This is a genomic window from Gordonia soli NBRC 108243 (assembly GCF_000334455.1).
Classification (GTDB): Bacteria; Actinomycetota; Actinomycetes; order Mycobacteriales; family Mycobacteriaceae; genus Gordonia; species Gordonia soli.
This window is the reverse complement of the sequence record NZ_BANX01000015.1, coordinates 57672-115342: the sequence shown is the minus strand read 5'-3', so window position 1 is coordinate 115342 and position 57671 is coordinate 57672. Positions and strand designations below refer to the sequence as shown.

52 protein-coding genes and 1 pseudogene (2 of these 53 cut by a window edge) are annotated in these 57671 nt (G+C 67.8%); 28 read left to right on the top strand and 25 right to left on the bottom strand.

The genetic code is table 11. The features are described 5' to 3' along the window. From GS4_RS11330 to GS4_RS11310, 5 genes are all read left to right on the top strand, one after another. Positions 1-970, top strand: partial view of a hypothetical protein gene (locus GS4_RS11330; RefSeq protein ID WP_007620600.1) — the 3' portion only. The gene continues 260 nt to the left of window position 1, outside the view; the window shows 970 of its 1230 coding nt (coding positions 261-1230); its start codon lies beyond the left edge, outside the window; the stop codon is at positions 968-970. A 113-nt stretch (positions 971-1083) separates the two neighbouring features. After that, entirely contained in the window at positions 1084-1857 is a 774-nt protein-coding gene (locus tag GS4_RS11325; RefSeq protein WP_040510304.1) for an SDR family oxidoreductase, read from the top strand. Further along, complete coding sequence (locus GS4_RS11320; RefSeq protein WP_007620597.1) at positions 1850-2992, top strand: sulfotransferase family protein; 1143 nt, start codon at positions 1850-1852, stop codon at positions 2990-2992. Before GS4_RS11325 ends, GS4_RS11320 begins: the two co-directional genes overlap by 8 nt. Before the next feature lie 276 nt (positions 2993-3268). Then, positions 3269-4174, top strand: a complete 906-nt coding sequence (locus GS4_RS11315; protein WP_040510303.1) for an endo alpha-1,4 polygalactosaminidase — start codon at positions 3269-3271, stop codon at positions 4172-4174. A gap of 43 nt (positions 4175-4217) precedes the next feature. Then, positions 4218-4880, top strand: a complete 663-nt coding sequence (locus GS4_RS11310; RefSeq protein WP_051989699.1) for a TMEM175 family protein — start codon at positions 4218-4220, stop codon at positions 4878-4880. Here the strand turns inward: GS4_RS11310 and GS4_RS11305 are convergent. The 5 genes from GS4_RS11305 to GS4_RS11285 are packed head-to-tail and all read right to left on the bottom strand — an operon-like array spanning position 4860 to position 9787. After that, complete coding sequence (locus GS4_RS11305) at positions 4860-5951, bottom strand: acyl-CoA dehydrogenase family protein (protein WP_007620594.1); 1092 nt, start codon at positions 5949-5951, stop codon at positions 4860-4862. The two genes, GS4_RS11310 and GS4_RS11305, sit on opposite strands and share 21 nt — an antisense overlap. Continuing rightward, positions 5948-6919, bottom strand: coding sequence for an acyl-CoA dehydrogenase family protein (locus tag GS4_RS11300; protein WP_007620593.1), 972 nt, complete (start codon positions 6917-6919; stop codon positions 5948-5950). The genes GS4_RS11305 and GS4_RS11300 overlap by 4 nt, the downstream gene beginning before the upstream one ends. A gap of 9 nt (positions 6920-6928) precedes the next feature. Next, entirely contained in the window at positions 6929-8095 is a 1167-nt protein-coding gene (locus tag GS4_RS11295; protein ID WP_007620592.1) for an acyl-CoA dehydrogenase family protein, read from the bottom strand. 1 nt (position 8096) lies between these two features. Further along, positions 8097-9014: an enoyl-CoA hydratase gene (locus GS4_RS11290; protein WP_007620591.1), complete on the bottom strand. Its 918-nt coding sequence runs from the start codon at positions 9012-9014 to the stop codon at positions 8097-8099. Between the two features lie 56 nt (positions 9015-9070). Beyond that, on the bottom strand, positions 9071-9787 hold the full coding sequence (locus GS4_RS11285) for a GOLPH3/VPS74 family protein (protein WP_040510301.1): 717 nt from the start codon (positions 9785-9787) through the stop codon (positions 9071-9073). Between the two features lie 176 nt (positions 9788-9963). Between GS4_RS11285 and GS4_RS11280 the strand changes: the two genes are divergently transcribed. The 4 genes from GS4_RS11280 to GS4_RS11265 are packed head-to-tail and all read left to right on the top strand — an operon-like array spanning position 9964 to position 13548. Continuing rightward, positions 9964-10962: an ABC transporter ATP-binding protein gene (locus GS4_RS11280; RefSeq protein WP_007620588.1), complete on the top strand. Its 999-nt coding sequence runs from the start codon at positions 9964-9966 to the stop codon at positions 10960-10962. Further along, positions 10959-11777: an ABC transporter permease gene (locus GS4_RS11275; RefSeq protein ID WP_007620587.1), complete on the top strand. Its 819-nt coding sequence runs from the start codon at positions 10959-10961 to the stop codon at positions 11775-11777. Before GS4_RS11280 ends, GS4_RS11275 begins: the two co-directional genes overlap by 4 nt. Beyond that, a complete protein-coding gene (locus tag GS4_RS11270) occupies positions 11774-12931 on the top strand; it encodes a sensor histidine kinase (protein ID WP_007620586.1) in 1158 nt (385 codons plus the stop codon). The genes GS4_RS11275 and GS4_RS11270 overlap by 4 nt, the downstream gene beginning before the upstream one ends. Next, on the top strand, positions 12928-13548 hold the full coding sequence (locus GS4_RS11265; protein WP_007620585.1) for a response regulator transcription factor: 621 nt from the start codon (positions 12928-12930) through the stop codon (positions 13546-13548). The genes GS4_RS11270 and GS4_RS11265 overlap by 4 nt, the downstream gene beginning before the upstream one ends. A gap of 112 nt (positions 13549-13660) precedes the next feature. Here the strand turns inward: GS4_RS11265 and GS4_RS11260 are convergent, their stop codons facing one another. The 4 genes from GS4_RS11260 to GS4_RS11245 all read right to left on the bottom strand — a co-directional run bounded on the left by GS4_RS11260 (position 13661) and on the right by GS4_RS11245 (position 18035). Then, positions 13661-15625 (bottom strand): S9 family peptidase, encoded by a 1965-nt coding sequence (locus GS4_RS11260; RefSeq protein WP_007620584.1) that lies wholly within the window; start codon positions 15623-15625, stop codon positions 13661-13663. Between the two features lie 191 nt (positions 15626-15816). Next, on the bottom strand, positions 15817-16293 hold the full coding sequence (locus GS4_RS11255; RefSeq protein ID WP_007620583.1) for a hypothetical protein: 477 nt from the start codon (positions 16291-16293) through the stop codon (positions 15817-15819). Between the two features lie 109 nt (positions 16294-16402). Next, positions 16403-16960 carry a hypothetical protein gene (locus GS4_RS11250; RefSeq protein WP_007620582.1) on the bottom strand — a complete coding sequence of 186 codons (558 nt, stop codon included), beginning with the start codon at positions 16958-16960 and terminating at the stop codon, positions 16403-16405. 130 nt (positions 16961-17090) lie between these two features. Further along, positions 17091-18035, bottom strand: a complete 945-nt coding sequence (locus GS4_RS11245) for an IclR family transcriptional regulator (RefSeq protein WP_007620581.1) — start codon at positions 18033-18035, stop codon at positions 17091-17093. Positions 18036-18153: 118 nt separating this feature from the next. Between GS4_RS11245 and cysD the strand changes: the two genes are divergently transcribed. The 3 genes from cysD (at position 18154) to GS4_RS11230 (ending at position 21872) form a co-directional block, all read left to right on the top strand. After that, positions 18154-19116 carry a sulfate adenylyltransferase subunit CysD gene (cysD, locus tag GS4_RS11240; RefSeq protein WP_051989698.1) on the top strand — a complete coding sequence of 321 codons (963 nt, stop codon included), beginning with the start codon at positions 18154-18156 and terminating at the stop codon, positions 19114-19116. After that, positions 19116-21023 (top strand): adenylyl-sulfate kinase, encoded by a 1908-nt coding sequence (gene cysC / locus GS4_RS11235; protein WP_007620579.1) that lies wholly within the window; start codon positions 19116-19118, stop codon positions 21021-21023. The genes cysD and cysC overlap by 1 nt, the downstream gene beginning before the upstream one ends. Before the next feature lie 87 nt (positions 21024-21110). Then, the gene (locus tag GS4_RS11230) at positions 21111-21872 is read left to right on the top strand and encodes a 3'(2'),5'-bisphosphate nucleotidase CysQ (protein WP_040510298.1); all 762 of its coding nucleotides are present in this window, start codon (positions 21111-21113) and stop codon (positions 21870-21872) included. A 93-nt stretch (positions 21873-21965) separates the two neighbouring features. On the opposite strand, the gene GS4_RS11225 is transcribed toward GS4_RS11230, so the two are convergent. Both GS4_RS11225 and GS4_RS11220 read right to left on the bottom strand, forming a co-directional pair. Then, positions 21966-23075 (bottom strand): hypothetical protein, encoded by a 1110-nt coding sequence (locus GS4_RS11225; protein ID WP_007620577.1) that lies wholly within the window; start codon positions 23073-23075, stop codon positions 21966-21968. Beyond that, positions 23072-24562: a polymorphic toxin type 50 domain-containing protein gene (locus GS4_RS11220; protein ID WP_157226589.1), complete on the bottom strand. Its 1491-nt coding sequence runs from the start codon at positions 24560-24562 to the stop codon at positions 23072-23074. The genes GS4_RS11225 and GS4_RS11220 overlap by 4 nt, the downstream gene beginning before the upstream one ends. A gap of 476 nt (positions 24563-25038) precedes the next feature. On the opposite strand from GS4_RS11220, the gene GS4_RS11215 reads away from it, so the two are divergent. Next, positions 25039-25413, top strand: a complete 375-nt coding sequence (locus GS4_RS11215) for a DUF427 domain-containing protein (protein ID WP_007620575.1) — start codon at positions 25039-25041, stop codon at positions 25411-25413. Between the two features lie 25 nt (positions 25414-25438). Here the strand turns inward: GS4_RS11215 and GS4_RS11210 are convergent, their stop codons facing one another. From GS4_RS11210 to eccA, 3 genes are all read right to left on the bottom strand, one after another. After that, the gene (locus tag GS4_RS11210; RefSeq protein WP_007620574.1) at positions 25439-25924 is read right to left on the bottom strand and encodes a free L-methionine (R)-S-oxide reductase MsrC; all 486 of its coding nucleotides are present in this window, start codon (positions 25922-25924) and stop codon (positions 25439-25441) included. A gap of 236 nt (positions 25925-26160) precedes the next feature. Continuing rightward, positions 26161-26550, bottom strand: a complete 390-nt coding sequence (locus GS4_RS11205) for a hypothetical protein (protein WP_007620573.1) — start codon at positions 26548-26550, stop codon at positions 26161-26163. After that, a complete protein-coding gene (gene eccA / locus GS4_RS11200; protein WP_040510256.1) occupies positions 26547-28331 on the bottom strand; it encodes a type VII secretion AAA-ATPase EccA in 1785 nt (594 codons plus the stop codon). Before eccA ends, GS4_RS11205 begins: the two co-directional genes overlap by 4 nt. A 170-nt stretch (positions 28332-28501) precedes the next feature. Here eccA and purL point away from each other — a divergent pair, with 170 nt between their 5' ends. After that, on the top strand, positions 28502-30799 hold the full coding sequence (gene purL, locus GS4_RS11195; protein ID WP_007620570.1) for a phosphoribosylformylglycinamidine synthase subunit PurL: 2298 nt from the start codon (positions 28502-28504) through the stop codon (positions 30797-30799). Between the two features lie 48 nt (positions 30800-30847). On the opposite strand, the gene GS4_RS11190 is transcribed toward purL, so the two are convergent. From GS4_RS11190 to GS4_RS11180, 3 genes are all read right to left on the bottom strand, one after another. Next, on the bottom strand, positions 30848-31729 hold the full coding sequence (locus tag GS4_RS11190; RefSeq protein WP_007620568.1) for a glycerophosphodiester phosphodiesterase: 882 nt from the start codon (positions 31727-31729) through the stop codon (positions 30848-30850). A 30-nt stretch (positions 31730-31759) separates the two neighbouring features. Then, entirely contained in the window at positions 31760-32401 is a 642-nt protein-coding gene (locus GS4_RS11185) for a hypothetical protein (protein ID WP_007620566.1), read from the bottom strand. A 126-nt stretch (positions 32402-32527) separates the two neighbouring features. Beyond that, positions 32528-33136 carry a TetR/AcrR family transcriptional regulator gene (locus tag GS4_RS11180; RefSeq protein ID WP_040510255.1) on the bottom strand — a complete coding sequence of 203 codons (609 nt, stop codon included), beginning with the start codon at positions 33134-33136 and terminating at the stop codon, positions 32528-32530. A 62-nt stretch (positions 33137-33198) separates the two neighbouring features. Here GS4_RS11180 and GS4_RS11175 point away from each other — a divergent pair, with 62 nt between their 5' ends. The 3 genes from GS4_RS11175 (at position 33199) to GS4_RS11160 (ending at position 36842) form a co-directional block, all read left to right on the top strand. Then, complete coding sequence (locus GS4_RS11175) at positions 33199-34572, top strand: flavin monoamine oxidase family protein (protein ID WP_007620562.1); 1374 nt, start codon at positions 33199-33201, stop codon at positions 34570-34572. 235 nt (positions 34573-34807) lie between these two features. Further along, positions 34808-35692 (top strand): hypothetical protein, encoded by an 885-nt coding sequence (locus GS4_RS11165; RefSeq protein ID WP_007620560.1) that lies wholly within the window; start codon positions 34808-34810, stop codon positions 35690-35692. 70 nt (positions 35693-35762) lie between these two features. Then, positions 35763-36842 carry an NAD(P)H-dependent amine dehydrogenase family protein gene (locus GS4_RS11160; protein WP_007620558.1) on the top strand — a complete coding sequence of 360 codons (1080 nt, stop codon included), beginning with the start codon at positions 35763-35765 and terminating at the stop codon, positions 36840-36842. Positions 36843-37146: 304 nt separating this feature from the next. Here GS4_RS11160 and GS4_RS11155 read toward each other — a convergent pair whose 3' ends face one another. Continuing rightward, positions 37147-37668, bottom strand: a complete 522-nt coding sequence (locus GS4_RS11155; RefSeq protein WP_007620556.1) for a TetR/AcrR family transcriptional regulator — start codon at positions 37666-37668, stop codon at positions 37147-37149. 89 nt (positions 37669-37757) lie between these two features. On the opposite strand from GS4_RS11155, the gene GS4_RS11150 reads away from it, so the two are divergent. After that, a complete protein-coding gene (locus GS4_RS11150) occupies positions 37758-38675 on the top strand; it encodes a TIGR03564 family F420-dependent LLM class oxidoreductase (protein ID WP_007620554.1) in 918 nt (305 codons plus the stop codon). A 281-nt stretch (positions 38676-38956) separates the two neighbouring features. Further along, on the top strand, positions 38957-39340 hold the full coding sequence (locus tag GS4_RS11145; RefSeq protein ID WP_157226588.1) for a PaaI family thioesterase: 384 nt from the start codon (positions 38957-38959) through the stop codon (positions 39338-39340). 41 nt (positions 39341-39381) lie between these two features. Here the strand turns inward: GS4_RS11145 and GS4_RS11140 are convergent, their stop codons facing one another. Together GS4_RS11140 and GS4_RS11135 are read right to left on the bottom strand one after the other, a co-directional pair. Further along, on the bottom strand, positions 39382-39735 hold the full coding sequence (locus tag GS4_RS11140; RefSeq protein ID WP_157226587.1) for a hypothetical protein: 354 nt from the start codon (positions 39733-39735) through the stop codon (positions 39382-39384). 5 nt (positions 39736-39740) lie between these two features. Next, positions 39741-41249, bottom strand: a complete 1509-nt coding sequence (locus GS4_RS11135; protein ID WP_007620549.1) for a glutamate-cysteine ligase family protein — start codon at positions 41247-41249, stop codon at positions 39741-39743. A 25-nt stretch (positions 41250-41274) separates the two neighbouring features. Between GS4_RS11135 and GS4_RS11130 the strand changes: the two genes are divergently transcribed. Beyond that, positions 41275-41661, top strand: coding sequence for a sterol carrier family protein (locus GS4_RS11130; RefSeq protein WP_217997679.1), 387 nt, complete (start codon positions 41275-41277; stop codon positions 41659-41661). Positions 41662-41664: 3 nt separating this feature from the next. Here GS4_RS11130 and GS4_RS11125 read toward each other — a convergent pair whose 3' ends face one another. Beyond that, a complete protein-coding gene (locus tag GS4_RS11125; protein ID WP_007620546.1) occupies positions 41665-42483 on the bottom strand; it encodes a CPBP family intramembrane glutamic endopeptidase in 819 nt (272 codons plus the stop codon). Between the two features lie 170 nt (positions 42484-42653). On the opposite strand from GS4_RS11125, the gene purF reads away from it, so the two are divergent. Beyond that, positions 42654-44231 carry an amidophosphoribosyltransferase gene (gene purF, locus GS4_RS11120; RefSeq protein WP_007620545.1) on the top strand — a complete coding sequence of 526 codons (1578 nt, stop codon included), beginning with the start codon at positions 42654-42656 and terminating at the stop codon, positions 44229-44231. Positions 44232-44367: 136 nt separating this feature from the next. Further along, positions 44368-45501, top strand: coding sequence for a phosphoribosylformylglycinamidine cyclo-ligase (purM, locus tag GS4_RS11115; RefSeq protein ID WP_007620544.1), 1134 nt, complete (start codon positions 44368-44370; stop codon positions 45499-45501). A 485-nt stretch (positions 45502-45986) separates the two neighbouring features. Here the strand turns inward: purM and GS4_RS25160 are convergent, their stop codons facing one another. From GS4_RS25160 to ygfZ, 3 genes are all read right to left on the bottom strand, one after another. Continuing rightward, positions 45987-46166 (bottom strand): DUF3073 domain-containing protein, encoded by a 180-nt coding sequence (locus tag GS4_RS25160; protein WP_007620543.1) that lies wholly within the window; start codon positions 46164-46166, stop codon positions 45987-45989. Between the two features lie 161 nt (positions 46167-46327). Next, positions 46328-47002 carry an MOSC domain-containing protein gene (locus GS4_RS11110; RefSeq protein WP_007620542.1) on the bottom strand — a complete coding sequence of 225 codons (675 nt, stop codon included), beginning with the start codon at positions 47000-47002 and terminating at the stop codon, positions 46328-46330. Beyond that, positions 46999-48156, bottom strand: coding sequence for a CAF17-like 4Fe-4S cluster assembly/insertion protein YgfZ (gene ygfZ / locus GS4_RS11105; protein WP_007620541.1), 1158 nt, complete (start codon positions 48154-48156; stop codon positions 46999-47001). The genes GS4_RS11110 and ygfZ overlap by 4 nt, the downstream gene beginning before the upstream one ends. An 80-nt stretch (positions 48157-48236) precedes the next feature. Between ygfZ and GS4_RS11100 the strand changes: the two genes are divergently transcribed. From GS4_RS11100 to cydC, 5 genes are all read left to right on the top strand, one after another. Continuing rightward, positions 48237-49112, top strand: a complete 876-nt coding sequence (locus GS4_RS11100; RefSeq protein WP_007620540.1) for an aminodeoxychorismate lyase — start codon at positions 48237-48239, stop codon at positions 49110-49112. 245 nt (positions 49113-49357) lie between these two features. Further along, the gene (locus tag GS4_RS11095; RefSeq protein WP_007620538.1) at positions 49358-50926 is read left to right on the top strand and encodes a cytochrome ubiquinol oxidase subunit I; all 1569 of its coding nucleotides are present in this window, start codon (positions 49358-49360) and stop codon (positions 50924-50926) included. A gap of 9 nt (positions 50927-50935) precedes the next feature. After that, positions 50936-52027: a cytochrome d ubiquinol oxidase subunit II gene (cydB, locus tag GS4_RS11090; RefSeq protein WP_007620536.1), complete on the top strand. Its 1092-nt coding sequence runs from the start codon at positions 50936-50938 to the stop codon at positions 52025-52027. Next, entirely contained in the window at positions 52024-53733 is a 1710-nt protein-coding gene (gene cydD / locus GS4_RS11085; protein ID WP_007620535.1) for a thiol reductant ABC exporter subunit CydD, read from the top strand. The genes cydB and cydD overlap by 4 nt, the downstream gene beginning before the upstream one ends. Further along, complete coding sequence (cydC, locus tag GS4_RS11080) at positions 53723-55735, top strand: thiol reductant ABC exporter subunit CydC (protein WP_007620534.1); 2013 nt, start codon at positions 53723-53725, stop codon at positions 55733-55735. Before cydD ends, cydC begins: the two co-directional genes overlap by 11 nt. A gap of 309 nt (positions 55736-56044) precedes the next feature. On the opposite strand, the pseudogene GS4_RS26180 reads toward cydC, so the two are convergent. Further along, positions 56045-57073 (bottom strand): annotated as a pseudogene (locus tag GS4_RS26180) (serine hydrolase domain-containing protein); the annotation flags it as partial. A gap of 84 nt (positions 57074-57157) precedes the next feature. Here GS4_RS26180 and GS4_RS11070 point away from each other — a divergent pair. Then, a protein-coding gene (locus tag GS4_RS11070; protein WP_007620532.1) for a TetR/AcrR family transcriptional regulator crosses the window boundary here: on the top strand, positions 57158-57671 show its 5' portion. Its footprint extends 152 nt past the window's final position; the window shows 514 of its 666 coding nt (coding positions 1-514); it begins with the start codon at positions 57158-57160; its stop codon lies off the right edge, out of view.

The window sequence follows — 57671 nt, the reverse complement described above, 5'->3', positions numbered from 1 at the left end:
GGGACTCGACAACCCGGACACCCTCTACTACCACGCAGACGTGGAGCCCGACGGGACGTACATCGTCCGTGGACGTCGGGGCAGCACAGCAGATCTCAGCTTCCAGGTGCTGCGGGGCGACTACACGCCGTCCACCGTGCCCGGCGGCGACGACGCGTTCGACGACCGTCGTATCCCGATCGCCGCCGACGGATCGTTCGCGATCACTTTCGGCCCGGCCCGAGACGATGCCGAGCCCGGATACTTCGCCCTCGGTGACGGCGCGTCGATGCTCGCGGTCCGCGAGGTCTACAGCGACTGGTCGACCGAGGAGAAGGGCACTATCAGCATCGAGCGGGTCGACACGATCGGTACGGCGCCAACGGAACCCGACCTCGAGCGGGTGGTCCGGCGATACCGAACCGCGGCCAAGATGCTGACTGCACGGATCACCACCTGGTTCAACTTTCCGAAGTGGTTCTACCTCGACGAGCCGGTGAACACCTTCACCGCGCCGCGCCTCACGCCGGGCGGACTCAGCACGCAGTACTCGTCGGTCGGTCATTACCGGCTCGCCGACGACGAGGCGATGATCATCACGGTCCCGAAATCGGATGCCCCCTACCAGGGCTTTCAGTTGGGCAGCATGTGGTACATCTCGCTCGACTACGTCAACCATCAGACCAGCCTGAACAGTGCTCAGGCGCAGGTGGATCCGGACGGGAACATCCGACTCGTGGTGTCCCGGCAGGATCCTGGAGTTGCCAACTGGATCGAGACCACCGGTCGGCGTGCGGGCATCCTGCAGTTCCGTTGGCAGCGGGTGGACGGGCCGATCGGTGCCGATGGCGGGCCGACCGCGCAGGTGGTGGCGCTCTCGGACGTCGATGCGCATCTCCCGTACCTGTCCGAGAACCGGATCGACGCGCAAGGGTGGGCGCAGCGGATCGCGACCCGGCAGCGTGCGTTCGCGGAGAGGATGCTCGGGTGACCGGCGCCGGGAGCGAAGCGAGCGGGCCGAATGTCACCGGCGCCGGGAGCGAAGCGAGCGGGCCGAATGATGCCGGCGCCGGGAGCGGAGCGAGCGGGCCGAATACGACCGGCCTGCTCGCCGACAAGGTGGTCGTGGTCTCGGGAGTGGGGCCGGGACTGGGTCGGTCGATTGCGCTCAGGTCGGCGGCGGCCGGCGCGAAGGTGGTACTGGCGGCCCGGACCGAGTCGCGGTTGACAGAGATCGCCGCGGAGGTCGATGCCGCGGGCGGGACCTCGCACGTGGTGCCCACCGACATCACCGACGACGGGGCGGTGCAGAATCTCGTCGCGGCGACCGTCGTGGAGTTCGGACGGGCCGACGTCGTGGTGAACAACGCGTTCGCGTTGCCGTCGATGAAGCCGTTGGCGCGCACCGACTTCGAGCACATCGCGGCCAGCATCGACCTGACCGTCCTGGGCACGCTACGGGTGATCAAGGCGTTCACCGACCCGCTGGCCGAGGTCAAGGGCGCTTTCGTCAACATCAACTCGATGGTCATCCGACATTCCGAGCCGCGCTACGGCAGCTACAAACTGACCAAGTCGGCGCTGTTGGCGATGTCGCAGACATTGGCGACGGAACTGGGCGACAAAGGTATTCGTATCAACACGGTGGCACCCGGCTACATCTGGGACGACCAGTTGAAGTGGTACTTCGGCGAGGTCGCCAAGAAGTACGGCATCACCCCCGAACAGGTCTACGAGCAGACCGCGAGCAAGTCCGATCTGAAGCGTCTGCCCGAGCCAGACGAGATCGCCGAGGCGGTGGTGTTCCTCGCATCGCCGATGGCCAGCGCCATCACCGGCCACACCCTCGATGTGAACTGCGGTGAATACCATGACTAGTTCTACTGCTCCTCGTACCAATGTCGGGACCGTCGACGATCTGCACGCGGCGGCGACCCGGACCACCGGCCTGGATGATTTCGGCGGCGACGACTACCTCGAGGGGCTCGAGGTGCTTCTCGACTCGTACGCCCGCGACGCCGACCTCACCGAGCTCGGCTCCAAGATGTTCCGCTACTTCCTCAAGGGGGCGTTGATCGCCCGGCTGCTCAGCGAGGCGTCGTGGAAGGCGAACCCGGGGTACCGGGACGTCGACATCGTGCGTCCGATCTTCGTCACCGGGCTGCCCCGGACGGGAACCACTGCACTGCATCGACTCCTGACCGCGGACCCGACCCATCAGGGGCTGGAGATGTGGCTGACCGACTTCCCCCAACCCCGACCGCCACGGGACACCTGGGAGTCGGATCCGGTGTTCGCCCGACTCCAGGAGGGCTTCTCGCAGCATCACGTCGAGAACCCGGAGTTCATGGGGCTGCACTACATGGACGCCGCCGAGGTGGAGGAGTGCTGGCAGCTGTTGCGTCAGAATCTCACCTCGATCTCGTATGAGTCGCTCGCGTATCTGCCGACGTACTCGCGCTGGCTGGCCAGGCAGGATTGGACGCCGACGTACGCGCGGCACAAGCGCAACCTGCAGCTGATCGGGAGCAACGACGCCGAGAAGCGCTGGGTGCTCAAGAATCCCAGTCACCTGTTCGCCCTCGATGCGCTGATGGCGACCTACCCCGATGCGATCGTGGTGCAGACGCACAGAGCTCCGTCGACGATCATCGCCTCGATGTGCAGCCTCGCCGAGCACGCGACCGAGGGATGGTCGAACACATTCGTCGGGGCCAACATCGGCGCGACGCAGCTGGAGTTGTGGTCGCGCGGTCTGCGCGAGTTCTCGGAGGCGCGGAAGCGCTACGACCCGGCGCAGTTCGTCGACGTCGACTTCGCCGATCTGCGCAGCGACCCGTTCGGTGCGGTGGACGCCGTCTACGCGGCATTGGGGGCGGAGGTGTCGCCGGAGGCGCGGTCGGCCATGGTGGCCCTGGATGAGGACAGCAAGTCGGGTGCGCGTAAGCCGCAGCACAAGTACGAGCTCGCCGACTTCGGTCTGACCGAGGAGCAGGTCGCGGCCGCGTTCTGATCCGTTACGCCTTCTCCCGTCGACCGTGCGCGCGAAGTCGTTGATCGTGCGCTCGAACTCGTTGATCGTGCGCTTGAACCTGTTGACTGGGCGCCCAGATGTGCCGATGTCTGTACGGGTGCTCGCCGACTCTGGCAATTCGGAGTTGCAGTATGCACGGTCGACGGTCTGGGGCGCACGGTGAACGATCTGGGGCGCACGGTCAACGAATCGGAGCGCACGGTCGACGACTTGGAGCGCACGGTCGACGGTGTGGGGGCGCGGCATACTGAGGCCATGCGTTCGTGGATCGGGATCGTGGCGGTCCTCGTCGCGCTCACGGCGTGTTCGAGTCCGTCAGAACCCAGTCCGACCCCCGGGGCTGCCGGCACGGGCTCATACCGCGATCTGCCGACGACCGGCGACGCCGACTACCAACTCGGTGGTGCCTACGACCCACCGCCGGGGGTCACGATCGTGGTGCGGGACTCGACCGCCGCGCCCGCGGCCGGACGCTATTCGATCTGTTACGTCAACGGGTTCCAGACCCAGCCCGCGGATGCCGACCGATGGTTGTCGGAGCAACCGGACGCGATCCTGCGCCGAGCCGACGGCAAGCCCGTGATCGACCCACAGTGGCCGGACGAGATGCTGTTGTCGACCACGACACCGGCTGCCCGGCGAGCGATCGTCGACTTCCTCACCCCGACCATCGCCCGGTGCGCCGACCGCGGCTTCGATGCGGTCGAGTTCGACAACCTCGACTCGTCGTGGACGCGATCGGACAGTGCTCTTCGCGAGGAAGGCAACCTCGCGTTGGCGAGCTCACTGGTCGACGTCGCACACGTTCGCGGTCTCGCGGTCGGTCAGAAGAACACGCCGCAACTCGGGCAGAGGGGCCGCGACGCGGGTTTCGATTTCGCCATCGCCGAGGAATGCGTGGCCTACCGCGAGTGCGATGCCTATACGGACGTCTACGGACCGCGCGTCATCGACATCGAGTACACGGACATCGGGCACACGGACATCGGGCACACGGACATCGGGCACAAGGACATTGGGCACATGGACACCGGGCACAAGGACACAGGCGGTTCGTGGGCGGCGGTGTGCGCCCGGGCCGACAGGCCGACGCGGACGATGCTGCGGGATCGCGACCTGGTTGCCGCCGGCCAACCGGGATATGTGTTCGACCACTGCTGACGACCGGCGACCGTGCGGGCTCGATGGCGTTACAGTGCTGCGTATGTCAGAGGCTCCGCAACGACGGACGACCGAAGGTTTACGTCGGCTGATCGCGTTCTGCGACGCGGTGGTCGCCATCGCGTTGACCCTGCTGATCCTCCCACTCGCCGACATCGTCACGGATCTGCGCGAACCGACCACCCTGGTGGCGATGTTCCGTGACAACTCGTCGGCGATCGTCAGCTTCCTGATCAGCTTCGCGGTCATCTGGGTGTGCTGGCGACACCATCACCGGATCATGGAGCACTTCCGCGCGTACGACAACACCTTGATCTCGCTGCACAGTGTGTGGCTGCTGACGATCGTGGCGCTGCCCTTCGCGACCGGCACGCTCGAGGTGACCGACCGTGTCCGCTACGGGAACGTCTTCTACATCGGCGTGCTCACGGTGTCGATCTCCGTGCTCCTGGCGATCGAGCGGTGGGGTGCGGCGCACCGCGACCTGCTCGAGGACGAATCGGACGAGATGTTCGACCAGTGGATGGCGCGCCGTAACGGCTACGGCACCATCATCACATTGCTGATCGCACTCGTCATCGCAGCGATCCGGCCGGAGGTCGGCAACTGGCCCCTGATCCTGGTCGTGCTGTCCGGGCCGATCGAGTCGATGTTGGCGCGTGCCGTTCCCTATGTGCGCAGGGGCTCAGGCCAAGACGGTTCGTGAGAGACTTCGCACCACCTCGTGCGGCTGCCCGAAGAACTGCGAACTGCCGTGGGCGCGTTTGAAGTACAGCTGGATGTCGTGCTCCCAGGTGATCCCGATACCGCCGTGTAACTGGATGGCGTCACCGGTGACCCGAGAGAAGGACTCCGAGCAGTGGACGTGGGCGGCCGCGGCGAGTTCTGAAGCATCGGAGCGGCCGACGACAACCGCCTCGACCGCGGCCGCAGAGATCGACGCCGATGTCTCCACGGCGGCGAACATGTCTGCCATCCGGTGTTTGAGCGCCTGGAAGGAGCCGATGGTGCGCCCGAACTGCACGCGGGAGGTGGTGTGGTCGACGGTGAGCTCCAGCGCGCGTCGAGCGCCACCGACCTGCTCGGCCGACAGCAGCGCGAACGCATGGGTCCGCAGGCGGTCGGTCAGATCGTCCGGCGCCGGGATCGTCGTCGCCGGGGTGTCGTCGAAGTCGACGCGGGACAGCGGACGGGTGGGATCGACGGTCGGCAGCGGTGTGACCGTGACACCGTCCGCCCGTGTGTCCACCTCGTGGAGGGTGGTGCCGTCGGTGCCCGCGGCCAGCACCAAGATCGTGCCGGCGGCCTCCGCATCGGTGACGAAGTGCGCTGTCCCGGAAAGTAGTCCTGCCTCGGCCCGCACCCCGGGGCGGCGCCAGCCGGAAGAGTCGGCCCACGCGACGGTGACGATCTGCTCGCCGGATGCGATGGCGGGCAACAGGCGATCCGTCGCCGCGGCGTCGTCGGCGATCAGGACGGTGGCGGTGGCCAACGCTGTCGACAGGGCGGGTACCGGCGAGAGCGTGGCACCGAGCTGCTCGAGAACGACCGCGGACTCGACGAAACTGGCGCCCGCACCGCCGTGTTCGTCGGGGATCGGGAGGGCGGCGATGCCGATGTCGTTGCACAACGTCGACCAGAGTTCCCGATCCATCCGCGGGGTGGACCCGATGGCGGCGCGAACCGCTGCCGGGTCGGACCGTTTGCGCAGGAGATCGCCGACCGACTCGCGCAACGCGTCGCGTTCCTCGGCGGAGATGAGTGTGGGCGCCGTCATCCGAGCGTCTCCAGGATCCGGTGCCGATGCGTTGCGGCGGTACCCCACGCTCCGAGCAGTGCCCTGGTCTTGGTGAGGTACAGCGACAGATCGTGTTCCGCTGTGTAGCCGATCGCACCGAGGACCTGCAGCGCGCGCCGTGCCGACAGGTTCGCGGCATCGCCGGCGGCCACCTTCGCGGCGGACACGTCACGGTGCACATCGGTGCCCTCGGGTACCTGACCGTCGATGCCCAGTGCCGCTCCGTGGACCAGTGGGCGAGCCATCTCGATGGCGATGGCCACGTCGGCGAGGTGATGTTTGACGGCCTGGAACGAGCCGATCGCCCGGCCGAACTGCTTGCGGGCCTGCGCGTATTCGGCCGCGATGGCCAACATGGTGGAGGCGAGGCCGAGCAGTTGTGCGGCCGTGGCGAGCACCGCGACGTCGATGGCCGGGCCGGCGTCCACGTCGGTGGCGATCACGGAGTCGGCCTCGAGGCGGGACACCGTCCGGGTCGCGTCCACCGATGCCCTGGTGTCGGTCGGCGACGCAGTGGAGACGCGGCCTTCGTCGACGAGGTAGGCGGTCGCTGTCTCGGCGTCGGCGGCGAACGGTGCCAGCGGCGGGATCGCGCAGGTGGCCAGGGCGCCCTCGGCGAGCGCCGACAGTCGGTCCTCGGCGTCGGCGCTCCGCAGCAGGACAGGGACAGCGGCGATGCTCTCGGCGAGCGGGCCCGGGACGGCGTGGCGGCCGAGTTGTTCGAGGGCCACCACCATCTCGATGGCGCCCGCGCTGCTGCCACCGTGCGACTCGTCGATCAGCAGGCCGCTCACACCGGCATCGGTCAGGTGGGCGAACACCTTTCGCGCCGGATCACGGTCGCCGGCCGACCACGCCCGGATGACCGACGGGAGGTCGGATTTGGTGAGCATCGCGTCGAGACTGGATGCGAGGTCCTCGTGGACGTCGGAGATCAGGAATTCCATCGGGTCACCTCACCGGTCCCCACGTGGCAGCCCGAGAAGCCGCTCCGCGATGACGTTGCGTTGGATCTCGTTGGTGCCCGCGTAGATCGGACCCGACAACGAGAAGAGATAGCCGTCCGACCAGGGGTCGTCGATCTCGGCGGAAGCGCCTTGCAGGTCGAGAGCGGTCTCATGGGCGGCGATGTCCCACTGCGACCAGAAGACCTTGTTGATCGACGACTCCATACCCAGTTGTCCGCCGGCCGCGAGTCGGCTCACGGTCTGGTAGGTCGAGAGTTCGTATGCGCGCGAACCGATCCAGGCGTCGGCGACGCGAGAGTCGACATCGCTGGCGCCGGGTTGCTCGTGCCGGGTGTTCTTCCAGAGGTCGACGAGTCGGTCGGTGGTGGCCAGGAACCGGCCCGGCGATCGCAGCGAGAGTCCGCGTTCGTTGGCGGCGGTGCTCATCGCGACCTTCCAGCCGTTGTCGACCGCCCCGATCACCCCCGAGTCGGCAGGGTTGTCGGGATCGTCGGGCACGAAGACGTTCTCCAGGAACAGCTCCGCGAATCCGGCCTCACCGTCGAGCTGCGCGATCGGCCGGACCGTCACGCCGTCGGCGCGCAGGTCGAACATGAAGTAGGTCAACCCGCGATGCCGCTGGGCCTCCTTGTCGGTGCGGAAAAGTCCGAAAGCCCAGTCGGCGAAGCTCGATCGCGAACTCCAGGTCTTCTGGCCGTTGAGCAGCCAACCGCCGTCGGTGCGGGTGGCCGTCGAGCGGAGTGATGCGAGGTCGCTACCGGCCTCGGGTTCGCTCCACGCCTGACCCCAGATGTCGTCGGCACGAGCCATCCGCGGCATGATGCGCTGCAGCTGTTCCGGCGCGGCGTGTTCGAAGAGGGTCGGAGCGAGCAGGAAGATGCCGTTCTGGCTGACCCGTCCGGGTGCGCCCGACCGGTAGTACTCCTCCTCGAAGATCAGCCAGTGCAGGAGGGGGACGTCTCGCCCGCCGAACTCCTCGGGCCAGCTCACCACCGACATCCGGTCGGCGGCCAAGGTGCGCTCCCATTCGCGGTGCGCCTCGAATCCGTCGGCGGTGTCCATCGACGGGAGCGGTTCGGCCGGAACGTGATCGGCGAGCCAGGAACGGACCTCGGCACGGAAGGTGTCGGCGTCGTCGTCGAAGAGGAGGTCCATCTCAGTCGCCCTTCTTCGCCGGGGTCGTGGCGCTCGACTTCATCGATTTGGCGTCCATCCCTCCGAGAGAGTCGCCACCGGACTCGGCGTTCGCCGCGTGCGCGTAGTGGTGCCAGCCGAAGACGGAGTCCATCGAGTTGCGCAGGCCCATCTGGTCTTCACAGATGTTGACGGCCTTCTTGCTCAGCATCAGGCCCTGGATCGGCATGGTGGCGGCCTGCTCGGCGATCTCGTCGACCTTCGACGCCAACTCGTCGCGGGGCACGACGTGGTTGACCATCCCCCATTCCGCGGCCTGTGCCGCGGTGAATCGCTGGCCGGTGAACAGGATCTCCTTGGCGCGGCGTGTGCCGAGCGCGTACGCGTGGGCGAAGTACTCGACGCCGGGGATGCCCATGCGTGCGACCGGGTCGGAGAAGAACGCATCGTCGGAGGCGACGATGAAGTCGCAGACCCACGCGAGCATCAGACCGCCGGCGATGCAGGCACCGTGGACCTGCGCGATGAGCGGCTTCGGGATCTCGCGCCACCGTCGGCACATCCCCATGTAGACCTCGGTCTCACGTGCGAGCCGCTGGTCGGCGCCGGTGCGGTCGGTGTGGTCCCAGTAGAGCGTGGCGGTGTTGTCGTAGTAGGTGTCGAAGTCCCGCTCCGGTGTGCCGATGTCGTGGCCGGCCGAGAAGTGCTTGCCGTTCGCGCGGAGCACGATGACCTTCACCGATGCGTCGTCGACCGCCTTGCGGAAGGCGGCGTCGAGCGAATAGGTCATCACCGAGTTCTGCGCGTTGCGGTAGTCGGGCCGATTCAGCGTCACGTATGCGACAGCGCCGTCGGGTCCGCCGGTCTCGTAGGCCACCGGGGTGGTTTCCGGGCCGAGGTCGTCGGGCCCGAGTGCAGGTGGGATGACGGCGTCACTCATGGGTTCGAGGGTAACCTAGCAAGTGCTTGGTTGGTAGGCAGGGCGCCGCCGCGCGGTCAGGAGCCGCTCACGGTTCCCGCCGCCGTCACTGACACCGCGATGGCGGCCGCCGCGATCCCGGCGGCCGTGCGCACCATGGCTTCGTTGACGGCCTCGGCACCCCAATCGCCCTTCTCCAGGGCCTTGCCGCGGCGGTGGACATCACCCGACCATCGGATGGTGGGGTCCAGATGCGAGAGGACACCGCTCGACGACAGCAGCGCGGCGACGGCCGCGGTACGCGGGTCCGGCGTGGCGCCGTCTTCGAGTACGGCGCGGAGGCGTTGCTGGAGCGCGGACTCGTAGGCCGCGTCGGCGGGCAGGTGTCGGGTCGAGGGGATGATGCCGAGCATCCTCCGGCGCTCACGGCGGATCAGCCCCCGATCGACGAGTCGGTCGAGCACTTTCGCGCGGAGATCGGAACCGACGGTGATCAAGAGCGTCTGGATGCCGCGCGGGCGGTCGGCGATGGTGCGATACGCCGTCGCCAGGATCGGGTCGGACGGCTCGGCATCGGCGACGGCGGAGATCCGGGCACCGGTCAGACCCCGTCCGGGGTCGATCTCGACCGCGCCGCGGAGGCCGAGTTCGACCAGTACGGCGCCACCGAGGGGGTACATCAGTGTGCCCTCTCCCGCGATGGTGCCGGAGGCGTCATCGAGGAGCATCAGCAGGACGTCCTCGACGATCAGCGGTTCGGGGTCGGAGGTCTCGTCTGCTCGTCGTGCGGTCATGTGTCCATGGTGATCCGTGCTGCCCCTCGGCCGGTAGTGCAGGGTGTCACCGAAGCGCGCTGCTGCCGTCATGGCCCGGGCATGACAGATGTCATCACGCATCCATGAGATCCACACGGCCGGTCGATGATCGACGGCACTACCGGCGAGCGGATCGCGCGGCGAGGCTGGAGTGCATGGACAACACCAGCTCCACCACCGTGATCTCCGCACGGGGACTGCGCCGGGTGTACGGCCGCGGCGCCGACGCCCACGAGGCGGTCGCCGGGGTCGATCTCGACATCGCCGACGGGGAGGTGTTCGCTCTTCTCGGAACCAACGGTGCGGGCAAGACCTCCACATTCGATCTGCTGGAAGGGCTCGTCGCGCCCACCTCTGGATCGGTCAGCGTCTTCGGCCTCGATCCCCTGCGGGAGCGGGACCGCGTCCGGCCCGACATCGGCATCATGCTCCAATCCGGTGGCCTGCCGGCCGATCTCACCGTCGGTGAGACGCTCGAGATGTGGCGGGGGACGTGTTCGCAGCCGACGACGGTCGCCGACGTCCTCGACAAGGTGCGTCTGACCGACCGGGTCCGGGTGCGGGTCGGGTCGCTGTCGGGCGGAGAGCAGCGCCGGGTGGACCTCGCCTGCGCACTGCTCGGGCGTCCACGGCTGCTGTTCCTCGACGAGCCGACCACCGGTCTCGACCCGGAGAGTCGCCGGGACACCTGGGATCTGCTCGCCGACCTCAAGAGATCCGGTGTCACCATGGTCCTCACCACGCATTATCTCGACGAGGCCGAGGAGTTGGCCGATCGGATCGCGATCATGCACCGCGGACGCATCGCCCGTGAGGGGAGCCTTGCGGAGATCGTCGGCGGCCATCCGTCGCGCATCGTCTTCGATCACCCCGGTCTGGTGCTTCCGGACCTCGTGGGCGCCTCCGTCGAGCCGACCGCGCGCGTCACGGTCCACACCCACGAACTCACCCGACATCTGTACGAGCTGCTCGAGTGGTCGCGGCGGCACCGGGTCCCGCTGACCGGTCTCGAGGCACGTTCCGCGTCACTGGAGTCGGTGTTCCTCGACATCGCAGATTCCGCATCGGCACATCGACCGGCGTCACCGGTCGACGACGCCGCGGGCCGCCCGGCGCGCTCCATCGCGTCGGCGACGACGGGGATGTCGGCATGACCGCGCACGCCGGCGGGGCGACCGTCACCCATCGTCGACACCCGTTGCGTGCGTTGGCGACCGCCGAGTTCCGCCAGTTCTGGCGCAACAAGACCCTGGTCGCGATGGGGACGTTGTTCCCGATCGGACTACCGCTCGTGACGTTCGTGATCGCCCGTCGCGATGCCGGGTCCACCGCGACGGTGGCTGCGACGACCCTCGAGATGTTCGCTCTGGTCGCACTGCTGTTCGTGCAGTACTACTCGGTGCTGTCGATGGTGACGACCCGGCGCGGTGAGGGCGTGCTCAAGCGACTGCGCACCGGTGAGGCCACCGACCGTCAGATCCAGATCGCGCCGGGGGTGCCCGGCGCGCTGCTCACCGTCGTCGGGTCGGTGGCGATCGCGGCGGTCGTCTACGGTCTGGGCGCACCTGCGCCGGTGAACGCGGTGCCCATCGTCGTGGCGATGGTCGCCGGGGTGGTGCTGTTCTCGGTGTTGGCGTTGGCGACCAGCGGGATCACCCGCAATGCCGAAGCGGCCCAGATCACCTCGTTGCCGGTGATGATGCTCGCGATGGTCGGTCTCGGGTCGATACGGTCGGTGCTGCCCGAGCAACTCTCCGACATCGCCGATCGCACGCCGTTCGCGGCGATCTCCGATCTGATCGCACTCGGTTCCACGGGACGTACCGCCATCGCTCCGGAATCGACCGCAGTGCTCGACGCGGCGGGCGTGTTCGGCGCGATGGGCGCGCCGCTTGCGACACTGGCGGTATGGACCGTTCTGGCGCTGGCGTTGACCGCTCGGACCTTTCGGTGGGACGACCGGGGGTGACGACAGCCGTCGCCTGGTGGCGGGGCCTGTCCGGTCCGCAGCGGTATCGCTTCTACTCGCGGGTCACCCTGCAGGTGGTCGTCGCGGTGGTGACGGTGGTGTTGGCGACCGCGGCGCCGAAGCCCTTTGCGATGGTCGGCCTCATCCTCGGCGGGATCGCGGCGGTGCTCGCGTTGGAGGCCCAACCCGAGATAGCCAGCCTGACCGATGCACGGATACGGCGGTGGGCGTTGCCCACCGCCGTCGCGATGCTCGCCACGATCTGGGTGGCGGCCGCGGTGCTCAGCCGTGTGTCGTCCATCGAGTCCGATGTTGCCGCCGCACGCCAGACCGGCGTGTACATCGTGTTCCTGGCCGGCATCTCGGTGGTGCCCTTCCTGCGCCATCGGTGGTGGGTCCTGCTCGCGGTCGGTCTCGTGACCGGGGCCGCCTTCGGCGCATCGCCGCGGGGCGTGCTGCAGCTGGTCGGTTACACCCTTGGTATCGGGATCGTGATGGTCGCGACGACCCTGCTGACCCTGTGGGGGCTGCGGATGATCGACGAACTCGAGCGCGCCAAGACGGTCGAAGCGCGGCTCCGGGTCGCGGAGGAGCGACTCCGGTTCTCACGTGACCTGCACGACGTCGTCGGGCGCGGCTTCTCGGCGATCGCGGTGAAGAGTGAACTGGCGGGCACCCTGCTGCGTGCCGGTGCGACCGACCGCGCGGTCGATGAGATCGACGAGATCAAGACGCTCGCCGTCGAGTCGATGGATCAGATGCGCGCTCTGGTGCGCGGCTATCGCGACATCGATCTCACCGGCGAGGTGGCGGGTGCCCGATCGCTGCTCTCGGCCGCCGGCTGTCGGTTGGACGTCGAAGGTGACCCGCAGCAGGTGCCCGCTCGATTCCATGAGGTCGCGGCATGGGTCGTCCGCGAAGGAACAACCAACATCGTCAAGCATTCGTCGGCGTCGTACGCCCGCCTCACCCTCGGCACCGCTGCGATGACGCTGACCAACGACGGCGCTGCCGACGCGTCGATCCCGTCGTCGGGGGAGCTGAGCTCGGGTCTGCGAGGATTGGACGAGCGTCTCGGTGCAGTGGGGGCCGAGCTGGACATCGCCACCGCGGGCGACACATTCACGCTGCAGATCCGATGGGAGAAAGCATGATCCCGGTGTTGTTGGCCGATGACGAGACTCTGATCCGGACGGCCTTGGCCACGATGCTCGACCTGGAGGAACAGATCGAGGTCGTCGCCCACGTCGACTCCGGCGAAGAGCTGGTTGCCCTGTGGCGCCGACGCGTCGACGACGGTGAGCCGACCGGGGTCGCCGTCATCGACCTGCAGATGGGCGGGATGGACGGCATCGACACCGCAGTCGAGATCCTGGCGTCGACCCCGGACGCCGGGGTCGTGATCGTGACCAGTCACGGCAGGCCGGGTTATCTGAAGCGCGCGCTGACCGCCGGGGTGCGTGGGTTTTTGCCCAAGACCACCCCCGCGACGACGCTCGCCGAGGTGATCACCAAGGTGCACGGCGGTGGCCGCTACATCGACCCGGAACTCGCGACCGAGGCGATCAGTGCGGGCGACTCGGTACTGACCGCCCGCGAGGCCGACGTGTTGGAGTACGCCATCGACGGTGCGTCCGTCGACGAGATCGCCAAGCGTGCGCACCTGTCGGCGGGGACGACTCGGAACTACCTGTCGTCCGCGATGGCGAAACTCAACGCGTCCAACAGATACGAGGCCGCACTCAAGGCGCGAGAGCTCGGCTGGATCTGACGCCCGCACCGGTCGGTGGGCAGAGAAGGAGCCCCGGGCCGTCCGTCCACTCCGTGTCGGAGCGGACGAACGAACCCGGGGCGTTGTCGTTGCGGACCGAGATGCCGAGCGATCAGCTCTGCGGTCCGTCTTCCTGTCGGCCGCCGAGGTGGCGTGCCAGGAATCGTTCCGACGCCCGGTAGAAGGCGATGCTGTTCTCCGGGTTCACGAATCCGTGTCCTTCGTCGTCGAAGACCAGGTATTCGACCTCGACCTCGCGTTCACGCAGGGCCTCGACGATGAGGTCCGACTCCTCACGGACTACGCGGACGTCGTTGGCGCCCTGGGCCACCAGGAGAGGATTGCGGATGTCGTCGACCCGGTTGATCGGTGAGCGGGCATCGACCTCGGCCGCACCCTTCGGATCGTCGGGGTCACCGATGTAGCGGAACCAGGTGTTGACGAACGCCGGCCGCACGAACACCGGTTGGGTCCGGATCAGGTTGGCCAGGTTGGAGATACCGACGTAGTCGATCGCGGCGGCGAACACGTCGGGGGTGAATGCGGCGCCGACCAGTGCCGCGTAACCGCCGTAGGAGCCGCCGAAGATCGCGACGCGTTCGCGGTCGACGTAGCCGTGATCGACCGCCCAGTCGACACTGTCTATCAGGTCGTCGTGCATCTTGCCGGCGAATTCACCGATGGCGGCTTGCATGTGCGCCTTGCCGTATCCGATCGATCCTCGGAAATTCACCTGCAGGACCGCGTAGCCGCGGTTCGCGAGCAGCTGGACGATGGGGCTGTAGTTCCAGGCGTCGCGGTACCAGGGGCCGCCGTGCACGAGGACCACCAGGGGGAGCCGCTCGTCGAGGTCGACCGTACTCTGGATGTCCTCCGGGGCCGGGATGTCGGACGGCAGGGTCAGATACGACGGGAGGTCCAGGCCGTCGCGGGCGGGGATGGTCACCGGCCTCATCGGACTCAGTGCCGACGGATCCAGGTGCGGGAACGGGCGGAACAGGAGTCGGCTCGCACCGGTCGCGTGGTCGTAGAGCCACGTGGCGCCGGGATCGCGGTCGTGGACGAAGCTCACGATCCACTTCTCTCCGCTGGTGTCGGACGACAACTCGCCGACGTCGCCGTCCGACAACTTCTCCAGATTCGCCAGGATGTCGGCGAAGCGGGGGTCGAGAGCGTGGATGACCTGTCGTTCACCGAGGTACCGGACGCCGAGCAGGTCGCCGGTCGCCCGATCCAGGATGAGCGGGGACGAGGTCTCGGTGACCGCGCGGCGCGTCGAGTCGAGGCTGAGCGTCGGATGACTGTCGACCTCCGTCTCCTCGCCGGTCGTCAGGTCGAGGCGGACGAGTCGGGGAAGATCCGTTCCGCGGAGGGACTCCATCCACATGCCGGTGCCGTCGGGGGTGATCTGCATCGGTGTCACACCCATCGGGTGGTCGATGCCCGGGACGGAGGTGAGCAGGGCGAGATCTCCGGTCTCGGCGTCACGGCGCGACAGCTGCCAGTCGCCGTCGGCGGTGATGCCGTTCCAGAGCAGGTCGCCGTCGCGTCCTTGTACCCAGCTGCCGCCCGGCTCGGTCGTCTCGGCGAGCACGGTGAGCTCGCCGGAAGCCACGTCGAGCTCGTACAGGTCGAACTCGGCGGCGTTGCGTGCGTTGAGCAGCAGCGTCATCGCACCCGGCGTGACCTGTGACTTCTCGAGACTCATTGTGCGCGCGCCCGGGAACGGGGTGAGGTCGACCGCGGGGGCGGCAGGGTCGTCGAGGTCGACGCGGTACACGTGCCAGTTCTCGTCCCCGTTCGAGTCCTGCTGGTACAGCAGCCATCGCGGATCGTCGGTCCACCGGAAGCGCGAGACGCTGCGGTTGTCGTCGGCGGTGACACAGTGGGGTTCGGCGTCGGAGTCCAGATCCTGGATCCACACGTTGAGTCGGTTGTGCCACGGCGCGAGGAAGGCGTACCGGCTGCCGTCTGGAGAGATGACCGCGCCGATGCGTGTCGGTGAGTCGAAGAAGTCGGTGAGGGGGATCAGTGTCGATGCGGATGTCTGCGGTGTCGGTGCGATTTCTGTGGTCATGTCTCCACCCTGCGTTCCACAGGGGCGATCCGGCAGTACGCACGGTCATCGATCGACCATGACTTCCCGATGGTCCGATGGATGACATCTGTCAGGTCGCGGGGTCGAGTGATATGCGAGCAGGACTCCCGTGTGCGAGCGGAACGTCACTCGCACACGGGAGTTCGGATCGCGAATGGTGGGCAGGCCGGTCAGCGCACGGTGAGCGTCCCACCGCAGGACGTGCTCGGGATCGCCCAGAGGGCGTTCCGGTTGACCGCGCTGTAAGTGACCCGAACCGTGCCTGCGCCGGTGGCGAGACGGAACTGCTGCCCGTTGACGTATCCACCGATGCGCGCGGTGTCGATCGCGGTTCCTTTGCGGCCGTTGGAGACGTTGTGCCAGTCGAGTCGCCCGACGGAGTCGTAGCCGGCCGCCGGCGACAACAGAGCCCACAGTGACGAGACGTCACGGACCCGGGCGATGACACGGCCGGCACCGTCGGGTTCGAGGAAGAGTCGGGCGACACTGAACGGTTGGTCGACGATGTTGGGGCTGACACCCCAGCAGCGGCTCAAGGGGGCAACGGTCTCGGCGGATGCCGGCGCAGCACCGACTGCTCCGAGGCCGGCGGCGACGGTGGCCGCGGCCATGGTGGCGATGGCGGTGGTGCGGATCGATCGGAGCATCTTTCCCTCTCGTGGCGTGTGTCGTGGCGATCTCGGTGGTCCATTCGTATCGCAAACGAATCGCGTGTGCAGGGGATTTGTCGCTCGATGGCGGGTCGGATCGACGAAGTCAGTGACCGATCAGCACCTTGAGCAAGACGACGAGTGCGGCGACTCCCGCAGTGGCGAGCCCGGCGACGAGGACTCGCAGGCTGAGCGGATTGCCGCGCACACGTTCGGCGACCAAGGGCACGCTGGCGATGCGCACCACGATGATCGCGCCGGCGATGAGCACGGCCCACCCGGACTCGAGGATGTCGAACATGCCCGACAACAAGATCAAAGCAGGGAACGTCGCCGACGACGCGATCGGCACGGCATCGCGCAATTCCTCCAGCGCGAGCAGTCGTCGTTCTTCGTGAGGTGTCGTGTCGTCGGCGGAAATCGTTGCGTGCGCGATGAACTCCGCGAAGACGTGTGCGAAGAACGTCGTGACCCCGGTACCGATCACGACGACGACCGCGGTGCCGTGTTCCACCGAGGTCGGGGTGGCGACCACGACCGCGGCGAGCGCCAGGATGTTGCCGTAGACGTATGCCGACAGGCGGGCAGTGGCCCGATGCGCCGACAGCGGTCCGTCGCGTCGCTCAGCCAGGCGGTGGTACCAGCGTCGGGGAAGCGACCTCATCGACCAGTTCTAACACGTACGCACGGCGCGCATGCCGTGGCGATTGCGCCCTTCACGGCCCGGCAGCGATAGCGCCTTTCACGGCACCGCAGCGATAGCGCCCTTCACGGCACCGCAGCGATAGCGCCCTTCACGGCACCGCGGCCAGCTGCGCGGTCACCGACTCCGCGGCGGAACGTGCGGCATCGCCGACCGCCATCAGTTCTGCTGCAGGCAACGTCCGGTTCGGGCAGGCGACCACGGCGGCGACCATCTCGCCTGCGGCATCGAACACCGGGGCGCCGACGGTGACCGCTGCGACGTCGCCGGTCAACTCGTCCGGTAGGTAGTCGACGATGGTCAGCTCGGTGAGCAGATCTCCGACCCGGGTGCGGAGGCGGTCCGACACGGTGTCGAGTGAACTGAGGGCGTCGATCATCGCGGCGTGGTCGTCGGTCATCCGTTCGATGGAGTAGCCGCGCTCGCGGATGGCGTCCAGAACCATGGTCAGCCGGGTGCGCGCCGACGCCGGGGCCTGTTCGATCCAGGCCGCACGCACATCGGCGGACGCCCAGGTGATGAACTCACGACTGATCGGCGGGCGCAGTCGGATTCGCCGCCCCGCCTCCATCCAGGGCTCGGAACCCCGGCCGGTGTCGGAACCGACACGCTCGATGCCGATCGGTGTCGCGTAGTCGACAACGGTGATCGTGTCCGCCGACAGTCGGCGTGCCAGGAAGCACGGCATCCGCAGTTCGTCGACGAGTCGATGGACCGCGGCGGCAGCCCAGTGGCCCAGGTGGTCGGCGTCCTGCGCCGACCTCGCCACGACGAGGAAGCCCGGCCCGATGCCGTAAGTGCCGTCGATGGGATGACGAACGACCCAGCCCCGGCTGTTCAGCTCGCCGAGGATGGCGTGCGCGGTCGCGCGTGAGACGCCCACTGCCCGCACTATCTCCGCAACGGTGAGGGGGCCGGTTCCCGGGTCCGCGAGCAGTTCGATGATCGCGGTCGCCCGAGCGGTGGGGGGAGACGACGGACGAGTCGCCTCGGTCTGTTGACTGTCCGTCGCAGCCTGGCCTACCGTGTGTGTCACATACTCAATACTGAGTGTCGACTATTCGACATGTCAAGCCTTCGCGGATTCCGATCGAGAAAGCGGAACCGGCGAGGCAGTCCGGACGAAAGGGTGTGGGTCAGTGACCACTCCGGCAGTGACGGCATCAGAGCGTGATGGTGCCCAGTCTCATGGTGCCCAGTCTCATGGAGCGCGCCGATACGAACTACCGCATCTGGCAGCTCTCGAGGCGGAGTCGGTGCACATCATCCGCGAGGTGGCCGCGACGTTCGAGCGCCCGGTGCTGCTGTTCTCCGGGGGCAAGGACTCGGTGGTCATGTTCCATCTGGCGCGCAAGGCTTTTTGGCCGGCGCCCGTGCCGTTCCCGCTGATGCATGTCGACACCGGGCACAATTTCGACGAGGTCATCGAGTACCGCGACCGCGTGGTGGTCGACACCGGTGTCCGCCTGGTGGTCAGTTCGGTCCAGGACGACATCGACGCCGGGCGGGTCGTCGAGCAGACCGGGCCGGGCGCGAGTCGGAACCGGCTGCAGACCACCGCACTGCTGCGCGGGATCACCGAGAACCGGTTCGACGCGGTGTTCGGCGGTGCGCGCCGGGACGAGGAGAAGGCGCGCGCCAAGGAGCGCGTGTTCAGTTTTCGCGACGAGTTCGGCGCCTGGGACCCGCGTGGTCAGCGTCCGGAACTGTGGCATCTCTACAACGGTCGGCACCACCGTGGTGAACACATCAGGGTGTTCCCGCTCAGCAATTGGACCGAGCTCGACATCTGGCAGTACATCGCCGCGGAGGACATCGAGTTGCCGCCGATCTACTACGCCCATCAGCGTGAGGTGATCCCCCGGGACGGGATGTTGTTGGCCGACACCCGATTCCTCGACCGCCATCCCCATGAGGTCACGCAGACGGAGACCGTGCGATTCCGGACGGTCGGAGACGCCACGTGCACGGGCTGCGTGCGCAGTGACGCCGACACGGTGGAGAAGGTCATCGTCGAGATCGCGGCCACACGGTTGACGGAACGCGGAGCGACGCGCGCCGACGACCGGATCTCGGAGTCGGGTATGGAGGATCGTAAGAAAGAAGGCTACTTCTGATGAGCACCACCGATGGCACCGTGACTGCCGGCACCGGTCTGCTCAGCGGGGCTCACGAGAGTGTCGACACCGGAACCGCGCTGCTGCGGTTGGCGACCGCCGGGTCGGTCGACGACGGGAAGTCGACCCTCATCGGTCGACTGCTGTTCGATTCGAAGAGCATCTTCACCGATCAGATGGAGTCGATCGAGCGCACCAGCGCCGAACGCGGGGACGAGCGTGCCGACCTCGCCTTACTGACCGACGGGCTCCGCGCCGAGCGCGAGCAGGGCATCACCATCGACGTCGCCTACCGCTACTTCGCAACGCCGCAGCGGAAGTTCATCATCGCCGACACCCCCGGTCACGTGCAGTACACCCGCAACATGGTGACCGGCGCGTCGACCGCCGACCTCGCGCTGATCCTCGTCGACGCGCGGAAAGGGGTGCTGGAGCAGACCCGCCGCCACGCGTTCCTCTCGTCCCTGCTGGGGATTCCGCACCTGACGGTGTGCATCAACAAGATGGACCTCGTCGACTGGTCGCGGGAGCGGTTCACCGAGATCCGTGATGAGTTCACCTCTTTCGCCGCCAAGTTGAACGTCACCGACCTGACGTTCATCCCGGTGTCGGCCTTGCGCGGCGACAACGTCGTCGAGTCGTCGGCAGCGATGCCGTGGTACGAGGGGCGGCCTCTATTGAGTCACCTGGAGAACGTCCACATCGCATCCGATCGCAATCTCATCGACGCCCGGATGCCCGTCCAGTATGTGATCCGACCGCAGCGGGGCGACGGCGCCGACCACCGTGCTTACGCGGGAACCGTTGCCGGCGGTGTCTTCTCGCGTGGCGACGAGGTCGTGGTGCTGCCGTCGGGTTTCGAGACGACCATCACCGACATCTGGGGTCCGGGCGGGAACAGGGTCGACGAGGCCTTCGCGTCGATGGCGGTGTCGGTGGAGTTGGCGGACGAGATCGACATCGTCCGTGGCGACATGCTCGCCCGCCCGAACAACCGCCCCTACGTCGGCCGCGACATCGACGCGATGGTGTGTTGGTTTGCCGACGACACGGAACTGCAGGTCGGAGGCAGTTACGCGATCATGAGCGGGACCCGGTCCACCCGTGCACAGGTGACGGGGTTGAACTACCGACTCGACGTCAACAGCCTGCATCGAGACGAGACCGCGGATCGTCTGCAGCTCAACGAGATCGCGCGCCTGACACTTCGTACCCAGCAACCGTTGATGTTCGACCCCTACCGCCGCAACCGGGAGACGGGCAGCTTCATCCTGATCGACGAGGCGACCAACAAGACGGTGGGTGCGGGGATGATCTCGGCGCCTATGACCCGTGACAGTCACGTGGTGTGGCAGTCGACGAAGGTCGCGCGCGAACACCGCCCGCATCGAGGGGCGACCATCTGGTTGACCGGACTCTCGGGATCGGGCAAGTCGTCGGTCGCCGTCGAACTCGAGCGCCGCCTGGTGGCCGAGGGACGCCCCGCCTACCTGATGGACGGGGACAACTTGCGGCACGGACTCAATTCAGATCTCGGCTTCTCCGACGACGACCGACGCGAGAACATCCGGCGTACCTCCGAGGTCGCCGCACTCTTCGCCGACTCCGGTGCCGTCGCGATCGTCTCGCTGATCAGCCCGTTCGATGACGAGCGTAGGCGGGCGCGCGAGATACACGCCGAGCGCGATCTCGGTTTCCACCAGATCTTCGTCGACACCCCGATGGAAGAATGTGAGCGGCGTGATCCGAAAGGTTTGTACGCCAAGGCGCGCCGCGGTGAGATCAGCCGGTTCACGGGCATCGACTCGCCGTACGAGAGGCCCACGGACGCCGACATCGTCGTGACGCCTGCCGACGGCACGCCATCGGAGGTCGCGGAGGCGATCCTGCGCGATCTCGGGCTGTGACGATCGACGCTGCGTCGAGCGATCATCGGCGACCGATGATCTGACAGGGTGATGAGTGTGGGAGACGATGTGGCTGATCGACACGACCTGACCGATGACCGACTGCTCGCCGGGGATCTCGCGACCGAGGCCGGCCGCCTGCTGGTGGACATCAGATCCGATAGTGGACTGTCGGGCAGAGCACTCGGCGACGAGGGTGACGCGCGGTCGAACACCTATCTGCTGGATCGACTGGCCCGCGAGCGGCCCGACGATTCGGTGCTGTCGGAGGAGTCCGCCGACGACAAGTCGAGGTTGCAGGCCGAGCGCGTCTGGATCGTCGACCCCGTCGACGGAACGCGCGAGTACGGGACCGAGGGGCGCACCGACTGGGCGGTGCATGTCGCACTGTGGTCGGCGTCGGACGGTCTGATCGTCGGTGCCGTGGCCTTACCGGCACTGGACATCACGTATGTCGACGACGACTCACTGGTCGAGCCGACCACCGGGCTCGCCTCGGAACCGCGAGGTGATCGACCTCGGGTGGTGGTCAGCGGATCGCGCCCACCGGCGTTCTCGGAGGCTGTCGCCGAGGCCATCGGCGGCGAGGTCTTGTCGATGGGGTCCGCCGGTGCCAAGGCGATCGCCGTCGTGCGCGGTGAGGCCGACGCCTACGTCCACGCAGGCGGACAGTACGAGTGGGACTCGGCTGCCCCGGTCGCAGTCGCACGCTCGAAGGGGTTGTGGTGCAGTCGTATCGACGGCTCGCCGCTGATTTACAACCAGGACGACACCTACCTGCCCGACCTCGTCATCTGTCGCCCGGAACTGGCCGAGCAGATTCTCGCGGTGACGTCGGTGGTCGGCTGACCCGTTCACTCTGCGCTTCTTCCGCCCCGAACTCCTTCTTCCGCGCCCTGCAGGTGGCGGAGGAGGAGGTTCGCGGCGGAAGAACGGGCTGGGTCAGTCGTCGTCTTCGTCGGGAGGCCATATGTAATCGGGGTCTGCGCGGTTGAAGATGCCGGTCGTACCGTCGGGTAGGGAGTCGAATGGCGGGGGTGGTCCGGTGTGCCGGCGCAGGCGGATCGGGGTGTCGGTGGGGATTGCGTGGAGGGCGCGCTCGAGGTCGTTGTATGCCGCGTTGGTTTCTTCGGTGGGGTTTGGGTCGATGTAGACGTCGATGGGGATGTGGTCGGGTGTGTCGAGGTTGAGTAGGACTGTTTCGAATTGTGCGGTCACTACTCCGCGCAGGGCTGCAGCGGTGGCGGCGAATGCGACGGGGTAATAGACGGTTCCGGTGGTGGTCTGTTCGGCAGGGATGCGGGCCCAGGTCGGTAGTGCAGGTGCGGGATGGCCGGGGCGGTGTTTGAGGTAGACGCAGCGGCTGTCGATCTGGTCGGGCCAACCGATACGCCACGCGACCTCGACGACGGGCCGATTTCCGGTTGCGTCGCTGAACTCGTCGATGTCGTTGCAGAGTTCTTCGACGATGAACTCGTTGTGGCGTAGCGGTTCTGATGTCCAGACGGTCGTGTCGATGGCGACCTCCGTGGACACAGCGGTTTGTGTTGCGGTGACTTCGACGGCGTTGATGCGGTCGTCGATGAATCCCAACAAGGCCTGAGAGACGTCGGTGTTGAGCGTGAACTCGTGCCGTGACGAACACAGCAACTGGAGTTGATGCTGGGCGAGGGCGACGAACTCGGTTTCGCTGGTTTCGGTGACGGTTTCGAGTTGGCGTGCGGCACGTGCGGGATCGGGGTCGGTGAAGCGGGTCAACCGGATTGCCGCAGTCTGGATGCGTGGGTCGGGGTGGTGATACCAGCTGTAGATGAGTCCGGTCAGACCGTCGATCTGGTTGCGGTGTGACGGGGTGCGTTCGAGGTGGTCGGCGAGTTCGTCGAGGACCGCGACCTGGATAGCGATCGGCAGTTGAGGGAACAGGGAAACCACCGACACAGGATCGAGGATCGTGGTCGGGTCCAGTGCGGTGCGGACGACAGTCGCGATGTCGCCGGCGGCCAGCCGGTGCAGAACGTTTCGGTGGTAGAGGTCGACTCCGGGGATGCTCATCGCGGCCAGTCTGGACTCACCGGCACCACACTGGGGCTCTTGCTTCCCTTGATCCAGAAGCGATGAGTCGGTACATCAAGTCGCCCCTCTCGCCGGTTGTTGTCGAATCCGGTTACGCTCGGCACTTCGACAACCGGTTCATTCCGCGGGCTTTTGAGGCCGATGATACGAGCATCGCCGCTGCGATAAGCGGCGAGAACCTTCTGAGCGTCTTCTTGTGAGAGCACGAAGCCTTTCCGCGAAGGCTGCTTCTTCCAGTCCGGATGATCCTTCAGATGCCTCTGCTGCCGCTGCCAGCTGAGCCTGTCAGACACCGCCGGATTCGGGATGTACCGCTGGATCTCGTCCGGAGGAAGCTTCGAGTTGCGGGTGACGGTCTCGGTGGCTTCACGCAGGACCTTCGCATCGAGCCGGACCGTCGACACAACGCGCGCGAGAACCTGATGGTTGCCCGGTCGGACGGTGTACGTCGCGCTGCAGATGACCGGCGGGCCGGTTCCGTTGGGAGCCATCGTGACCTGCTGAGTGCAGTTCGCCACCTGCGCGCCGTCCACACTCATCGTGACCTGGACGACCGCGGTCACCGATGTGATGGTGACCTTGCTGCCGGCCGCAACCTGGTTCGACAGCGTGTAGGTGAGGACGCAGCCGCTCGCGGTGCAGGGCGCCAGAACCCCATTGCCGTTGGCGCTCAACGTCACCGCGGAGTCGGCGGGATTCGCGCTGGCGGCGCCGAGCATCGCGGGCAGCGGCGCGTAGACATCGGGGCGGTTCGCGGCGCCGACATCGAGGTCGATCGAGGTGTCGTCGTTCTCACCGATGTCGGTGGCCTCGACGTGCCCGACCTCGTCCGATCCGCGTGGACCGGGACCGAGGTCCTCGACGTCGATGGGGTCCTCATCGTCCGAGTCGCTCTCGGTCGATGCTGGGATCGTGCTCGCGCCACCCGTGTCGGGCGTCGCGTTCGGCACCAGGAGCGTTTTCCACCCGCCGCTCGTGGCGGGGACAGCCGTGACGCCGCCGTGATCGACGGGCTCACCGAGCGCGACGTCGCCGTTGCCTGCGAGGTACCCGGCGTCGAGCCGGCCTGCGAGCCGACGGGGCGCCAGATCGGTGCCGAGATCGATGCCGAGCAGGTCCGGCGTGATCCGCGTCCATCGGTCGGCGAATCCGGATGCCAACTTGGGGTCGAAGCCCAGCCCCACCCAACCGACGGCCGAGCCCTTCAACAGGGAGGTACCCGCAGCCGACAGGTACTGGAACTCCCCCAGCGGGAACTTCACCGTCCCCGAGCCGTCACCTTCGTTCGACAACGTGATGTCGATGTCGGCACGGCGCTTCGGGGTGGAGACGGTGCCGGTGTAGTGGCGCGCGGGGGCGTGGGCGAGGGTGTCCTGGGCCGCAAGGAGTCGTGATCGTGCCACCACCTCGGCGGGCAGCGACGCCGACCCCGACGTCGACAGTGGCGCCAGGAGTGAGGCGATCATCGCCGCGATCAAAAGGATCGCGCCGACGCCGAACGTGATCAGACTCGAGCGCACGCTGCGGGGAAGTGGCTCGGGACCACGGGGTGCGGGTGGCCTCGACGGCTGCGGATACTGGGCCTGCGGGTACTGCGCTTGCGGGTACTGGGGCTGTGGGGTTCCGAACGGGTGTCCCGCGATCCTCGATTGTGCGGGTCGGTGGTGTTCCCCCGGACGAAACGACTGCGCACCCTGAGGAGGGAAGCCGTTGGCCATGCGAAGGACCATACAGTCGATGTGGGGTCTGCCGCGCGAAGCAATCCACAGGCTGTCGTCCGATCGGACTAGTGGCGCAACTTCTTCCGCCGCGAACTCGTTCGTCCGCCGCCTGCAGGCAGCGGAAGAAGAGGTCGGGGCGGAGGAACGGATCACGCGGGTCGGAATGGTGCGGCCCCGCGCGGGGTTGACCGAGAGGTCAGCGATCCATCTCAGGAGGCGTCATGTCGCGAACCCAGCTGATCCCGGACGAGAGTCATCCGATCACCGTCGAACCCGATGCACGGCGTGTGCGGGTCTCGGTGGGCGAGACGGTGCTCGTCGACACCACCGACGCACTCGTCCTGCGCGAGGCGTCGTACCCCGAGGTGGCGTACGTGCCCCTCGACCAGATCGACCAGAGTCGGCTGCGCCGCATCGACACCCACACCTACTGTCCGTACAAGGGCGAGGCGTCGTATTACGACATCGTGACCGACGACGGCTCGGTCGAGGGTGCGGTGTGGACGTACGAGCGGCCATACGACGCAGTGGCCTCGATCGCCGGCCACGCCGCGTTCTATCCCGATCGCGTGCAGATCGAGATCGTCGACAACTGAGCCGATCTCGGCGCTCGACGGGCGGTCAGCCCAGCGACTCGACGAAGACCGCGGCGATCGCCTCCAGGCCCGCCTGGTCTGCGGCGGTGAAGCGGTCGGTGACGGGGCTGTCGAGATCGAAGACACCGATCAGTTGATCGCGTGCCACCAGCGGGATCACCAGCTCAGAGCGGCTGTCACCGTCGCACGCGATGTGATCGGGAACGGCGTGGACGTCGGCCACCCGCTGGGTCTCACGTGTGCGCGCGGCCGCCCCGCAGACGCCGCGGTCGAGCGGGATGCGGATGCACGCCGGTTTGCCCTGGAAGGGGCCGACGACCAGCTCGGTGCCGTCGTACAGGTAGAAGCCGACCCAGTTCAGCTGTGGCAGTGAGTGATACACCAGCGCCGAGAGGTTGGCGGCGTTGGCGATGCGATCGGACTCGCCGCTGACCAACCCTCGCGCGGCGTCGGCGAGGTCGGCGTAGCGTTCGGTGATGCTGCCCGTCAGGTCGGGGATGTCGAAACTCATGGCGTCGCCGACTCTACGTCATCCATCCATCCGCGCCACCGGTTGCGGGCGTGCGGAATTCAAACCTGGGTCCCGACTGCGGGCCGCGTCGGTGCGATGATTCTCGCTGTTCTGGACAATGACACCTGAGCGATGGCCGGCGTGCACTGCGCACAGACGGCCGTCGTGAGGTGTCATTTGTCGGGGAGCCGGGAGCCGGGAGCCGGGAGCCGGGAGCCGGGAGCCGGCCAAACCGGTCAGTTCTGCCAGAACTCCGGCTTCATCGAACGCAGGGCGTCGTACGCCGTCTTGTCCGGATACTGGATGCACATGATCGACAGGAGCGTACCGACGAGGAAGACGTTCTTCGTCGCACCGTTCGCCTTGGCGACCGCAGCCTGGGTGTCGTCGTCGAGCTGTACGAACTCGCGGCAGCTCATCGTCGTGGCATTGGCGGGCGCCGGCGGTAGCGGCCGACTCGTCGTGGAGGTCGTCGGGGTGTCGAACTCGGGCTCGCTGGTCTCGATGAACGTCACCGGCGGCGGCGCGGGGTCGGCCACCGGCGAACCGGTCACGGTGCAGGCGGTCATCCCGAGGGTGAGCACGAGTGCGGCGCTGCCGACCACGGCGGCCAGACGCGCGTTCATCGACGCAACCCCGACAGCACGCCTGACAGCGCGGTGGCGATGTCGGTCGCCTCGATGCGCATCAGATCATCTGGCGACAACGCGCTGACGTCAGCGGACGCCGACAGTCGGTATTCGCGCTCCTCTTCGGCCGCCTCGATGATGTTCCGGATGAAACGACCGTTGCCCGCGCCGTCGATGGCGCGGCGAACGGTCGAACCGCTGTCGCGCACTTCGTGATACAGCGGAGTGCAGCCGAGTTCCAGCTCGACGAGGGCCTCGGGGGTCAGTAGTGAGTCGCGTCGGCGCGCGATGTGTTCGCCGATGCGGGCGAGCTCGGACGGCGTGTACGAGTCGAACCGCACGCGACGCGCGAAGCGGGACGCGAGCCCCTCGTTGGCGGAGAGGAAGCGGTCGATCTCCGCGTCGTATCCCGCGATGATCACCACGAGTCGGTCGCGGTCGTCCTCCATCCGGGCCAGCAGGGTGTCGACGGCCTCGCGACCGAACGCGTCGCCGCCCGAGAGGCCCTGCTGGATGAGGGTGTATGCCTCGTCGACGAACAGGACGCCGTCCATCGCCGAGTCGATCAACGCCGATGTCTTGATGGCCGTGCTGCCCAGATGCTCGCCGACGAAGTCGCGTCGGGTCGCTTCGACCACCTTGTCGGAGCTGATGAAGCCGAGGCCGCAGTAGATCTTCGCGATGATCCGGGCAACGGTGGTCTTACCCGTGCCGGGCGGACCGGTGAACGCGAGGTGCAGGCTGCGCGCCGACGTCGACAAGCCCTTGTCGGCGCGGACCTTCGCCAGCAACGCGGCCGACTGCAGCTTGGCCACCTGCTCCTTCACCGAGTCGAGTCCGATCTGCGCCTGGAGTTCGCGCTGCGCCTCCTCGACCAGTTCGTTCCGCTCGACGGGCGAGTCGATCGCCTCACGGGTGAGCATCTGGCCCGACTGCGGTTTGGAGTCGGGATCCCAGGGGTCGGTGCGTTCGGCGATGGACTCCGGTGTCTCGATGACGAGCCGGAAGCTCGGCGACCGGAGCGCATCGGCCGCCGCGGTGTGTCGTGGGTTGCGGGAGTAGGCCTGCTCCAGAACGGATTTCGCCTTGTCCTCGTGGCCTTGCTCGCGTAACGCCAGGCCGTAGGTGAAGAGTGCCTCGGTCGCGCACGATCGGATCGGCCCGTCGATGGCGCCTTCGAGCCGCCGGATGCCCTCGCCGAACATCCCGAGTTGCACGCACGCCGAGCCTGCCATGAAGTCGGCGCCGGCCCGCATGTACGGGTCGCCCCACTTCTCCGAGCGACCGAGCGCCGACAACACGTCGGGCCATCGCTGGGCTCGGAAGTAGGTGGCGGCCTGGACGTACTCGACGACCGGCGAGCGATGAGCTGGCGCGATCTCGTCGAGGACCTCCTGCGCCCCGGCGTAGTCCTTGCCCCGGACCAACGACGCGGCGTACGCGGTCGCTGCCTCGATGCCGTCGGTCATCGGGTAGTCGATGAACAGCCCGGTGTCCCAGCGTCCGACGATGGTGCCGGGCGGGAGTCCGAGACGGCGCTGCTCGACGCCGATGGCGGCGCGTCCGCGATAGAGGGCGAGGATCACCTCGTCGGCATTGTCGCCGCAGGCCAGACGTCCCAACCACGCGTCGGTCATCGACGGGTCCCACTCGCTGGCACGGGTGAAGGCCTTGGCGGCTTGTGCGGGGTTGTCGATGGGCTCCTGTCCCTCGACCGGGATCCCGAGTGAGAGCACGCCGAGGTCGAAGAGTTTTCGCGCCTTGCGGACGTCTGCCATCGGCCCCCCGTGAGTCTCCCGCGCCCCCGGCGCATCGACCGTCTCGATCAAGGCAACAGCCTAGCCGTAACCGGTCCGCGCGGCGGCAGGTGGCGGCGCCCGAGCGCTCGGTCCCCGGTGCGTGGAGACGAGGTGAGAGAGCCCCCGCGCCGACATCTAGAATCTGTGGGGTGAGTGCCCAGGTGGATACCGTCTCGTCCGCAAACCAGACCCCCGATCACCCTCAGCCGTTCCGTGAGCTCGGCCTGAAGGATGACGAGTACGCGCGCATCCGCGAGATCCTCGGTCGGCGTCCCACCGACGCCGAACTGGCCATGTATTCGGTGATGTGGTCGGAGCACTGCAGTTACAAGTCGTCCAAGGTGCACCTGCGCTACTTCGGTGAGACCACGACCGACGAGATGCGCGCCGGCATGCTTGCCGGTATCGGCGAGAACGCCGGTGTCGTCGACGTGGGCGACGGCTGGGCCGTCACCTTCAAGGTCGAGTCGCACAACCACCCGAGCTACGTCGAGCCGTACCAGGGCGCGGCCACCGGCGTCGGCGGCATCGTGCGCGACATCATGGCGATGGGGGCACGTCCGATCGCGGTCATGGACCAGCTCCGTTTCGGTGCCGCAGATGCCCCCGACACCCGCCGGGTCGTCGACGGTGTGGTCCGCGGCGTGGGTGGCTACGGCAATTCGCTCGGCCTGCCGAACGTCGGGGGGGAGACCGTCTTCGACGCCAGCTACGCGGGCAATCCGCTGGTCAACGCGCTGTGCGCCGGGGTGCTCCGCACCGAGGACCTCCAGCTGGCGTTCGCATCCGGTGCGGGTAACAAGATCATCCTGTTCGGCGCCCGGACTGGCCTGGACGGCATCGGCGGGGTGTCGGTGCTTGCGTCGGAGACCTTCGACGACTCCGACGGTGCCGGACCCAGCCGCAAGAAGCTGCCGTCGGTGCAGGTCGGCGACCCGTTCACCGAGAAGGTGCTCATCGAGTGCTGTCTCGAGCTCTACCACGCCGGCCTGGTCGTCGGCATCCAGGATCTCGGCGGTGCCGGCCTGGCCTGCGCGACGTCGGAGCTGGCGGCCGCCGGTGACGGTGGCATGCACATCGACCTCGAGCAGGTCCCCCGTCGCGCCGAGGGCATGACGCCGGCAGAGGTGCTCTCCAGCGAGTCCCAGGAACGCATGTGCGCGGTCGTGACCCCGGAGAACGTGGAGAAGTTCCTGGACGTCTGCCGCAAGTGGGACGTCCTCGCCACCGTCATCGGTGAGGTCACCGACGGTGAGCGGCTCGTCATCACGTGGGACGGCGAGACCGTCGTCGACGTGCCGCCGCGCACCGTCGCACACGAAGGGCCGGTCTACGAGCGTCCGCTCGCGCGTCCGGACTGGCAGGACGAGGTGGTCGCATCGACGACCGCTCCGCTGCAGCGACCGGAGACCCCCGATGAACTGCGCAGCACGCTGCTGACGCTCATCGCGTCACCTGCGCTGTGCAGCCGCAAGTTCATCACCGAGCAGTACGACCGGTACGTGCGCGGCAACACAGTGCTCGCCGACCAGGCCGACTCCGGCGTGATCCGCATCGACGAGAAGACCGGCCGCGGTATCGCACTGTCCACGGATGCGTCGGGTCGCTACACCTTCCTCGACCCGTATCGCGGCGCGCAGCTCGCGCTCGCCGAGGCGTACCGCAACGTCGCGGTGTCGGGCGCGTCCCCCAAGGCCGTGACCAACTGCCTCAACTTCGGTTCGCCGGAGGACCCGGCCGTCATGTGGCAGTTCCAGCAGGCGGTCCGCGGCCTGGCCGACGGTTGCGCGCAACTGGGCATCCCGGTCACCGGTGGAAACGTGAGCTTCTACAACCAGACCGGCGCGACGGCGATCTTGCCGACCCCGGTGGTGGGTGTCCTCGGCGTCATCGACGATGTGCATCGCCGTATCCCGACCGGCTTCGGTACCGAGCCCGGTGAGACCCTCATCCTCCTCGGCGAGACCCGCGACGAGTTCGACGGGTCGATCTGGTCGCAGGTCACCCACGATCACCTGGGCGGCGTGCCGCCAGAGGTCGATCTCGAGCGTGAGCGCCTGCTCGCCGACATCCTCGTCGCCTCGTCCCGCGACGGATTGATCTCGGCCGCACACGATCTCAGCGAGGGTGGCCTGGCGCAGGCAGTCGTCGAGTCGGCACTGGCGGGCGAGACGGGATGTCGGATCCTGCTGCCCGAGGACGCCGACCCGTTCGTCTGGCTGTTCTCGGAATCGACCGGCCGCGTGCTGGTCTCGGTGCCCCGCACCGAGGAGTCGCGCTTCAGCGCGATGCTCGATGCCCGTTCGGTCCCGTGGGTCCGGATCGGTGTGGTCGACCAGGGCAGTGACTCGGTGTCGGTGCAGGACTACTTCGACGTTCCGCTCGCCGAGCTCCGCGAAGCCCACGAGGGCACGCTTCCCGCACTGTTCGGACAGGGCGCGGTCTGATCTCCTGACGATCTCGTAGTACGGAGCGACTGCGAGAGTCGTTTCGTACTACGAGAACTCGGCAGACCAGGCGGCGACGAGTCCCTCCGCGTCGTCGGTGGTGATCTGGTCGGCCCGGAGTGCGATCAACCTCTCGATCATCGGCAACGTCCGTTCATCGGCGCGATGGATCGTGTACGCGTCGACCCGACGCTCCACGTCGTGGAATGCGCCGATGAGGTCGTGGCCGCGGTCGGCGGCGTGCAGTACGAGACCGTGGTCGAGGTAGATCATCTCCGCCCCTGGTGCGGCCAGCACCGCCTCCGCGACGAAACCGTCGAAATCGCCGCTGCCGACGACACGATCGATGGCGCCGCCGTGGCACGGGTCGTAGCCGATGTGGATGTCGGGGACCCGCGCGGTCAGCGCCGCAACGGCCTCGGCGTCTCCGCACGAGAGGATCGCGTGGTCGGCGATCGGGCGGACCGCCTGCTCGAACGAGTCGAGCGCTGCGACGTCGAGGTCGGCCGCGGTGTCCTTGAAATCCAACTGCAGCAGCGCCTTCGGCGCGATGTCGATTCCGTCGAGTATCTCGGCGAGATCGTCGAGGACCAGGACCCGTGAGTCGGTCGGCTCGCCGCGCGCATCACGGAGGTACAGGGTGCGCAAGGTTGCGGCCCCGAGTTCACCGACCCGGCCGACGCCGGTCGTCGCGCGATCGACCTCGGCGTCGTGCAGGACGGCGAAACCTCGATCTGCGTGGATCACCAGATCCACTTCGACGCTCGCTCCGGCGCGCATCCCCTCGATGATCCGCTCGGCGGTGAACGCCGTGTCGCCGGCTCGGCGTCGCGCCCGGTGCCATTTCAACCAGGTGCGATGCGCGCCGTGGTCGATGGACACCGGCGCGTCGCACACATCGGCGGCTGGGTCGTCATCGGGTCCGCTCATCGGAGCCGACCCTACCGTCCCCAGACGACGTCAGCTGTCCAGACTGCTCTGCAGGTCGATGAGCCAGTGGTGTCGGAGCATCAGTGCGCGTTCGGTGCCGGCCACCAGCAGTGCGACGACCATGGTCACGTGCGCCCAGGTCGGCAGCGTGATGGGGGGAGTGAACGGTTCGACGTAGGTCCGGATCGCCTCGATGTGCGTGAGTGTGTCGGCGAGTTGCATCAGACCCCACGGGAGTGCGATGAGAAGGATTGCGGCCGCGAGGAAACCGATCGCGCTGCTCAGGGCCGGAGCTCGTTCGGCGAGGCGCCTACGGCGCCCCTCGGCGGATCTCGGATCGGGTGTGAGCACCCGCTCGGACCCGTCGTCACCGACGAAATGCATCCGACGCAGTCCGTGACCGCTCGCCTTCACCTCGATCACGCCGGACCCGACCGGGAACATCGCGGGTAGTCGACTCCGCGCATGGTGTCGGCCATCGCGGTACAGGTGGGCCATCGATCCGCTGTCGTCCGTGTAGTCGACGCTGACCGTGTAGTCGCCGTCGTGCAGATGTGTATGAAAACGTGTGCGGCTGAACATGTTCCACCACCGGTAGGGTGGGAGTGGGTGTCCGTCACCGGGCTTCAGGCGGCGGTCCGCCATCCAGCGCTTGCTGTTCGCGAAGACCATTCTGCGGCCCTCCTCCTGTCTCGTGTCCATGTCCGTGTGGATACGAGTTCACCAGGAGTGTGGCCGCACCTGTAGTGAGAAATGTCAGCTCTGGTCATGTGCGGCGGGCGATGTGCGAGGAGTGACTCAGTTCTCGGACTGGTCGGGTTGCACGATCAGCCCGCCGATCATCTTGCGGATGATCTCCATCGCATCGACGCGGGCGCGGTCCCGATCCTCGGAATCGGCGATGGTCATGGACAATTCGGTGAGGGCGCCGTAGTAGACGCTGACGAGCAGCTCGGGTGGATACGGCGCGATGATCCCGTCACCGATCAGGGCCTGCACGGAGCTGACCACCACGTCCCCGAGGTAACCCTGGTCGATCTCCCGCCACCGGGCCCAGCCCAGCGCGATCGGCCCCTGCTGCAACACGATTCGCAGGTATGCGGGTTCGGAGCAGACCGACAGGAACTCACTGATCCCGCGATCGACCGCGTCGAGGATGTCCGAACCGCCGTCGACGGCGACACCGATGCGCCGCGATGCCTCCGCCTCGTGCTCGACGAACACCGCCTCGAACAGGCCCTTCTTGCCGTCGAAGTGGTGGTAGAGCGCACCGCGGGTGAGACCGGCCTCGCGGACGATCTCCTCGGCGGAGAGGGTCGAGAAGTCCCGCTCGGTGAACAGTCGCCGGCCGGTGTCGATCAAGGTCTGTCGTGTGGTTTCGGCGTATTTGTCACGCACCCTTCCCATGCGCACTGTCTATCACATACAGTCTGTATGTCAGATACGCGGGGGATGGGGAGTCGCGAGTGATGCGGTCGGCAGATGTGGTCGTCGTGGGCGCCGGTGTCGCCGGCCTGGTCGCTGCGCGTGAGCTGGGCCGTGCGGGCGTCGACGTGCTGGTCCTCGAGGCGCGCGACCGAGTCGGCGGACGCCTGCTCAACGATGTCCTGCCGGGCGGATCACCGATCGAGGTCGGTGGACAGTGGGTGGGACCGACCCAGCATCAGGTGCTCGGCCTCATCGATGAACTGGGTCTGACGACCTTCCCGACGTACGTGGAGGGGCGACATGTCGCCGAGGTCGGGGATTCGCGGTCGGAGTACACCGGTCGCGTCCCGCGACTGGACCCGATCTCCTTGGCCGACATCGCGCAGACGCAGTGGCGTCTCGATCGTCTGGCGCGCTCGGTGGTGCTGAGCGAGCCGTGGTCGACACCGCAGGCGGCCGAGCTCGACGGGCAGACCTTCGAGACGTGGCTGCGCCGAACGGCGCGCACCTCCCGCGGCCGAGGCTTCTTCCGTCTGATCACCGAAGCGGTGTTCTCAGCCGAACCGTCTGATCTGTCCGCGCTGTGGGCTGCTTTCTACATCGGTTCGGCCGGCGGCGTCGACGCCCTGATCGACACCGCGGGAGGTGCGCAACAGGACCGGGTCGGTGGCGGGTCGCAGCAGATCGCGCTGGCCATCGCCGAGTCCCTCGGGGATCGTGTGATCCTCGACAGCCCGGTGTCCGAGATCGATTGGAACGGTTCGGGGGTCACTGTCCGCACGGGTTCGACGACCATCCGGGCCCGTACTGCGATCCTCGCGGTGCCGCCGCCGCTGGTAGCACGGATCCGGTTCAGCCCGGGTCTGCCCGGGGATCGGGATCAACTCGCGCAGCGGATGCCGATGGGCCGCGTCATCAAGGTCAACGTGGTCTACGACGAACCGTTCTGGCGCAACGCGGGTATGAGCGGTCAGGCGAACAGTGATCGCCGAGCGCTGGGCACGGTGTTCGACAACACCCCGGCGGACGGGGCTCCGGGGGTACTCGTCGGATTCCTCGAGGGTCGGCACGCCGATGTCGGGAGCCGACTCGATCTCCCGACCCGACGTTCGCAGGTGATCGACGACCTCGTCGCCTACTTCGGTCCGAACGCCGGCGCGCCGATCGACTACATCGAGCGTGACTGGGCCGAAGAGGAATACAGCCGCGGCTGTTACGGGGCATTCCTCGCCCCGGGAACCCTGACCCGGTTCGGTCCGGCGTTGCGAGCGCCGATCGGGCCGCTGCACTGGGCCGGGACCGAGACCGCCACGAGGTGGGCCGGATACATCGACGGCGCAGTCGAGTCAGGGCGTCGCGCGGCGCGCGAGATCCGAGCCGTCCTACCCGAACAGGACGCTGCGGCGCCCGTGTAGTCGTCGAGTGCGAGGGGTGCTCGACGACTACCCGGTCCTTCACGGCTGGCCACTCGACGTGGGGCGGCAACCGCCGTCGAATCCGGCGTGATCGTGGTGTCCACATCCGGTGTGAACCGTCGGTGTCGGTCGCCGAACCGACGTCGATCCGCGTGGCCGCGTCCGGGATGTTGTAATCGGTGCCGACGCCGGGCCCCGCCGCCCAGGCCGCTGCCGACGATCCGAGGACCTCGCCATGAATCAGCCGCACCCCGATCCCCAAGGCCCGCACGACGGATACGGCTCTCCGAGCGGGGGCGCCCCGAGTCCGTCCGCAGAGCCCACTGTGTGGGCACAGCCCGCGCCGGGAGCCCCGGGACCGACGTACGGATCGTCGCCGTTCGGCGCAGATCCGCAGGGCGCGAACCAGTATGGCCCCGGTCTGTCGGCGCCGAATCGGCAGTCGGCGGCCCAGTCGTACGCGCCGAACCCGTACGGCGGCAGCCCGTACGAGTCCCCGGCGTACGGCACCCCGGCGTACGGGGCGCCGGTGTACGGCACCCCGGCGAATGTCGGCGCTCCGTATGGGCCGACGTCGTACCCCCAGAACGGCCAGGTGCCGTTCGGGACCCCACAGTTCGCCGGTCAGTACGCACCCGCCCGCGCGTCGGGAGCCACTGCGATCGCGGCGTCGGTGTTGTCCTTCCTGGGAGCGTTGGCCTCGGCGATCGGGGTGATCTCCCTGCTGTTCGTCATCCTCGTGGCGCTCGGCATCGACGGCGCCGACCAGTACTTCCCCGGGTGGTTCGTCGCGCTGCTGGCGGTGGTGGCGGTGATCAACATCGTGGTCGCCGGGCTGTTGGTCGGAGGGGGCGTCGCGGTGTTGCGACGATCGATGGTGGGGCGGACGCTCATCGCATCCGGCTGCGCGATCTATCTGGTCTCCGGACTCGCACTGACCATCTCCCAGTACGCATTCCTCTCCCAGCTCGACACGACGGGTGCCGACGTCGGGGTGGGCGGCATCCTCGGCCAGGTCGCGGGTGTCGTCTTCCCGCTCATCACCCTGGTCCTCGTGCTGGTGCCGTCGACCACTGCCTGGATCAACGACCGACCGGCAGACACCGCGCCTGCGTACTGAGCCGACGCGGGCGGCGGAAAGATCGGCGGAATCGTCCGCCCGAAAGTGAAACGTGTTCTAGTTTGAAGCCATGACGATCCGAGTGGTCGAGTGGTCGACCGGAACCGTGGGTAGGCATGCCATCGCCGGGATCGATGCCCGACCCGACCTCGAACTGGTCGGTGTCTGGGTCTCCGGTCCCGCCAAAATCGGCAAGGACGCCGGCGAGCTGGCCGGGCTGGGGCGAGAGCTCGGGGTGTCGGCGACGAACGATCGGGACGCCCTGGTGGCGCTGCGGCCCGACTGCATCGTGCACACCGCGATGACCGATGACCGCGTCTTCGATGCGATCGAGGATCTGATCTTCTTCATCTCCCAGGGGATCAACGTGGTGTCGAGTGGACCGGTGGTCCTGCAGTTCCCGCATGGGGTGCTGCCCGATGAACTGGTCGAGCGGGTCGAGGCGGCCGGCCGAGAGGGCAACGCCAGCCTGCACGTCAACGGGATCGACCCGGGCTTCGCCAACGACGCACTGCCGCTGTCGATCACGAGTCTCTCGCAGAGGATCGACGAGGTGCGTTGCCTGGAGATCGCCGACTACTCGACGTACTACCAACCGGTGGTGATGAAGTCGATCTTCGGTTTCGGTCAGCCGATGGACTCCACCCCGATGCTGCTGAATCCCGGCGTGCTGTCCCTGGCCTGGGGCAGCGTCGTCCGTCAGATCGCCGCGGGATTGGATCTCACCCTCGATGAGCCGCTGGAAGAACAGTTCGACCGGGTGGCCGCGGACCGCGACTACTCGACCGTGTCGGTGGAGATCCCCGAGGGCACGATGGCGGCATTGCACTTCCAGGTCATCGGGAAGGTCGGGGGAGTGCCGCGGGTGGTGCTGGAGCACTTCACCCGCACGCACCCCGACCAGGCCCCGGACTGGCCGACGCCGGCGAAGGGTGACGGTTGCTACCGGATCATCGTCTCCGGTGAACCGGAGATGGAAGTCGAGTTCACCCACCACGGCAAGCACGGCGATCACAATGTGTCCGGGATGATCGTCACGGCCATGCGCCTGGTGAACGCGGTCGCAGCGGTCGTCGACGCGAAGCCCGGCCTGGTCACCGCGCTCGATCTGCCGCTAATCTCCGGACGCGGGTTGGTCGCCGGGAGCTGACGATCGGGGCCGAGGGTCTGGGCGGGATTCGGCGGGGTCCTGCGGGCGACTCTTCGGATCTTTGGCACGTGAGCGGGCTGCGGTCTGGATATCGCACGGCTGAGTCCGCTCGGGTGCCATTTGTGCGGCGGGGCGGTGGGGCCCTTCCGGATTTTTGACACTTGAGCGGGCTGCGGTGTGGATATCGCAGGGCCGGGCGCGGTGGGGTGCCATTTGTGCGGAGATTCGGCCGGCCACCGTCGCGCCGGCGTGACCGCACGACATCGACGACCGGAAATCCTCGTCAGGTGAACCCTGTTCGCGATCAGCGTGCGCGCAGTCCATCGAGCAGGATCGTGACGACGGGATCGTCGGGTCGCGCGCCCGGCCGGCAGACGGTGGTGCTCACCGCGGTCAGGACGTCGCGGCGGCCCAGATCGTTGCGCATGCTGCCGTCGGACTGCGCCCGATCGATGAGCGCGAGGAGTGCGTCGTCGCTCGCGGTGATCATCTTCGGCAGTTCTGGGTCGCGAACCGGTTGTCCGACAAGCGAATGCGTCAGTCCCAGGGGGAGTTCCGTGCATCGCCGGATCACGCCGGCGAACGCGTCCCACGGGCTCGCGTGGTCCGACGCGGCGGTCGCCTCCGTGATGAGGTCTGTCAGTGCGTGCGCGGCGATCGACTCGAGCAGGCTCTGCCTATCGGGGAAATGGCGGTAGAGGGCGCCGACGCTCACGCCGGCGGTGTCCGCGATCTGTTGCATCGACGCCGATTCGCCGAGGGCCGTCAGTTCGACGACGGCCGCCGTGACGATGTTGTCGCGGTTGCGACGCGCGTCCGCTCTCATGCCGGTTTCCTCCGCACCTAAGGTGAATCTTGCGCTCAGGATATCCGACTGCTTAAGGTGAATTTCACATTCACTTTGAGGAGTCGATCATGGAGATCTCGCTGTCGGTACCGGGTGTTTCCACCTTTGATGCGATGGTCGATGCCGCGCGCTCGGCGTCCGAGGCCGGTTTGAGTGGCGTCTGGCTGAATCAGGTCGACGGTTGGGACGCGCTGACCGCGGTTGCCGCGCTCTCGGCGCACGCTCCCGACCTGGGATGGGGGACGTCCATCGTGCCGACGTTCACTCGTCACCCGTTGGTGCTGGCATCGCAGGCGCTGACGATCCAGGCGGCGACCGGGAACCGATTCTCGCTGGGGGTCGGTCCGAGTCATCCGGCCATCATCGAGGGCGGGTACGGCGTGTCCTACCGGCGGCCGGCGACGCACACGAGCGAGTACCTGTCGGTGCTGCGCCCGCTTCTCCGTGGTGAACGGGTGACCCACACGGGCGAGTGGTTCGGGCTCGACGGTGCGGTGCAGGCTCCGGGCGTGGTCGAACCCGAGGTCCTGCTGTCCGCGCTTGGTCCGCGGATGCTCCGGATCGCGGGCGAACTCGCCGACGGCACCATCGTCGTCTGGGTGCGTCCGGACCACATCGCCCAGGTGATCCGACCCGCGCTGCTGGCGGCAGCCGATGCCGCCGGTCGGGGGGCGACGCCGAAGGTCATTGCCGGGGTCATCGCTACGGTCACCGACCGTTCGTCCGAGGTTCGAGCCGAGATCGACGCGGCGCTGGGGTTCGCGGGCGACCTTCCCGCATACCGATCGTTGCTCGATCGGCAAGGATTGTCGGCGGTCACCGACACGGTCCTCATCGGATCTGCCGATGAGGTCGAGGCCGGCATCGCCGATTTCCGAGACGCTGGTGTGGACGAGCTGATCGTCAGCGTATGGGGATCGGAACCCGCGGAGACCGTCGATGTCCTGCGTGGCGTCGTGGCCCGGGAGCAGTCGATCGCGCGGTGACCGGGAGGACCGCCCAAGGGGGAGTTGGGGTCGACTCGCCGGTACACCGCGCGACCATCGGATTCGATGTCCGAACCCGCGGCGGCACGCACCACACCCGTCGGTATGTACTACGTCATAACCGTCGCTCCGAAAAGGTATACGTGACCGTCGGTAACAGTCAAGACCGCGATCGCGTGATCGCGATCTGATCCAGACCACACGTTTGTCATCTGTTTGCGCACAACCCGGCTGATCGACGCTGGCAAATCGCAAGATTCGGAGACTGCATCGTGGGCCGAATGGAGCCGGGCGTCCCGTATCGCACGATGTGGCGGATGCCCAACGGCATCGTGCTGCAACTGCACGACAGACGGCTGCACGGAACGGTCGTGCTCGACGAACGACACCGAGGCGCGCCCGGATTCGCGGCCAGCGGAGCCGTGACAAGCCTGCTCGACGAAGTTCTGGGCACCGCGATCGCGCCGCTGGAGGTCACCGTCGCGACCACTCGACTCGAGGTCGACTACCTCGCGCCCGTACCCCTGGCGACGACTCTCGCGATCACCACCTGGATCACCCACGATGCCGGTCGTCACCTGTTCGCGGCGGCCGAACTACGTACCACGGGAGGTGTCGTCGCGCAGGCGACAGGTACCTTCCTGGCACGTCCGCCGATGGACTGAGCTCGCTGTCGGCAACCGTCCGACCGCGATCGGGCGCGACCTCAGTGTCTGCGCACCGACCGGAAGTAGGCACGAACAGCGGCGCCTGACACCACTGCACCCACTGCCGCGGACGCGCGGACACGCGGCTCGTCGAGGTGGTGCCGCACGCCCGCGAAGAGGGTGACCGCGCCGAACGCGTTGACGGTCGCCCAGATCAGGTTGAGCACCGCCGACGAATCCCCGACACCGGGTGGGTTGGCGAACGGGGTAGGGAACGGTCTTCCGGTGATGCCGTGGGCGAGGTGGGGGACCACGTTCGCCGCGATCGATCCCGCGATGCCGGCGACGATCACATCGCGGGCGCCCGCGCGGGACGGTACGGTCGCCGACCTCGCGCCGTCTCGGCGCGACACGCGGCTCACAGGCCCCAGGTGTGCACGGGCTCGCCCTCGTGCATCAGATCGACGTAGTCGCGCAGCATGCCGCGCAACGCTTTTGCGCGACTCTCGCCGGCCTCCTCGCGCGCCACGACCGAGCGCCGCTGCCACGCCGAGCCGGTCTGCCGGTTGATGCACCGACCCTCGATCACCGATAGGTAGCGCGACCGCGCCTTGCCGGATACGCCGAACGCGGTCAGGCCGTCATCGGCCACGGCCAGGAGTCGGCGCAGGGTGAGCTCGTCGGGACGCACCCACCCGACGTTGGGCCAGTAGAGCTGTGCGTCGAGGCCTGATCGCGCACCCGAGTGCAGGTTCTCGGCCGCGGCGTCGAAGGACATCTGCGACCACAGTGGAATGTCGGAGTCGACGAGCCCGCGGACCACCCCGTAGTAGAAGGCCGCGTTGGCGAGGGTGTCGATGACGGTGGGCCCGGCAGGCAGCACGCGGTTCTCGACCCGGAGGTGGGCCTGACCGTCGACGATGTCGTACACCGGTCGGTTCCACCGGTAGACGGTCCCGTTGTGGAGGCGCAGCTCGTCGAGTGTCGGGGTGTCGCCGGCATCGAGGGCCTCGATGGGGTCGACGTCGCTGCACACCGGCAGCAGCGCGGGGAAGTAGCGGGTGTTCTCCTCGAACAGGTCGAAGATGGTGTTGATCCATCGCTCGCCGAACCAGACCCGCGGCCGGACGCCCTGGTTCTTCAACTCGAGTGGCCGGGTGTCGGTGGCCTGTTCGAACACGGGTATCCGGCTCTCATGCCACAGCGCGGTGCCGGCGAGGAACGGCGAGTTGCCGGCCAGCGCGACCTGGACGCCGGCGATGGCCTGTGCGGCGTTCCAGTGTGCGGCAAAGTCCTCGGGCGCGACCCGCAGATGCAGCTGCAGGGAGGTGCACGCGGCCTCGGGGAGGATCGAATCCGTTGCGGTGAACAGACGTTCGGAACCGAAGGCGCCGCCGAGCGGGATCCCGGTGATGTCGATCTCCAGGTCCTCGCCCCGCGCGGCGAAGATCTGCTGGTTCAGCAGGTCGTAGCGCGGATTGGTCGAGATCCACTGGCGCGCGAAGTGTTCGGTACGGAGGGTCGGCAACATCCCGACCATCACCAGATGGTTGTCGGTCTGTGCGGCACGGTGTTCGGCGCGGTTGAGCGAGGTCCGCAACGCCTGTTCGAGGGAGATCACCTCGTCGCCGGTGAACGGGCGCGGTGAGACGTTGATCTCGATGTTGAACTGCCCCAACTCCGTCTGGTAGTCGGGATCGGCGATCGCGTCCAGGACGGTCGTGTTGGCCATCGCCGGGTTCATCGCCGCATCGATGAGGTTGAGTTCCACCTCCATGCCCAGCAGTGGTTCGGGCGGCCGCCCGTGGTCGGTGAAGAGGCCGTCGGCGAGCATCCGTGCGATCGCCTCGGTCCCGCGTCCGACCTGCCTGCGGAACCGCACCCGGTCGGCGCCGGTGAACTCTCGTCTCGAGACGTCGGTGCCCATGGATCAATGGTGCATGATGAGTGCCGTGCCGGCCCGTAAACCGATCGACCCCGCCGCCGCCCGTGCGGCGGTGCTCGAGGTCGCACGGTGGATCTCCGACGATGCCGCGCAGACTCCGCCGCGTCCGGCGATCGCGGCGGCGGTCCGCATGACGGCCCGGTCGCTCGAGGACATCGCACCCGGATCCTCCGTGGAGGTGCGGGTGCCGCCCTTCGTCGCCGTGCAGTGCATCGAGGGACCCCGGCACACCCGTGGCACCCCGCCCAACGTCGTGGAGACCGACGCCCGCACCTGGCTGCGGCTGGCGGCCGGTCTCGATGATCTCGAAGCGCTCGTGGAGGCCGGGGCGATCAGCGCCTCCGGGTCCCGGGCGGCCGAGGTCGGGCGGTGGATGCCGCTGTATCCGATCTGATCGCTACGCGTCCCGTCGTTGGGCCGGCCTGGGTGCGTCGTCCGCCATCGGTTCGTCCGGACGGGGTGCGGGCTCGATGCGATGGCGCCCGATGATGAGCACCACGGCCAGGATCACGTAGACCAGGATCGGTGCGAGCGCACCCGGGTAGCCCTTCTGATCGACCAGGATCGAGGTCCCGGTGATGATCGAGAAGTCGAAGAGTCCGTGCAACACCGAGTTGAGGACGTTGCCGCGGGAGACCCGACGGATCAGATAGAAGAAGTACCCGGCGAAGCTGACCGCGATGGCCTGCGGGATCGCCGACACCCCGTGCCCGATGGCGTTGGTCAGGTGCACCGCGCCGAAGATGACGCTCGACCACAGCGCGACCCGCCCCTCGGTGAGTCCGTGGTCGCGCAGGGTGGTGACGCCGATCCCGCGGAACATCGCCTCCTCGCCCCAGCCGACGAACTGGGTGGCGATCAGCAGGGTGACCACGAACGCGAGGTCCTTCTGTGCCAGCGACGAGTAGTCGATGCCGACGACGATCGCGACGGCGAAGACGGCCGGGACCGCCCACACCCATCGCCGCACCGGTCGGTGGTCGGTCAGGACCGGGCGCCACCATCGCAGCACCGTGATCACCCCGAGCGCGAAGAGCAGCGCGGCGCCCAGCGGGATGATCATCCCGAACACGAGACCGCGGGTGGTGACCAGGTCGTCGACGTCAGAGGCCTCGTCGACGGCGAGCCCGCCGAGCTGGATGATCCCGAGGTACACGATCACCACCCCCGCGAACCAGAGGTAGGTCAGGCTCCGGCGTGCGGTCGGGTTCGTCACCGATCAACCCTATGGCGCATCGCGCCAGTTATCTTGCCCACTCGCCGGAATCCGACGTGGCGGCGCACCGTTGAAGGATTCGCGTCGATCCGTCGGCGCCCCGTAGACTCTGGAGACGTCTCCCCAGCCCGTCACCGTGTTAGCCCGCCACCCCCAGGGAGCCCGCCCCGATGACAGACGTGTCGATCACCAGTTCGAACCTCCTCGCACCCACCGCAGGCTGCGGTACAGGCCGTGACCTGGACGAACCCGAGAACGAACCCCGCGAGGAATGCGGTGTCTTCGGAGTCTGGGCGCCGGGCGAAGATGTCGCGAAGCTCAGCTACTACGGGCTCTACGCCCTGCAGCATCGTGGCCAGGAGGCCGCGGGCATCGCCGTCGGCGACGGCTCGCAGGTCCTGGTGTTCAAAGACCTCGGACTTGTCAGTCAGGTCTTCGACGAGCAGACGCTCGGTGCGATGGTCGGGCATGTGGCGATCGGGCACTGCCGCTACTCGACCACCGGCTCCACCACTTGGGAAAACTCCCAGCCGATCTTCCGCACCACGGCGGCCGGGACCGGCGTCGCGCTCGGACACAACGGCAACCTGGTGAACACCGCGGAGCTGGCGAGCCGCGCACGCGCGGCCGGTGTGATGAGCAACGGCGCCGGCGCGGCCACCTCGGACTCCGACGTCGTCGGCGCGCTCCTCGCCCACGGCGCGGCGGACGCCAGCATCGAGCAGGCGGCGATGGAGCTGCTCCCGACCCTGCGCGGCGCCTTCTGCCTGACCTTCATGGACGAGCACACGCTCTACGCCGCACGCGATCCGCACGGTGTCCGTCCGCTCTCGCTCGGTCGTCTCGACCGCGGATGGGTGGTCGCATCCGAGACCGCGGCATTCGACATCGTCGGTGCATCCTTCGTCCGCGACATCGAGCCCGGCGAGCTGCTCGCGATCGACGCCGACGGCGTCCGCAGCACGCGGTTCGCCGAGGCGACCCCGCGCGGTTGCGTCTTCGAGTACGTCTACCTCGCCCGTCCCGACAGCGTGATCCACGGCCGGTCGGTGCACTCGACCCGCGTCGAGATCGGCCGACGACTCGCTAGGGAGTTCCCGGCCGATGGGGACCTGGTGATCCCGGTGCCGGAGTCGGGCACGCCCGCTGCCGTCGGTTACGCGCAGGAGTCGGGCATCCCCTACGGCCAGGGGCTGATGAAGAACGCCTACGTCGGGCGTACCTTCATCCAGCCGTCGCAGACCATCCGGCAGCTCGGCATCCGGCTGAAGCTGAATCCGCTGCGCGAGGTCATCCGCGGCAAGCGACTCGTCGTCGTCGACGACTCGATCGTTCGTGGCAACACTCAGCGCGCCCTGATCCGGATGCTGCGTGAGGCGGGCGCGGCCGAGATCCACGTCCGCATCGCGTCCAGCCCCGTCCGGTGGCCGTGCTTCTACGGCATCGACTTCGCCTCTCCCGCAGAGCTGATCGCCAACGGCATGGAGTCCGAAGAGGGCATGGTCGAGGGTGTCCGGCAGGCGATCGGTGCCGATTCGCTGGGCTACATCAGCATCGACGAGATGATCGCGGCCACCGAACAGCCGGCGTCCAAGCTGTGTGCGGCGTGCTTCGACGGCAACTACCCCATCGAGCTCCCGCAGGAGACCTCGATGGGCAAGGCGGTCCTCGAGCAGATGCTGGCGAATGCCGCGGGCGACCCGCTGACCGCCGCCAACGACAACGTCAGCGCCGTGATGCGTCCGTGACACCGCGGTCCTGACCACCGAGGTGGTCGGGCCGTTGCGGTGGGTGCTGGTCGGGTAGCGTGTCACCCGTCGGCGATCTGTTCCGCCGGTGGCGATCGGAGATCGCCTCGACTCTCGACAAGGGGTGCTCAGCTAGATGTCCGACCAGGGTTCGGCTGCCGACAATCCGACCTCCTCGTCCGACACGACGTCGTCCGAGCATGTCGGGGGAGCGTCGTACGCAGCGGCCGGTGTCGACATAGACGCCGGCGAGCGCGCCGTCGAACTCTTCGCCCCGCACGCCAAGCGCGCATCTCGTCCCGAGGTCCTCGGTGGTCTCGGTGGATTCGCCGGACTCTTTGCCCTGAAGGGCAATTACCGCGAACCGGTCCTGGCCGCCGCGAGCGACGGCGTCGGGACCAAACTGGCTGTCGCGCAGGCCCTGGACAAGCACGACACCGTCGGCCGCGACCTCGTCGCCATGGTCGTCGACGACCTGGTGGTCTCCGGTGCCGAGCCGCTGTTCGTGCAGGACTACATCGCGGTCGGCAAGGTCGTTCCCGAGACCGTCGCAGAGATCGTCGCCGGCATCGCCGACGGCTGTGTCGACGCCGGATGTGCACTGCTCGGCGGCGAGACCGCGGAGCATCCGGGACTCATGCATGCGAGCCACTACGACCTGTCCGCGACCGCGGTCGGCGTCGTCGAGGCCGACGCCATCCTCTCGCCCGAGCGCGTACGCCCCGGCGACGTCGTCATCGCGATGGGATCGTCGGGATTGCACTCCAACGGTTACTCCCTCGCCCGTAAGGTCCTGTTGGACTGGGGGCACATGGATCTCAACGGCCATGTCGAGGAGTTCGGTCGGACACTCGGCGAGGAGTTGCTGGAGCCGACCCGCATCTACGCCCGTGACTGCCTGGCGCTCGCCGCAGAAGCCGACGTCCGCACCTTCGCGCACGTCACCGGCGGTGGATTGGCCGAGAACCTGGCCCGTGTCATCCCGTCCGGGCTCGTTGCCGAGTTGGAACGCAACACGTGGACCCCGGCGCCGGTCTTCTCGATGATCGCCCAGCGTGGTCGGGTCGAGCGGGTCGAGATGGAGCGCACCTTCAACATGGGTGTCGGGATGGTCGCCGTGGTCGCCCCGGAGGACACCGATCGTGCGCAGGCAGTGCTGACGGCACGCCACGTGGAGAACTGGGTCCTCGGCTCGATCAAGCGCGTCGGCTCCGGAAAGAAGGCCGCCCCCGGCAGCGCCGTCCTCGTCGGAGATCACCCGCGGTTCTGACCGTGTGAAGGCCCGGTCGGCCTCGTCGTCGACCGTGTGCGATGCGTCGACCGTGCGCACCAGAGCGTCGATCGTGCGCTCGAATTCGTTGATCGTGCGCTCGGAAACGTTGATCGTGCGCTGGAGACTGTTGATCGTGCGCTGGAAAACGTCGATCGTGCAGTCCGTTTCGCCGACCACGTCCATATGGCCGTGCGGTCACCGCAATCCCTGCGCGATCGACGGATCGGAGCGCACGGTGGACGAGTTCGTGCGCACGGTGGACGAGCGGGAGCGCACGATCAACGGATCGGAGCGCACGGTCGACGGGCCGGAGCGCACGGTCAACGATCTCGAGCGCACGGTCGACGAGCCGGAGCGCAACACATCACCCGCCGGTCGCCGACTGGTCGGAACTCCGACCCGGTCAGCTGCCGGCGGGCGTAGATGTGGTGCTTGTTGTGTGCGGTGTCAGACAGGGAACGTCGACAACGGGGCGCGCAGCGTCAAGCGCGACGCCACTCGTCTTCTTCGGCCCAGTCGTCCCTCACCGGTTCCCGGTGTTCAACCGACTCATCGCCTCCCGAGAGCTCGCGTTGCAAGCTGTCGAAGTCGGTGTTCGGAGTGGAGTACTTGAGCTGACGAGCAACTTTCGTCTGCTTTGCTTTCGCCCGGCCGCGGCCCATATGGGACCCCCTCGCACAATGACGGGGCGGCCAAACACTTGGCGGCCCCGTTCTGTAGCTGATGATTCTGTCGTGGGGACCAGTTTAGCGCGCCCGCCAGGATTATGCGGACTGCCCTGCCACGCCGCGCCGACCTGCGCTGAAACGGTCTGCGACGCCGGTCACGCGCGAGCGAGGTGACGTGTCGCCTCACGCCGTACCTTGGGGGCGACATCGTCGGCGGCGAGCAGCGCCGACAGCGCCTCCGCGTCGGTCCCGGCGCCGGTCAGCAGGTGCCGCACGTGGACTCCGTGGGTGGGCCGGTGGACGACCCGGATGGCGTCACCGACGCCGACCGTCCCCGGGGTCACGACCCGCAGATATGCTCCGACGTCGGCGCGGCTCATGAATCGTTTGACCCAGCGCGGTTCCCCGGCCCAGACCGCGAACGTGCGGCACGGCGTGCGCGGGATCGTCGTCTCCAGGAGCAGTCCGTCATCGCCGACCGCCCATTGCTCGCCGACGATCGCATCGGTCACCGGCAGGCCGGACACCCGCAGGTTCTCCCCGAACCAGCCGTATGGCAGATCGCGTCCGAGTTCCTCGGCCCAGCGGGCGGCCTCGGCGTCGTCGTAGGCGTACACGGCCTGATCGCCGCCGCCGTGGTGCTTGGTGTCCACCGAGTGATCCGGCACCAGGCCGTCGATCCCGACGGTCACTCGGCCGGCCTCCTGGCGCTTGTCGATGCCGCTGGCACCGATCCCGGAAAGCTCCACATCGGTGCGGGCGGCGCACACGGCCAGCACGACGCCGGCCCCGACTGCCGATGCGATCGGGGTCGGTTCGACGCCGCTCATCGGGCGGTGCCCCGGAGTCGCTCGATGGCCTCTCGACCGGCCTGCACCCGATCGTCGGCGTGTACCGAATCGGGGTCGATCTTTGCGGCGACGGGGTTCTCGGTCCCCACGGTGAGCTCGGTGCCGACGTCGACGTTCCGCTTGATCAGGGCGAGGGCGATCGGACCGTACTCGAAGTGGTCGACCACGGTGCCCAGCCGACCGACCGTGCGGCCACCGGCCAGGATCGGGTCTCCGGTGGCGGGCCGTTCGTCGGAACTGCCGTCGAGGTGCAGGAGCACGAGGTGCCGGGGAGACTTGCCCAGGTTGTGGACACGCGCCACGGTCTCCTGACCCCGGTAGCAGCCCTTGTCCAGATGGACGGCGCCCTGCTCGGCAGGGGTACCGATCCAGTCGACCTCGTGCGGGATGGTGCGCTCGTCGGTGTCGACGCCCAGGCGGGGGCGCACGGCTGCGACGCGGAGCGCATCGAGCGTCCACGTGCCCGCCATCCGCGCCCCGGCATCGGTGAGTGCGGTCCACCACGCCTGCAGCAGGTGGTCGGGGACGAGGAGGTCGACGACCGGGAGTCGGCGCCCCTCGCCGATCGGCGGCATGATGCGCCAGAAACCGAGTGGCTCGTCGTCGTGATGGATCTCGGGCAGATCGCCCGCGCTGTAGACGTCCGCGTCGGCCGGGATCTCGAGGAGGTCGGCAATCGCGGGTTCGCGGACCTGCGGACCGACCAGCGTGATCACCGACAGGTCGTCGCGCGCCGCGGGGGAGACCTTGGCCCAGAACACCATCTTGGTGAGGAAGTCGAGGAGCGCGGGTCCGCGCGACGCCTCCGTGTCGACCCAGGTGATGTCGTCGACATCGGTCAGGACGAAGTGGTCTTCGACCCGACCGTTGCCGTCCAGCGAGAGGTTCTCGGCGCTCCGTCGGTCCTGCAGATTGCTCACGAACTGACTGGAGATGGTGTGCAACCACGACAGGCGCTCGTCGCCGGGGAGTTCGATGACCGTGCGGTCGGACCGGTCGATGATGACCGCGCCCGTGGTCGCGCTCCGTTGCTCTCCGAGCGGATCGCCGTAGTGCCATGCGATGTCGGGATCCGCCGGGCCGGGAACGGCACCGTCGGTGGAATACCTGGTCAGGATCGGTGACGCGGTCACACCGCGATTCTACGCAAAGTCGACGTCCTTGATCGCCGCGTCCTGCCTGATCGCGGACACCGATGCCATAGCCTCGTGCTATGTCGCAGGCAATTCTGGTCACACTCGACGGCACCGTGCGCGATCCGCAGGAGCCGTTCCTGTACGCCGACGACCTCGCCGCCGTCCGAGGTGACGGTGTCTTCGAGACACTGCTCGTCCGTTCGGGGCGCGCCCGGTGTGTCTCGCTGCACCTCGACCGGCTGGAGCGCAGTGCATCCGCGCTCGATCTGCCGAAGCCCGACCGCGAGGCCTGGCGGAGCGCCATCGAGCAGGCGGCCCACACCTGGGCGGAGCAGTACACCGACGGCGCCGAAGGCATGCTCCGGCTGGTCTACTCGCGCGGGCGGGAGAGTGAGCCGGGCGGCCGGCCGACCGCCTACGTCACCGTCGCCCCGGTCCCGGCGCGGGTGGCCGCCGTCCGCGCCGACGGCGTCTCGGTGGTCACGCTCGAACGTGGCTACTCCATTGACCTCGCGGGGTCGGCGCCCTGGGCGCTACTGGGCGCGAAGACGTTGAGTTACGCCACCAACATGGCCGCACTCCGGCACGCGGAGCGTGAGGGTTTCGACGACGTGGTCTTCATCAGCAGTGAGGGCGCGGTGCTGGAGGGGCCGCGGTCGACCGTCATCGCTGTGTTCGGACGGACTCTGGTGACGCCGCCGTCGGAGATCGGCATCCTCCCGGGCACGACCCAGCTCGCCGTGTTCGAGCTGGCGGAGAAGGAGGGCTGGACGGTCAAGACCGAGGTCCTCAAGCGAGAGAACCTGATCCAGGCCGATTCGGTGTGGCTCGTCAGCAGTGTCACGCTCGCCGCCCGGGTCACCGCCATCAACCGCTACCTGACCCCGGTGGTGGAGAACGGCTCCGAGTTTTCGGATTTGGTGGACCGTGCCATTTCCATTGACCGAGAATGAGAGCTGCGGACCGGTACCCGAGCTCGTACCGAGAAGGAGACACCGCCGCGCGGTGACCGCCGACGCGCTGCCCGGGTGACGAGACGCACCGCACAACCGCATGTCCCGATGGCGGGACCTTGGTCGCTTGTCTCGGCCGTCGGCCCAGCGTAGCGTCGTAGACGAGGACCTACTACGTCTAGTAGTAGAGAAGTCCCGCCACGCATCACAGCCCGCTGGTGCACCCCTCTCTCGATTGAGGCGACATGGATGCTCTCGACGTATCCCGATGGCAGTTCGGGATCACGACCGTCTATCACTTCGTCCTGGTCCCGCTGACCATCGGCCTCGCGCCGATGATCGCCATCATGCAGACGGTCTGGCATCGGACCGGCAACGAGCAGTGGCTGCGTGCCACCAAGTTCTTCGGGAAGCTGTTCCTGATCAACTTCGCGCTCGGCGTGGCGACCGGCATCGTGCAGGAGTTCCAGTTCGGTATGAACTGGAGCGAGTACTCGCGCTACGTGGCCGACGTCTTCGGTGCGCCACTGGCATTGGAGGGGCTGGTCGCCTTCTTCCTGGAGTCGACCTTCATCGGCCTGTGGATCTTCGGCTGGGGACGGCTGCCACGACGAGTGCATCTGGCGTGTATCTGGTTGGCCGCCATCGGCGTCAACGCGTCGGCATACTTCATCATCGCCGCCAACTCGTGGATGCAGCACCCGGTCGGCGTCACCTGGGACCCCGAGCGGAACCGCCCCGCGATGAACGACCTCTGGGCGGTCCTGACCAACAACACGACGCTCGCCGCCTTCCCGCATGTGATCGCCGGAGCCTTCCTCACCGCGGCGACCTTCGTCGCGTGCATCGGCATCTGGTGGATGGCGCGGAACACCTGGCGGGCCAAGAAACTCCGCGAGGCCGCCGAGACCGGCGACACCACCGACCTGCCGGAGACCACGTCGCCCAGTCACATCGATGCGACACCGGAGGACCTCGAGCGCGACGCCCACCAGTTGTGGCGACCGGTGACCCGGATGGCGCTGTGGTTCATAATCGCCGCCGGCATCGGGGTGGCGATATCGGGGGACACCCAGGCGCAGATCATGTTCGAGCAGCAGCCGATGAAGATGGCGGCGGCCGAATCGCTGTGTGAGACCGCCACCGGCGCGCCGTTCTCGGTGCTCAGCATCGGCAGACAGAACAACTGCGACAACATCGAGCACATCATCGAGATCCCGAATGCGCTGTCGTTCCTCGCGACGCACACCTTCGACAGCACGCTCCAGGGTGTCAACGAACTGCAGGCGCAATACCAGCAGGCGTTCAACATGCCGGGGCAGAACTTCGCACCCAACCTCTTCGTCACCTACTGGGGCTTCCGCGCGATGATCACGTGGGCGCTGGGATCGGTGGTGGTCGCGCTCGGCGGTCTGTGGCTCACACGCAAGAAGCGGGTCGTGGAGTCCCGCAAGTTCGGTCTCGTCGCACTCTGGATGATCCCGACGCCCTTCCTGGCCAACAGCTCCGGCTGGATCTTCACCGAGATGGGCAGGCAGCCGTGGGTGGTCGCACCGAACTGGGCCGACCCGGACGGTAACCCGATGCAGATCCACATGCTCGTCCAGGACGGTGTGTCCAACCATGTCGCGGCGACGGTGTGGACCTCGTTGATCGTGTTCACCCTGCTCTACGGCGCCCTCGGCATCGTCTGGTTCCTGCTGCAGCGCAGGTACGTCATCGAGGGGCCGAGCAACTCCGATGCCAAACCACCGGGCGACGGTGACGACGAGTCGGACTCCGACGAACCGTCCACCCTGTCGTTCGCGTACTAGGAGCAGACCATGAGTCTCCCCGAATTCTGGTTTCTCGCCGTCGCTTTCCTCTTCGTCGGCTACTTCGTCCTCGAAGGCTTCGACTTCGGTGTCGGCATGCTCATGCCCTTCCTTGGGCGAAGTCATCCGTCGGCGGTCGCGGACGAGGCCGGTGTCGACCACGAGCCCGGCTTCGACGACAACGACCGCAGGCGCCGGGCGGTGCTCAACACCATCGGGCCGGTCTGGGACGGCAACGAGGTGTGGGTGATCACCGGTGGCGGAGCGCTGTTCGCAGCTTTCGGCGGGTGGTACGCGACCATGTTCTCCGCGTTCTACCTACCGCTGCTGCTGATCCTGGTCGGCCTCATCACCCGCATCGTCGCCATCGAGTGGCGGGGCAAGATCAATCATCCGCGATGGCGGATGTGGTGTGACATCGGCATCGGGCTCGGTTCGTGGATCCCGGCGCTGCTGTGGGGCGTCGCGTTCGCCAACGTCCTGCGTGGGCTGCCCATCGACGCCGACCATCAATACACCGGTGGGGTGTTCAACCTGCTGAACCCCTACGGGCTGCTCGGTGGTCTGACCACGCTGCTGGCATTCCTCACCCACGGCGCGGTGTTCGTGGCCCTCAAGACATCCGGTGTGCTCCACGAGGACTCGGCGACCTACGCCAAGCGACTGGCGATCCCGACCGCGGTCGTCGCAGCGGTGTTCCTGCTCTGGACGCAGTTCGCCTACGGCAACGCCTGGACCTGGATCCCGGTCCTCATCGCGGCGGTCGCCGCGATCGTCATGGTGGTCGCCACCTACCTCCGGCGGGAGGGGTATGCATTCGCAGCCACCACCATCGCCATCGCGGGCACGGTGTCGACGCTGTTCGCGGCGCTCTTCCCCGACGTGCTGCCCTCGACGCTGGATGACGCCTACACCCTGACCATCGCGAACACGTCCTCCAGCGACTACACACTCACGGTGATGACCTGGGCCGCGGTGTTCATCCTGCCGGTCGTCATCGGATACCAGGCGTGGACGTACTGGGTGTTCCGAAAGCGCATCTCGGTGGCCCACATCCCGCCACCGGGTGGCGTGTCGTCGCTGCGCGCATCGAGCCGGTGACCGCCGCGCAGGTGCGGGGCAAGCGGTCGGGACCGCCGCTGGATCCTCGCCTGCTCCGCTACGCTCCGACGAGCCGCCGGTACGTCGTCGCCACCGCGATCTTCGCCGCCGCCACGGTGGTCGCGATCATCGTGACCGCTGCGATGGCAGCGTCGATCCTGTCGGAACTCGTCGTCGACCCCGCGGCTCGATCGTTGTCGGCGCAGTCAGGCCACCTGGCCGTCCTGACCGTGGCGCTGCTCGCGCGGGTCGTGATGTCCTTCTTGCACGACAGGTATGCGCATCGCGCGTCCGCCGAGGTGATCGCACAACTGCGGCTGCGGGCGCTCGACTCGGTGACCGATCCGGGCCGGACCACGATGCGCGCGCTGCTGAACCGTCGGGACCACGCCGCGACGGTGTTGACCCGCGGATTGGCGGCTCTCGGTCCCTACCTGTCGGGATACGTTCCGGCGCTGATCGTCTCGGTGACGGTCACGCCGGTGGTCATCGTCGTCATCGCCGTCGCCGACTGGCCGTCGGCGTTGATCATCCTGATCACCCTGCCCTTGATCCCGCTGTTCATGGTCTTGGTGGGCCTGATGACCAGGGACCGTACCGACCGCAAGCTGGCGACGATGAGTCGCCTCAGTTCCCAACTGCTGGACCTCATCGCCGGACTGCCGACGCTCCGAGCTCTCAACCGTGCCGCGGGGCCCGCCGAGCGTGTCCACCGACTGGGACAGGCGCACCGACGCAGCACGATGTCGGCGCTGCGGGTCGCATTCCTGTCCGGCGCCGTGCTCGAGCTGTTGGCGACCCTGTGTGTCGCACTGGTGGCGGTCGGCATCGGTCTCCGGCTCGTGTACGGCGAGATGAGCCTCTACGCAGGGGTGTTCGCACTGATCCTCGCGCCGGAGGCCTACCTGCCGTTGCGGCAGGTGGGTGCCCGGTTCCACGACTCGTCCGACGGTCTGGCCGCCGCGGAGGAGGCGTTCGCGCTGATCGACGAGGACGGCCACCAGGTAGGGGAGATCGGCGAGCGGCACGGGACGCGCGGGGTGTCGGTCGTCGGCGCACCGATCCGGTTCCTGGACCTCGGCGTGCACGGCCGGGACGGCTGGGCGCCCTATGATCTCGACGCCGTCGTCGAACCCGGCCGACTCACGCTGATCACCGGACCCAACGGCTCGGGGAAGTCGACCGCGCTGGCCGCGGTGATGGGACTCGTCCGCCCCGACTCCGGGTCGGTGGTGATCGGGTCGGTGCCGGTGACCGAGTTGGATCCGGATGCGCTGCACGAACAGATCGCATGGCTGCCACAGCAACCCGTGGTCGCCCCGGGTTCGGTGGCCGAGAACCTCGCACTGTTCGGCGCGGTCACCGACCGCGAGATCTCTCGCGCGGCAGCGGCGACGGGGTTCGATCGGGTTCTCGCGGGGCTACCCGACGGGCTCGACACGCTACTGGGAAGCGGCGGCGTGGGACTATCCGCCGGTCAGCGTCAGCGTCTCGCCCTCACCCGAGTGCTCGCATCGCCGGCGCCGCTGCTCCTCCTCGACGAACCCACCGCGCATCTCGACACCGACTCGGAGGCAGGCGTTCTCGATGCCCTCCACGCCCGGGCGCGGGGAGGCGACACGGTCATCGTCGTCGCCCACCGCGCGATCGCCCGTGAGCGCGCCGACACCGTCATCGATGTCCCGAGGGTGGCACATGCACACTGACCGATCCACCGCAGACCCGGCGGCCGACTCGGACCCGATCGACGGACGGACTCATCGGCCCCTGCGGGACGACCCGCTGCTCCGCGCACTCGGATTCCTCGGTCTCGCACCGTGGCCGGTGATCCGCGCGTTGCTCCTCGGTGTCGCCGGGGCGTTGTCGGCGCTCGGGCTGGCCGCGTTGTCGGCGTGGCTGATCACCCGTGCATGGCAGATGCCGCCCGTGCTCTTCCTCTCGGTGGCCATCACCGCGGTGCGCGCGTTGGGTATCTCGCGCGGGGTGTTCCGCTACCTGGAGCGCCTGGCGACCCATGATCTCGCGCTCGGCGCGATGGCGACCGCACGTGAGCGGGTCTATCGGACACTGGCCGGTGGATCGGCGGGGTACTCGGTGTCGTTGCGGCGTGGTGATCTGCTGACCCGCACCGGTGACGACATCGACGAGATCGGGAATGCCCTGATCCGCGGCGTCATCCCGATCGGCGTCGGTGCCGTGACCGGGATCGCGGCGGTCGTCGTCATGGCGTTCGTGGCGCCGTCGGCGGCGGTGGTCCTCGCCGTCGCCCTGATCGTCAGCTCAGTCGTCGCGCCGTGGATGGCCGCCCGGGGTTCGGCGCGGTCCATCGCCGACGGTGCGGTCGCCACCACCGCGTCGGTGCAGGCCACATCGTCGCTGCTGTGGCACGCGCCAGAACTCGCGGTGGCCGGGCGTCGGGACGACCTGCTCTCAGCTGTCTCCCGGGCGGACCGGGAGGCCGTCGCCGCCGCCGATCGCGGGGTCCGCTGGCAGGCCGCCGCGTCTGCTGCGACTCCGCTCGCCCTGGGAGCTTCCCTGCTCGCCGCCTGCCTGATCGCGATCGACCTGGCGGGCGCGGTGCCCGGCTCCCTGGCCGCGATCGCCTCCGGGACCGGGCTGACGCCGATGGTCATCGGAGTGCTGATCCTGCTGCCGCTGTCGGCCTTCGAGTCGACCGCGCCCCTGACCGAGGCCGGCGTCCAGATCGAGCGCAGCCGTCAGAGCGCGCGTCGGGTGATGGCCCTCGTGGACGGAGCCGGCGCCGCGACGAGGTCGGAGCCACCGGGTGACGTCCTGCCCCTCGCCGGCCCGGTGACCCTCGAACTCACCGACCTCTCGTGGGGGTGGCCGCGCGGCGGCGCCCCGGTCCATCTCGGCCCCGCGGGCGGCCTGTCGCGACAGCTCGCCGCCGGATCCCGGCTCGTGATCACCGGCCCGAGCGGGTCGGGGAAGTCGACGCTGGCGTTGACGATGGCGGGGTTGCTGACCCCGGTGTCGGGAACCGTGCGATGCCGAGATGCAGATGGCGTCGACGCGCCGACACGTCGGACGGTCGGCTACTTCGCGGAGGAAGGGCATGTCTTCGCGACCACCGTCGCGGAGAACCTGAAGGTGGCGCGCGGAGACGCCACCGTCGCCGAACTCGAACGTGCGCTCGAGACAGTCGGATTGGCCTCGTGGGTCGCCGGACTCCCGGAGGGCCTCGACACCGACCTCGCCGGCGCCGAGGCGCTCAGCGGTGGCCAGCGCCGCCGACTCCTGGTGGCCAGGGCGCTGCTCTATCCGGCAGCAGTGATCATCCTCGACGAGCCGACCGAGCACCTCGACGCCGACGACGCCGGGTCGGTGCTCGACGCCCTGCTCGATCCCGGATCGGGGTGGTTCCGTCCCGATCAGACCGTCGTGGTGATCACGCATCAGCTCGATTCCGCCGACGACACCGCGCGCGACGTCGACGTCCTGACCGTCACACCGACCGTCGTGTCCGCATCGACGGGTATCCGATCAGGCGGTGGACCCCGAACCCGGAACGGCATCGGCGGGGTCCCCGACGGCAGGGCCACGCGCAGCGGCCTGATCGGTGACGACAGTGGAACCGGTGGGGGTGCGGTGCCGTCGATGCCCGACGAACCCGCCGACGATGAGCACGACGCCGGCGAGGATCCACGTCCACGTCGCGACGTCGAGAGCCAGCGCCGAGTCCGGTAGCCAGATCCGCACCTGTGACCCGCCGACGCCCAACAGGGCCGGTGCGAGGCGGACGGCGACGATGACGAGCACCACCCCGATCAGTACGGCGATGCGCAACGCGACACGTCGTGGTCGGCGTACCGCGAGTACGGCGACCACCAGCCCCAGTCCGGCCAGCACGGACAGCGCCCAGGGGAGGGCGCCGAGCATCGTGTCGCCGTCGGCGAGCGTGGGTCGGCCACCGTCGAAGGCCATCAGCAACTGCTGTGCGGTGTCGGCGAGAGTCGGGGCGACCGACTCCCCGTAGGCGTCGGCCAACACCACCGCCGATCGTCCGTCCGAACGCATCAGGACATGGGCGAAGTAGCCGGGGGTCGCACCCGTGTGGTCGACGACAGTCAGGCCGTCGGAGTCGGGCGGGTGGATGCGCCAACCGTAGCCGTAGTCGGCGGTGCCTCCGCGCACATGCGGCGTGGTCACCGAGTCGACGACGGATGTGGACACGACAGCGGGAGCGCTGCCGTACAGCGCGCGGACATAGGCGGTGAGGTCGTCGAGAGTCGAGGTGACATATCCGAACGGCGCGCCGGAGTCGTCGAAACCGGGATCGTAGACGCGCGGATGTCCGAACCAGAACCGATGTCCGGCAGGCAGATCGGTGGCTTCGGCGGAGGCTGCCGAGGTCCGATGCATACCGAGCGGTTCGGTCAGCTCGTCGCGCAGGACGTCGGCGAATGAGTTCCCGCTGTCGGCCTCGACGAGCGCCCCGAGTACCAGATAGTTGGCGTCGCTGTACTCGAACGGACCACGGGAACCACTGTGCCGCAGCGCCTCCGCTGCACGTCGGATCGCACCCGGTGCGGTGTCGAAGCGCTCGGCCACCGCCAGCCCGTCGTTCCGGGTGTACCCGCTCGTGTGGGTGAGCAGTTCGCCGACCGTCACCCCGTCTGCGTCGCGAAGCCACGGCAGATGGTCGGTGATCGGATCGTCGATGCCGAGGCGACCGGCCTCGAGTCGACGGGTGACGAGGATCGCAGTGAGCGACTTGGCCACCGATCCGATCAGGAACGGGGTGGTCGGCGTGATCGCGTCACTGCCGCCGCCATCCTGCCCGCGGCTACCCGTCCACAGCGTGCCGTCCCTATCGACGACGCGTGCCGTGATCCCCGGCAGATGCAGTTCGCGAACGAGGCGGTCGAGGTGATCGTCGGCCGCGCGGGCGTCGTCCGTCGACACCGTCGCCGGCGGGCCGGCCGATCCCGGAGCCGCCGAAGCGAGTGGGATCGCCGCAGGTACCGAGAAAACAGCGACGGCCAGGACCGCAGCGAACGCGGACCACTTTGTGCTGCGGTGCATCCCGATCCTCCTCGGCAATATGAGCATATTGACTCGGCAATACAAACATATTGTTTCAGGGCTGTCCACGGTAGGGTTGCACCCATGGTGCGGAACCCTGACCACGAGCAGCGACGCAAGCAGATCGTCGACGGCGTCCGCGCGGCAGCCCGCGACCACGGCCTGGGGCAGGTGACGATGGCACGGGCGGCGGCCGCCGCCGGCGTGTCGGTCGGTCTCGTCCAGCATCACTGGTCGTCCAAGGACGACCTGCTCATCGACACCTTCACCCATCTGCGGGGCGAGGTCCTGGCCCGTATCGACGCGGAGGTCGCACGGGCGGAGCGGCGCGGCGCCCGGATCGAGGAGATGCTGGTCGCGGGCCTCGGGCAACTGCTGCCGACCTCGCCGCGCCGCCGGGATGAGGTCTATCTGGCCCACGCCTTCGCCGGGCTCGCGCTGGAAAACGATCGGTTGCGTGCGGGCCTCGAAGCCGCTCAGCACGAGTTGCGTGAGCGGGTCGCTACCGCGCTGAGCAACGGCATGGTCTGTGGAGAGGTCGACCCCGGTGTCGACGTCGGGATCGAGGCATACCGTCTGCTCGCCCTGACCGATGGTC

Coding starts and splice junctions, on each gene's coding strand:
- GS4_RS25160 (WP_007620543.1), bottom strand. CDS start 46,166: ATGGGCCGCGGCCGGGCGAAAGCAAAGCAGACGAAAGTTGCTCGTCAG.
- GS4_RS11280 (WP_007620588.1), top strand. CDS start 9,964: ATGGACAACACCAGCTCCACCACCGTGATCTCCGCACGGGGACTGCGC.
- GS4_RS11100 (WP_007620540.1), top strand. CDS start 48,237: ATGTCGCAGGCAATTCTGGTCACACTCGACGGCACCGTGCGCGATCCG.
- GS4_RS11180 (WP_040510255.1), bottom strand. CDS start 33,136: ATGGGAAGGGTGCGTGACAAATACGCCGAAACCACACGACAGACCTTG.
- GS4_RS11150 (WP_007620554.1), top strand. CDS start 37,758: ATGGAGATCTCGCTGTCGGTACCGGGTGTTTCCACCTTTGATGCGATG.
- GS4_RS11155 (WP_007620556.1), bottom strand. CDS start 37,668: ATGAGAGCGGACGCGCGTCGCAACCGCGACAACATCGTCACGGCGGCC.
- GS4_RS11290 (WP_007620591.1), bottom strand. CDS start 9,014: ATGAGTGACGCCGTCATCCCACCTGCACTCGGGCCCGACGACCTCGGC.
- GS4_RS11225 (WP_007620577.1), bottom strand. CDS start 23,075: ATGAGCATCCCCGGAGTCGACCTCTACCACCGAAACGTTCTGCACCGG.
- GS4_RS11160 (WP_007620558.1), top strand. CDS start 35,763: ATGACGATCCGAGTGGTCGAGTGGTCGACCGGAACCGTGGGTAGGCAT.
- GS4_RS11135 (WP_007620549.1), bottom strand. CDS start 41,249: ATGGGCACCGACGTCTCGAGACGAGAGTTCACCGGCGCCGACCGGGTG.
- GS4_RS11110 (WP_007620542.1), bottom strand. CDS start 47,002: ATGAGCGGCGTCGAACCGACCCCGATCGCATCGGCAGTCGGGGCCGGC.
- GS4_RS11255 (WP_007620583.1), bottom strand. CDS start 16,293: ATGCTCCGATCGATCCGCACCACCGCCATCGCCACCATGGCCGCGGCC.
- purM (WP_007620544.1), top strand. CDS start 44,368: ATGTCCGACCAGGGTTCGGCTGCCGACAATCCGACCTCCTCGTCCGAC.
- GS4_RS11190 (WP_007620568.1), bottom strand. CDS start 31,729: ATGAGCGGACCCGATGACGACCCAGCCGCCGATGTGTGCGACGCGCCG.
- GS4_RS11145 (WP_157226588.1), top strand. CDS start 38,957: ATGGAGCCGGGCGTCCCGTATCGCACGATGTGGCGGATGCCCAACGGC.
- eccA (WP_040510256.1), bottom strand. CDS start 28,331: ATGGCAGACGTCCGCAAGGCGCGAAAACTCTTCGACCTCGGCGTGCTC.
- GS4_RS11210 (WP_007620574.1), bottom strand. CDS start 25,924: ATGAGTTTCGACATCCCCGACCTGACGGGCAGCATCACCGAACGCTAC.
- GS4_RS11095 (WP_007620538.1), top strand. CDS start 49,358: ATGGATGCTCTCGACGTATCCCGATGGCAGTTCGGGATCACGACCGTC.
- GS4_RS11165 (WP_007620560.1), top strand. CDS start 34,808: ATGAATCAGCCGCACCCCGATCCCCAAGGCCCGCACGACGGATACGGC.
- GS4_RS11215 (WP_007620575.1), top strand. CDS start 25,039: ATGTCGCGAACCCAGCTGATCCCGGACGAGAGTCATCCGATCACCGTC.
- purF (WP_007620545.1), top strand. CDS start 42,654: ATGACAGACGTGTCGATCACCAGTTCGAACCTCCTCGCACCCACCGCA.
- GS4_RS11315 (WP_040510303.1), top strand. CDS start 3,269: ATGCGTTCGTGGATCGGGATCGTGGCGGTCCTCGTCGCGCTCACGGCG.
- cydC (WP_007620534.1), top strand. CDS start 53,723: ATGCACACTGACCGATCCACCGCAGACCCGGCGGCCGACTCGGACCCG.
- cydB (WP_007620536.1), top strand. CDS start 50,936: ATGAGTCTCCCCGAATTCTGGTTTCTCGCCGTCGCTTTCCTCTTCGTC.
- GS4_RS11295 (WP_007620592.1), bottom strand. CDS start 8,095: ATGGACCTCCTCTTCGACGACGACGCCGACACCTTCCGTGCCGAGGTC.
- cysC (WP_007620579.1), top strand. CDS start 19,116: ATGAGCACCACCGATGGCACCGTGACTGCCGGCACCGGTCTGCTCAGC.
- GS4_RS11185 (WP_007620566.1), bottom strand. CDS start 32,401: ATGGTCTTCGCGAACAGCAAGCGCTGGATGGCGGACCGCCGCCTGAAG.
- GS4_RS11260 (WP_007620584.1), bottom strand. CDS start 15,625: ATGACCACAGAAATCGCACCGACACCGCAGACATCCGCATCGACACTG.
- GS4_RS11320 (WP_007620597.1), top strand. CDS start 1,850: ATGACTAGTTCTACTGCTCCTCGTACCAATGTCGGGACCGTCGACGAT.
- GS4_RS11205 (WP_007620573.1), bottom strand. CDS start 26,550: ATGAACGCGCGTCTGGCCGCCGTGGTCGGCAGCGCCGCACTCGTGCTC.
- GS4_RS11300 (WP_007620593.1), bottom strand. CDS start 6,919: ATGGAATTCCTGATCTCCGACGTCCACGAGGACCTCGCATCCAGTCTC.
- GS4_RS11175 (WP_007620562.1), top strand. CDS start 33,199: ATGCGGTCGGCAGATGTGGTCGTCGTGGGCGCCGGTGTCGCCGGCCTG.
- GS4_RS11275 (WP_007620587.1), top strand. CDS start 10,959: ATGACCGCGCACGCCGGCGGGGCGACCGTCACCCATCGTCGACACCCG.
- GS4_RS11285 (WP_040510301.1), bottom strand. CDS start 9,787: ATGACCGCACGACGAGCAGACGAGACCTCCGACCCCGAACCGCTGATC.
- GS4_RS11265 (WP_007620585.1), top strand. CDS start 12,928: ATGATCCCGGTGTTGTTGGCCGATGACGAGACTCTGATCCGGACGGCC.
- GS4_RS11305 (WP_007620594.1), bottom strand. CDS start 5,951: ATGACGGCGCCCACACTCATCTCCGCCGAGGAACGCGACGCGTTGCGC.
- GS4_RS11250 (WP_007620582.1), bottom strand. CDS start 16,960: ATGAGGTCGCTTCCCCGACGCTGGTACCACCGCCTGGCTGAGCGACGC.
- GS4_RS11220 (WP_157226589.1), bottom strand. CDS start 24,562: ATGATCGCCTCACTCCTGGCGCCACTGTCGACGTCGGGGTCGGCGTCG.
- GS4_RS11310 (WP_051989699.1), top strand. CDS start 4,218: ATGTCAGAGGCTCCGCAACGACGGACGACCGAAGGTTTACGTCGGCTG.